General features: G+C 58.1%; 51 protein-coding genes and 1 pseudogene (2 of these 52 only partly in view). 34 read left to right on the top strand and 18 right to left on the bottom strand.

The window, feature by feature from the left end:
• Window positions 1–801 carry the 5' portion of a flagellar hook-length control protein FliK gene (gene fliK, locus C7H08_RS16805; RefSeq protein WP_227663319.1) on the bottom strand. Its footprint begins 579 nt before the window's first position, so 801 of the gene's 1,380 nt are visible here — the first part of the coding sequence; it begins with the start codon at window positions 799–801; the stop codon falls past the left edge of the window.
• A 153-nt stretch (window positions 802–954) separates the two neighbouring features.
• Between fliK and ccmA the strand changes: the two genes are divergently transcribed.
• From ccmA to ccmI, 9 genes are read left to right on the top strand one after another with little or no spacing between them, the layout of a single operon-like run.
• Window positions 955–1,590, top strand: a complete 636-nt coding sequence (gene ccmA / locus C7H08_RS16800) for a cytochrome c biogenesis heme-transporting ATPase CcmA (RefSeq protein WP_106673635.1) — start codon at window positions 955–957, stop codon at window positions 1,588–1,590.
• Window positions 1,583–2,308, top strand: coding sequence for a heme exporter protein CcmB (gene ccmB / locus C7H08_RS16795; protein ID WP_106673368.1), 726 nt, complete (start codon window positions 1,583–1,585; stop codon window positions 2,306–2,308). The genes ccmA and ccmB overlap by 8 nt, the downstream gene beginning before the upstream one ends.
• A 58-nt stretch (window positions 2,309–2,366) precedes the next feature.
• Window positions 2,367–3,110, top strand: coding sequence for a heme ABC transporter permease CcmC (gene ccmC, locus C7H08_RS16790; protein WP_106673367.1), 744 nt, complete (start codon window positions 2,367–2,369; stop codon window positions 3,108–3,110).
• Between the two features lie 3 nt (window positions 3,111–3,113).
• Window positions 3,114–3,350 carry a heme exporter protein CcmD gene (gene ccmD, locus C7H08_RS16785; protein WP_106673366.1) on the top strand — a complete coding sequence of 79 codons (237 nt, stop codon included), beginning with the start codon at window positions 3,114–3,116 and terminating at the stop codon, window positions 3,348–3,350.
• A gap of 14 nt (window positions 3,351–3,364) precedes the next feature.
• The gene (gene ccmE, locus C7H08_RS16780; RefSeq protein ID WP_106673365.1) at window positions 3,365–3,844 is read left to right on the top strand and encodes a cytochrome c maturation protein CcmE; all 480 of its coding nucleotides are present in this window, start codon (window positions 3,365–3,367) and stop codon (window positions 3,842–3,844) included.
• A gap of 33 nt (window positions 3,845–3,877) precedes the next feature.
• Window positions 3,878–5,884, top strand: a complete 2,007-nt coding sequence (locus C7H08_RS16775; RefSeq protein ID WP_106673364.1) for a heme lyase CcmF/NrfE family subunit — start codon at window positions 3,878–3,880, stop codon at window positions 5,882–5,884.
• Window positions 5,881–6,417 (top strand): DsbE family thiol:disulfide interchange protein, encoded by a 537-nt coding sequence (locus tag C7H08_RS16770; RefSeq protein WP_106673363.1) that lies wholly within the window; start codon window positions 5,881–5,883, stop codon window positions 6,415–6,417. The genes C7H08_RS16775 and C7H08_RS16770 overlap by 4 nt, the downstream gene beginning before the upstream one ends.
• Window positions 6,417–6,896 (top strand): cytochrome c-type biogenesis protein, encoded by a 480-nt coding sequence (locus tag C7H08_RS16765; protein WP_106673362.1) that lies wholly within the window; start codon window positions 6,417–6,419, stop codon window positions 6,894–6,896. The genes C7H08_RS16770 and C7H08_RS16765 overlap by 1 nt, the downstream gene beginning before the upstream one ends.
• A 37-nt stretch (window positions 6,897–6,933) precedes the next feature.
• Window positions 6,934–8,211, top strand: a complete 1,278-nt coding sequence (gene ccmI, locus C7H08_RS16760) for a c-type cytochrome biogenesis protein CcmI (RefSeq protein WP_106673361.1) — start codon at window positions 6,934–6,936, stop codon at window positions 8,209–8,211.
• A gap of 1,356 nt (window positions 8,212–9,567) precedes the next feature.
• On the opposite strand, the pseudogene C7H08_RS18575 reads toward ccmI, so the two are convergent.
• From C7H08_RS18575 to C7H08_RS16730, 6 genes and pseudogenes are all read right to left on the bottom strand, one after another.
• Window positions 9,568–9,909: pseudogene (locus C7H08_RS18575) on the bottom strand (BatD family protein); the annotation flags it as partial.
• A 44-nt stretch (window positions 9,910–9,953) separates the two neighbouring features.
• Window positions 9,954–11,762: a VWA domain-containing protein gene (locus tag C7H08_RS16750; protein WP_106673359.1), complete on the bottom strand. Its 1,809-nt coding sequence runs from the start codon at window positions 11,760–11,762 to the stop codon at window positions 9,954–9,956.
• A complete protein-coding gene (locus C7H08_RS16745) occupies window positions 11,755–12,774 on the bottom strand; it encodes a vWA domain-containing protein (RefSeq protein WP_106673358.1) in 1,020 nt (339 codons plus the stop codon). Before C7H08_RS16745 ends, C7H08_RS16750 begins: the two co-directional genes overlap by 8 nt.
• Complete coding sequence (locus tag C7H08_RS16740; protein ID WP_106673357.1) at window positions 12,771–13,238, bottom strand: DUF4381 domain-containing protein; 468 nt, start codon at window positions 13,236–13,238, stop codon at window positions 12,771–12,773. The genes C7H08_RS16745 and C7H08_RS16740 overlap by 4 nt, the downstream gene beginning before the upstream one ends.
• Window positions 13,235–14,173: a DUF58 domain-containing protein gene (locus tag C7H08_RS16735; protein ID WP_106673356.1), complete on the bottom strand. Its 939-nt coding sequence runs from the start codon at window positions 14,171–14,173 to the stop codon at window positions 13,235–13,237. Before C7H08_RS16735 ends, C7H08_RS16740 begins: the two co-directional genes overlap by 4 nt.
• A 32-nt stretch (window positions 14,174–14,205) precedes the next feature.
• The gene (locus C7H08_RS16730) at window positions 14,206–15,168 is read right to left on the bottom strand and encodes an AAA family ATPase (RefSeq protein ID WP_106673634.1); all 963 of its coding nucleotides are present in this window, start codon (window positions 15,166–15,168) and stop codon (window positions 14,206–14,208) included.
• A gap of 193 nt (window positions 15,169–15,361) precedes the next feature.
• Between C7H08_RS16730 and C7H08_RS16725 the strand changes: the two genes are divergently transcribed.
• The 4 genes from C7H08_RS16725 to C7H08_RS16710 all read left to right on the top strand — a co-directional run bounded on the left by C7H08_RS16725 (window position 15,362) and on the right by C7H08_RS16710 (window position 23,500).
• Window positions 15,362–20,242 (top strand): NAD-glutamate dehydrogenase, encoded by a 4,881-nt coding sequence (locus tag C7H08_RS16725; RefSeq protein WP_106673355.1) that lies wholly within the window; start codon window positions 15,362–15,364, stop codon window positions 20,240–20,242.
• Between the two features lie 65 nt (window positions 20,243–20,307).
• Window positions 20,308–20,985: a carbonate dehydratase gene (can, locus tag C7H08_RS16720; RefSeq protein WP_106673354.1), complete on the top strand. Its 678-nt coding sequence runs from the start codon at window positions 20,308–20,310 to the stop codon at window positions 20,983–20,985.
• Between the two features lie 125 nt (window positions 20,986–21,110).
• On the top strand, window positions 21,111–22,196 hold the full coding sequence (locus tag C7H08_RS16715; protein ID WP_106673633.1) for a class I SAM-dependent methyltransferase: 1,086 nt from the start codon (window positions 21,111–21,113) through the stop codon (window positions 22,194–22,196).
• 167 nt (window positions 22,197–22,363) lie between these two features.
• Complete coding sequence (locus tag C7H08_RS16710) at window positions 22,364–23,500, top strand: class I SAM-dependent methyltransferase (protein ID WP_106673353.1); 1,137 nt, start codon at window positions 22,364–22,366, stop codon at window positions 23,498–23,500.
• A 4-nt stretch (window positions 23,501–23,504) separates the two neighbouring features.
• Here the strand turns inward: C7H08_RS16710 and C7H08_RS16705 are convergent, their stop codons facing one another.
• Window positions 23,505–24,128, bottom strand: coding sequence for a riboflavin synthase subunit alpha (locus C7H08_RS16705; protein ID WP_106673352.1), 624 nt, complete (start codon window positions 24,126–24,128; stop codon window positions 23,505–23,507).
• 157 nt (window positions 24,129–24,285) lie between these two features.
• On the opposite strand from C7H08_RS16705, the gene C7H08_RS16700 reads away from it, so the two are divergent.
• Genes C7H08_RS16700 through C7H08_RS16680 form a run of 5 tightly spaced genes read left to right on the top strand, consistent with a single transcriptional unit; the run spans window position 24,286 to window position 28,483 of the window.
• The gene (locus C7H08_RS16700; protein WP_106673351.1) at window positions 24,286–25,179 is read left to right on the top strand and encodes a hypothetical protein; all 894 of its coding nucleotides are present in this window, start codon (window positions 24,286–24,288) and stop codon (window positions 25,177–25,179) included.
• Window positions 25,180–25,239: 60 nt separating this feature from the next.
• Window positions 25,240–25,917: a TetR/AcrR family transcriptional regulator gene (locus tag C7H08_RS16695; protein ID WP_106673350.1), complete on the top strand. Its 678-nt coding sequence runs from the start codon at window positions 25,240–25,242 to the stop codon at window positions 25,915–25,917.
• Window positions 25,918–25,975: 58 nt separating this feature from the next.
• Window positions 25,976–26,476, top strand: coding sequence for a L,D-transpeptidase family protein (locus C7H08_RS16690; RefSeq protein ID WP_106673349.1), 501 nt, complete (start codon window positions 25,976–25,978; stop codon window positions 26,474–26,476).
• A gap of 23 nt (window positions 26,477–26,499) precedes the next feature.
• Window positions 26,500–27,717 (top strand): mechanosensitive ion channel family protein, encoded by a 1,218-nt coding sequence (locus C7H08_RS16685; RefSeq protein WP_106673348.1) that lies wholly within the window; start codon window positions 26,500–26,502, stop codon window positions 27,715–27,717.
• On the top strand, window positions 27,701–28,483 hold the full coding sequence (locus C7H08_RS16680; protein ID WP_106673347.1) for an S-methyl-5'-thioinosine phosphorylase: 783 nt from the start codon (window positions 27,701–27,703) through the stop codon (window positions 28,481–28,483). The genes C7H08_RS16685 and C7H08_RS16680 overlap by 17 nt, the downstream gene beginning before the upstream one ends.
• On the opposite strand, the gene C7H08_RS16675 is transcribed toward C7H08_RS16680, so the two are convergent.
• Window positions 28,464–29,168, bottom strand: a complete 705-nt coding sequence (locus C7H08_RS16675; protein ID WP_227663316.1) for a CsiV family protein — start codon at window positions 29,166–29,168, stop codon at window positions 28,464–28,466. The genes C7H08_RS16680 and C7H08_RS16675 overlap by 20 nt on opposite strands.
• A 111-nt stretch (window positions 29,169–29,279) precedes the next feature.
• Entirely contained in the window at window positions 29,280–32,813 is a 3,534-nt protein-coding gene (gene mfd / locus C7H08_RS16670) for a transcription-repair coupling factor (RefSeq protein ID WP_106673345.1), read from the bottom strand.
• Window positions 32,814–32,983: 170 nt separating this feature from the next.
• Between mfd and C7H08_RS16665 the strand changes: the two genes are divergently transcribed.
• The 10 genes from C7H08_RS16665 (at window position 32,984) to sthA (ending at window position 43,448) form a co-directional block, all read left to right on the top strand.
• Window positions 32,984–34,453, top strand: a complete 1,470-nt coding sequence (locus C7H08_RS16665) for a glyceraldehyde-3-phosphate dehydrogenase (RefSeq protein ID WP_106673344.1) — start codon at window positions 32,984–32,986, stop codon at window positions 34,451–34,453.
• Window positions 34,454–34,773: 320 nt separating this feature from the next.
• Window positions 34,774–36,123 carry a Na(+)-translocating NADH-quinone reductase subunit A gene (locus C7H08_RS16660; RefSeq protein WP_106673343.1) on the top strand — a complete coding sequence of 450 codons (1,350 nt, stop codon included), beginning with the start codon at window positions 34,774–34,776 and terminating at the stop codon, window positions 36,121–36,123.
• Window positions 36,124–36,127: 4 nt separating this feature from the next.
• Window positions 36,128–37,336, top strand: a complete 1,209-nt coding sequence (locus C7H08_RS16655) for an NADH:ubiquinone reductase (Na(+)-transporting) subunit B (protein ID WP_106673342.1) — start codon at window positions 36,128–36,130, stop codon at window positions 37,334–37,336.
• Entirely contained in the window at window positions 37,329–38,132 is an 804-nt protein-coding gene (locus tag C7H08_RS16650) for a Na(+)-translocating NADH-quinone reductase subunit C (protein WP_106673341.1), read from the top strand. Before C7H08_RS16655 ends, C7H08_RS16650 begins: the two co-directional genes overlap by 8 nt.
• Window positions 38,133–38,134: 2 nt before the next feature.
• Window positions 38,135–38,800, top strand: a complete 666-nt coding sequence (locus tag C7H08_RS16645; protein ID WP_106673340.1) for an NADH:ubiquinone reductase (Na(+)-transporting) subunit D — start codon at window positions 38,135–38,137, stop codon at window positions 38,798–38,800.
• On the top strand, window positions 38,800–39,408 hold the full coding sequence (gene nqrE / locus C7H08_RS16640) for an NADH:ubiquinone reductase (Na(+)-transporting) subunit E (protein ID WP_106673339.1): 609 nt from the start codon (window positions 38,800–38,802) through the stop codon (window positions 39,406–39,408). The genes C7H08_RS16645 and nqrE overlap by 1 nt, the downstream gene beginning before the upstream one ends.
• Before the next feature lie 37 nt (window positions 39,409–39,445).
• Complete coding sequence (gene nqrF / locus C7H08_RS16635; RefSeq protein WP_106673338.1) at window positions 39,446–40,672, top strand: NADH:ubiquinone reductase (Na(+)-transporting) subunit F; 1,227 nt, start codon at window positions 39,446–39,448, stop codon at window positions 40,670–40,672.
• Window positions 40,673–40,681: 9 nt separating this feature from the next.
• Window positions 40,682–41,731 carry an FAD:protein FMN transferase gene (locus C7H08_RS16630; RefSeq protein ID WP_106673337.1) on the top strand — a complete coding sequence of 350 codons (1,050 nt, stop codon included), beginning with the start codon at window positions 40,682–40,684 and terminating at the stop codon, window positions 41,729–41,731.
• 12 nt (window positions 41,732–41,743) lie between these two features.
• Window positions 41,744–41,983, top strand: a complete 240-nt coding sequence (gene nqrM / locus C7H08_RS16625; protein WP_106673336.1) for a (Na+)-NQR maturation NqrM — start codon at window positions 41,744–41,746, stop codon at window positions 41,981–41,983.
• 73 nt (window positions 41,984–42,056) lie between these two features.
• Window positions 42,057–43,448, top strand: a complete 1,392-nt coding sequence (gene sthA / locus C7H08_RS16620; RefSeq protein ID WP_106673335.1) for a Si-specific NAD(P)(+) transhydrogenase — start codon at window positions 42,057–42,059, stop codon at window positions 43,446–43,448.
• A 28-nt stretch (window positions 43,449–43,476) separates the two neighbouring features.
• On the opposite strand, the gene C7H08_RS16615 is transcribed toward sthA, so the two are convergent.
• From C7H08_RS16615 to C7H08_RS16590, 6 genes are all read right to left on the bottom strand, one after another.
• On the bottom strand, window positions 43,477–44,250 hold the full coding sequence (locus C7H08_RS16615) for a glycerophosphodiester phosphodiesterase (RefSeq protein ID WP_106673334.1): 774 nt from the start codon (window positions 44,248–44,250) through the stop codon (window positions 43,477–43,479).
• Window positions 44,247–45,374 (bottom strand): 3-deoxy-7-phosphoheptulonate synthase, encoded by a 1,128-nt coding sequence (locus C7H08_RS16610; protein WP_106673333.1) that lies wholly within the window; start codon window positions 45,372–45,374, stop codon window positions 44,247–44,249. Before C7H08_RS16610 ends, C7H08_RS16615 begins: the two co-directional genes overlap by 4 nt.
• A 14-nt stretch (window positions 45,375–45,388) precedes the next feature.
• On the bottom strand, window positions 45,389–45,838 hold the full coding sequence (locus tag C7H08_RS16605; RefSeq protein ID WP_106673332.1) for a tellurite resistance TerB family protein: 450 nt from the start codon (window positions 45,836–45,838) through the stop codon (window positions 45,389–45,391).
• 29 nt (window positions 45,839–45,867) lie between these two features.
• Window positions 45,868–46,833 (bottom strand): transaldolase, encoded by a 966-nt coding sequence (gene tal / locus C7H08_RS16600; protein WP_106673331.1) that lies wholly within the window; start codon window positions 46,831–46,833, stop codon window positions 45,868–45,870.
• Between the two features lie 119 nt (window positions 46,834–46,952).
• Window positions 46,953–47,960: a tRNA dihydrouridine(20/20a) synthase DusA gene (dusA, locus tag C7H08_RS16595; RefSeq protein WP_106673330.1), complete on the bottom strand. Its 1,008-nt coding sequence runs from the start codon at window positions 47,958–47,960 to the stop codon at window positions 46,953–46,955.
• Between the two features lie 80 nt (window positions 47,961–48,040).
• Complete coding sequence (locus tag C7H08_RS16590) at window positions 48,041–49,390, bottom strand: hypothetical protein (protein WP_106673329.1); 1,350 nt, start codon at window positions 49,388–49,390, stop codon at window positions 48,041–48,043.
• 203 nt (window positions 49,391–49,593) lie between these two features.
• On the opposite strand from C7H08_RS16590, the gene C7H08_RS16585 reads away from it, so the two are divergent.
• From C7H08_RS16585 to C7H08_RS16560, 6 genes are all read left to right on the top strand, one after another.
• A complete protein-coding gene (locus tag C7H08_RS16585) occupies window positions 49,594–50,715 on the top strand; it encodes a metallophosphoesterase family protein (RefSeq protein ID WP_106673328.1) in 1,122 nt (373 codons plus the stop codon).
• The gene (locus C7H08_RS16580; RefSeq protein ID WP_106673327.1) at window positions 50,712–53,366 is read left to right on the top strand and encodes an AAA family ATPase; all 2,655 of its coding nucleotides are present in this window, start codon (window positions 50,712–50,714) and stop codon (window positions 53,364–53,366) included. Before C7H08_RS16585 ends, C7H08_RS16580 begins: the two co-directional genes overlap by 4 nt.
• Window positions 53,363–54,883, top strand: a complete 1,521-nt coding sequence (locus tag C7H08_RS16575; protein WP_106673326.1) for an intermembrane phospholipid transport YdbH family protein — start codon at window positions 53,363–53,365, stop codon at window positions 54,881–54,883. The genes C7H08_RS16580 and C7H08_RS16575 overlap by 4 nt, the downstream gene beginning before the upstream one ends.
• The gene (locus tag C7H08_RS16570; RefSeq protein WP_106673325.1) at window positions 54,880–55,095 is read left to right on the top strand and encodes a YnbE family lipoprotein; all 216 of its coding nucleotides are present in this window, start codon (window positions 54,880–54,882) and stop codon (window positions 55,093–55,095) included. Before C7H08_RS16575 ends, C7H08_RS16570 begins: the two co-directional genes overlap by 4 nt.
• 41 nt (window positions 55,096–55,136) lie before the next feature.
• Complete coding sequence (locus tag C7H08_RS16565) at window positions 55,137–55,481, top strand: YdbL family probable chaperone protein (protein ID WP_106673324.1); 345 nt, start codon at window positions 55,137–55,139, stop codon at window positions 55,479–55,481.
• 139 nt (window positions 55,482–55,620) lie between these two features.
• Window positions 55,621–56,154: a hypothetical protein gene (locus C7H08_RS16560; protein WP_106673323.1), complete on the top strand. Its 534-nt coding sequence runs from the start codon at window positions 55,621–55,623 to the stop codon at window positions 56,152–56,154.
• A 49-nt stretch (window positions 56,155–56,203) separates the two neighbouring features.
• Here C7H08_RS16560 and C7H08_RS16555 read toward each other — a convergent pair whose 3' ends face one another.
• Complete coding sequence (locus C7H08_RS16555) at window positions 56,204–56,662, bottom strand: gamma-glutamylcyclotransferase family protein (RefSeq protein WP_106673322.1); 459 nt, start codon at window positions 56,660–56,662, stop codon at window positions 56,204–56,206.
• Between the two features lie 6 nt (window positions 56,663–56,668).
• A protein-coding gene (locus tag C7H08_RS16550; RefSeq protein ID WP_106673321.1) for an NAD(P)H-dependent flavin oxidoreductase crosses the window boundary here: on the bottom strand, window positions 56,669–57,671 show its 3' portion. It continues 38 nt past the right edge of the window; only the last 1,003 of its 1,041 coding nucleotides appear in the window; its start codon lies beyond the right edge, outside the window; the stop codon is at window positions 56,669–56,671.

The raw sequence follows: 57,671 nt of genomic DNA, 5'->3' as shown, positions 1-57,671 counted from the left end.
GGCCAGTGGCGTTAACCGGTTGAACTGCTCTGCGCCCTGTCCCTGTGCCGCCAGTAGCGTGCTGACAATGCGTGCCAGCGACAGTTTCAGGTCGGGCAGCGTGTTGGCGGCCTGCCCGGACTGCAGCAGTCTGGATTCTGCGAAAACGCCGCTTTCAGACAACCATTGCCGGACTTGCTGGGGTACACCGTCGGTCTTGCCAACACCTGGAGGCAAGCCGTCAGATTTTATCAACTGGCTCATCAAGGTTTGAAGATTTTCCCGGGCAGCGGTGGGCAACGGCTGGGCCAAGTTTTGCGACGGCGACTGCCCGGGTTGTGGCGCGGGTTTCAAGCCTGTGGTTATGGTCTGTAATAACTGCGACAGGCCGGTTTGCAGATTTTGTTGCCAGGGCAGGCGCTGGGCCAGGGCCCGGGCAATGCTGGCATCTTGTCCAGGGGCCAGTTTGCCCATCAATTGCAGTTCATTGCCGGCCCGCATCACCTTGATCAAGTCACCGACGGACAGCTCGGGGGGCTTGATTCCGGCGGACACCGCCAGGCTCTGGCCTCTTAACTCCAGTAATAGCTCATGCCCGCCCCCTTTTTGCTGCAGAATCTCTGCGACTCGCGCCAGTGCGGTTTCATTATTGCTCAGGCGCAGCTGTGCCAATTGTTGTTGGGCAGATTGGAGCGGATCAGGTCGTTGTGCAGAGGCGCCACTCTCGCGGAGCCCGGCGTTGGCCTGACCGGTGTTGTTCCGGCTTGGGGGTAAGTCCGGAGTTGGGATCGGGGGTTGTCCGCCGTTCAGTTTCATTGTCATTCATTTGATATCGGGCAAGAGTATTCCAGGGCCGCTTTCGTTATAATACGCCGCGTCGGTAACGAATGCCTCGATTAGATGTTGGCACGTGCGTGACCTTCGCCCATACACCCGATGCCTGCTGCGCATCCTTCGTCCTGACATGGGGCCATGATGTCCGAGCCTTTACTACAGGCGGTTGATCTCGAGTGTGAACGGGATGAGCGCCTGTTGCTCCAGAATTTGTCGTTTTCCATAGTGCCCGGTACCTTGACCCGTGTCGAGGGCGAGAATGGTTCTGGCAAAACCACTCTGTTGCGCATTCTAGCGGGCCTGAACGATGCCTGGACCGGTGAATTGCTCTGGTGTGGTAAGCCCCGGGCCCACGATCGTGAATCCTTTCACCGTAATACCTTGTACCTGGGGCATCGTCCCGGCATCAAACCGTTGTTGACGCCTATGGAAAATCTGCGTGCGCTGATGGCGGGTCGTCGTCCGGTGAATGACGACGTATTGGCGCAGGCACTGGCAGGCACCGGGTTGGCCGGATATGAGAACGTGCCCTGCCGGAACCTGTCTGCTGGCCAGCAGCGCAGAGTCGCGTTGGCGCGATTACTGGTTGCGGACGAACCCCTGTGGCTGCTCGATGAAGTGTTCACGGCAATTGATGCGGAAGGTGTCAAAGCCATTGAGGCTCTGTTGCAGCAAAGAGCGGCTGAGGGTGGTGCGGTGCTGGTGACTACTCATCACGATCTGCAGGTACCGGGTATGCGGCGCATCGTCCTTGGCGGAGGGCGGGGCAATGAATAGTGCGGGTCGGGCGCTGGTCAAGCCGGTAGAGCAGGGGGTGGGTGTCTTCAGCGCGATGCTGGCGGTGTTTGCCCGTGACGTACGAGTGGCGTTCCGGCAGCGGCAGGATTTGCTGAACCCTCTGTTGTTTTTTGTCATGGTGGTAACGCTGTTTCCTTTGGGCGTGAGTCCGGAGGTGTCGTTTCTGCAGCAGTCCGGTGCAGGCATCCTGTGGGTCGCGGCCTTGTTGGCGGTTTTGTTATCCCTTGATCACCTGTTCCGGCATGACTTTGACGATGGCACCCTTGAGCAGCTAGTGCTGCAACCGCAGCCTCTGTTTCTGCTGATCCTGGCGAAAACGCTGGCGCACTGGATGCTCACCGGCTTGCCGCTGGTGATTTTGTCTCCGGTTCTGGGGGTAATGGTGCATCTTGACGGGAACTCTATTGCAATTCTGTGTCTAACGCTGCTGATCGGCACACCGGTACTCAGCCTGATCGGTTCTATCGGTGCCGCGTTAACTCTGGGATTGCGCTCTGCGGGCGTGCTCTTGTCATTGCTGATTATTCCGCTGTACATTCCTGTGCTGATTTTTGGTACCGGAACCGTGGCAGCCGCCGCCGAGGGTGCGCCCGTGGGTGGCTATCTGGCGCTGATGGGGGCATTTCTGGTGCTTGCGCTGACCCTCGCGCCGTTTGCCTCAGCCGCAGCGCTGCGGATCAGCATGTCCAACAGTTAACGGCCCGGGTGATCCCGCGGGTTAAACGAACAGTAAACAGCAAGACGGTGACTGACTGATGTGGCAATTTTTTCACAAGCTGGGTTCTCCCAAGTGGTTCTTCGGGATTGCAACCCGGTTTATGCCCTGGCTGCTGGCCGGTGGGTTGCTTCTGCTGGCTGCGGGTCTGATCTGGGGTCTGGCCTTTGCACCCAAAGATTACCTTCAAGGTAATAGTTACCGGATTATTTTTATTCATGTACCCAGCGCCTTTCTGGCCCAGTCCATCTACATCAGTATGGCGGTGGCCGCGGTGGTGACTCTGGTCTGGCGCATGAAGCTGGCGGATGTCTTTGTCAAAGCGATTGCGCCCGTTGGTTTGTTGTTTACCTTTCTTGCTCTGTTCACCGGTGCGATCTGGGGCAAGCCGACCTGGGGCACCTGGTGGGTGTGGGATGCGCGGCTGACCGCCATGCTGATCCTGCTGTTTCTTTATGGCGGCGTGATTGCGCTGGATCGCGCGATCAACGACGAAAAATCCGCGGCCCGGGCGGTCGCTGTGCTAGTGCTGGTGGGGGTAGTGAATATCCCCATTATCAAATACTCCGTAGACTGGTGGAATACACTCCATCAGCCGGCCACGTTCAAACTGACCGAGAAGCCGACCATGCCCATGGAAATGTGGCTGCCGCTGTTACTCTCGGTGCTGGGACTCTATTTGCTGTTCGGTTGGCTGGCTTGCATCCGGATGAAAACCGAAATTCTGGTTCGGGAGCAGAGAACCCGGTGGGTCAGAGAACTGGTCTTGGCAGGAAGGAAGTAACCAATGGCGTTTGATTCGTTCTCAGCCTTTATCGCTATGGAAGGTCATGGGCCTTACGTTTGGGCGTGTTATGCGGTCTTTGTGGTGTTGCTCGCCGGTTTGATGGTGTGGTCGGTGAAACGCAATCAATCGGTGCTCGGCGCTTGCCAACGCCGATATGAAACTGACGCAAAGACCTCAGGACAGACCACTCGCAAGGCGCCGGCAACCTTTACCCGTGTTGAAATTTCTCAGGACTGAAAAGCAGGTAACTCATGCATCCGATTCGTAAAAAGCGCTTGACCATCGTGTTGTTCCTGGTTGCCGGCCTTGCCATAGCCGTGGGCCTGACAACCTATGCGCTGCGTCAGAACATCAATCTGTTCTATGATCCCAGCGAGATTGCCGCGGGCAATGTGCCGGTGGATGTTCGCATTCGTGCTGGTGGAATGGTGGAGGAGGGCAGCGTAATTCGTGATCCGGAAAGTCTGAAGGTCGAGTTCCGGGTTACCGATTTTTCTGCATCTGTACCCATGGAATATGTCGGCATCTTGCCAGACCTGTTCGCTGAAGGTCAGGGCATTGTCGCCATGGGCCGCATGGATGCCAGCGGGCGCTTTATTGCTGATCAGGTGCTGGCAAAGCATGATGAACAATACATGCCACCGGAAGTAGCCGACGCGCTTGAACGTGCGTCGAAGGGCCAGCACAAAGCGGCCGATGCGCAAAAAGCAGCGGAATCCACCGCCTACTAAACCTTTGCACCATTCCCCTGCTGGAGGAACCCGATGTATCCGGAACTCGGACAGCTTGCACTGATAATCGCGCTGTTGCTGGCAGTACTTCTCTCTGTTGTCCCGCTGGCCGGGGCACTGACCGGCCGTGACAGCCTTCAGGCGTTCGCCCGCCCCCTGTCGACCGGTATGTTTGTGTTTACCGCATTGTCGTTTGCGGTGCTGACTCACGCATTCATGGTGGATGACTTCTCGGTAGCTTATGTCGCCAATAACAGCAACAGTATGCTGCCCTGGTATTACAAGTTCAGCGCGGTCTGGGGCGGCCATGAAGGTTCCCTGCTGCTGTGGATTCTGATGCTGGCAGGCTGGACCCTGGCGGTGGCTGTGTTCAGCCGAAAACTGCCGTCGGTGATGGTGTCACAGGTCTTGTCTGTTCTGGGCATGATCTGCGTCGGGTTTTTTCTTTTTATTGTTATTACCTCCAACCCGTTCGAGCGCATTTTGCCGAACATTCCGGCTGATGGCCGAGACTTGAATCCGCTGCTGCAGGACATCGGCCTGATTCTGCACCCGCCCATGTTGTATATGGGTTACGTGGGCTTCTCGGTTGCCTTTGCCTTTGCTATCGCTGCGCTGATCAATGGCAAGCTTGACGCCGCCTGGGCCCGTTGGTCACGACCCTGGACGACGGTTGCCTGGTCTTTTTTGACGATCGGCATCGCCTTGGGCAGTTGGTGGGCCTATTACGAGCTTGGCTGGGGCGGCTGGTGGTTCTGGGATCCGGTCGAAAACGCTTCCTTGCTGCCGTGGCTGTCGGGTACCGCGTTGATGCACTCATTGGCGGTGACTGAAAAGCGCGGTGTCTTCAAAAGCTGGACCGTATTACTGGCCATTGTCACCTTTTCCCTGAGTCTGCTTGGGGCCTTCTTGGTGCGGTCGGGCGTTCTGACATCCGTGCATTCCTTTGCCGCCGACCCGGAGCGGGGCTCATTCCTGCTTGCCTTGCTGGGTATTACCGTGGTGGCCAGTCTTGTCCTGTACGCGTTCCGGGCACCGGTAGTCCACGTCCGTGCCCGTTACGATTCCCTGTCGCGGGAAATATTTCTGTTACTGAATAACGTGTTACTGGTGGCGGCCACACTACTGGTCGCAATTGGCACGCTCTATCCGCTGGTTCTGGATTATCTGAACATGGGCAAGCTGTCCATCGGTGAGCCCTTCTTCAACGCCACCTTCAGTCCATTGGCGGTGGCCGCTGGTCTGTTGCTGGGCGCTGGTATCTTCTCACGCTGGAAGAAGACCGACGGTGGCTGGCTTGCCCGTAAGTTGCTGTGGCCATTGGCCGTCAGTGTTGTAGCAACGACTGCCGTGATGTTGATTTATGGCAGCTTTGCGCCCTGGGCTTTCGCCGGTGTGTTTGCCGCAGTCTGGATAACCGTTGCCACGGCGTGGGATCTCTGGGACAAGTCGTCGTCCCGCCGCGGCCGGCTGCATGGTCTGAAGCGCCAGTCGCGCAGCTACTACGGGATGGTGTCTGGTCATCTTGGCCTGGCCATGGTCATTGCCGGTGCAACCGTGGTTTCAAACTACGGCATCGAGAGAGACGTCAGGATGGTTCCGGGCGATTCTGTCATGGTGGGTGACTATCAGGTGGTGTTTAAAAGCATTGGCGACCGTCGGGGTGCCAACTTTACCGCCGAGTACGGTAGTTTTGACGTCTTCCTCGATGGCAAACACGTCTCCGAATTGCACCCGGAAAAACGTCACTACCCGGTCGGTATGAGCGTTATGACCGAAGCCGATATTGATGGTGGTCTGTTCCGTGACGTGTTTATCGCCATCGGTGAGCGCATAACCGATGATGCCTGGGCCATTCGCCTGCAATACAAGCCGTTGGTGCGCTGGCTATGGCTGGGATCGCTGGTCATGGCGATTGGTGGTTTTCTGGCGATTTCGGATAAACGCTACCGGATTCGAGCTCACTCGGAGGCCAAAGTGGCCTCAGCTGGTAATGAAGAAGACGTTGTTGGCGGCAAGCCTGCGGAGGCTGGCACATGAAAAGGCTGACGCTGTTCCTGCCGCTGGTTCTGGCGTTGGCTGTCGGGTTATTCCTGGCGGCAGGGATCGGGAAAGACCCAACCGAACTGGAATCTGCATTGATCGGCAAGCCGGTTCCGGAGTTCAGCCTGGAGAACCTGCGGGAACCCGACCAGACGCTGGACCAATCGCTATTCCATGGCCAGGTGTCACTGCTCAATGTCTGGGCGGAGTGGTGCCCTGCGTGCTGGGATGAACATGAAGATCTGATGTGGCTGGCCAATGAGAAAGGCGTGCGCATCATCGGGCTTAACTACAAAGATCAGAGAGAAAACGCGTTTCGCTTTCTCGGGCGTCTGGGTGACCCATACCAGACCATTATCTTCGACCCCCGGGGCAGTCTGGGGTTTGATCTTGGGGTTTATGGTGCTCCCGAAACCTTCGTGATCGACGCCGAGGGCATTGTCCGTTACCGCCATGTGGGGGTGGTTAATGAGCGGGTGTGGGAAGAAATTCTGTTACCTGTGATCAACCGGGCAGAGGGGAATAGCTGATGCGGTTTATGCTGATCATACTGGCAGCATTGTGGGTGTTCGCCGCTACAGCACAGGCGGAGGCGCCTGAATTCTACGATTTTGACACCCAGGTCGAGGAGCAGCGGTTCCGGAACCTGAATGCCGAGTTGCGTTGCCCGAAGTGTCAGAATCAGAACATTGCCGACTCCAATGCGCCTATTTCCAAAGACATGCGTGATCAGGTTTACGTGATGATGCAGTCCGGCGCCACCGATGATGAGATCGTCGGTGCACTGGTCGACCGTTTCGGTGAATTTGTGAAGTACAAGCCGCCGGTGGATAGCCGGACCATTGTGCTGTGGGGCTTTCCTTTCATTGCGGTATTCGGTGGTTTGCTGATCGTGGCTGGCGTGGTGCTGCGGTCCCGAAAGCAGAACCCGGAATCGGCGCTGAGTCCGGAAGAACAGGCTCGGGTCAAACGGATGCTTACTGACAAGGATCCGTCGTCGCGCAGCTGATCCCTGAAACACATTTTTTAACTGTGATGATATCTCCATGACTGAAACATTCTGGATTGCCGCAACGGCACTCATTCTTGGTGCATTGGCGTTTGTGCTGTACCCGGTCTTTTTCCATCGTGTCCAATCGACGCAGGAAACCGACCAGAGAAACCAAAACCTGCTTGCCTATCGAAGCCGGCTCAAAGAGCTGGATGATGAACGTGAGGCTGGCATTCTGGACGACGAAAACCACCAGCTGCTCAAGGAGGAGTTGGCCGGCGCCATGCTGGACGATGTGCCCGAGCACGCCGAACCGGAGACGCGCATTCCGGGCCGGCGCAGCGCCATCGCCATCGCCTTGATGGCGGTTTTACTGTTGCCTGCGGGGACCTTTCTTGCCTATGAGCAATGGGGCGCCATGGATCAGCTTGAACAATATCTGGCGATGCAGGAAATGAATGCGACTGGCGATGAGCAGGTTGCCAAGGTGTCAGAACTGGCCGAGCAATTGCGTACGCGGCTCGAAACTAATCCCGGTAATGCAGACGGCTGGGCCATGCTGGGTCAGACCTATATGCGCATAGAGCGCTACCAGGATGCAGCCAATGCCTTCCAGAACCTGGCCTCAGCGGTCGCTGAGGACCGTGATTCCAGTGCGGTAGCTTTTGGTCTGGCGGCGCAGGCGCTGTTTTTTGACAGTGAAGGGGAGATGACGCCAGAGGTAATCGAGGCCATCGAAGCGGCGCAATCGCTCAACCCGGACGAGGTTAACTCGTTGGGCCTGCTTGGCATCAGTGCGTTCAGCCAACAGGAGTACCAGGCGGCCATTGAGTATTGGGAAAAAATTGTCTCCGTGGCTCCGGATCACCCGCAGATTGCGTCCATTCGTGGCGGCATCGATGAGTCCTACCGTCGCCTTGGCCAGCAGCCCCCTGGCGAACAGAGCCAGTCCGAGCCCGTGGTTGAGGCTGGCCCGGGTGTGTCTTTGCGGGTATCGCTGGACGACGATTTCCGTAACCGGATTCCGGACGATACCACCCTGTTTATCTTTGCCCGCTCAACAACTACCTCAGAGGGCGCGCCGGTAGCAGTGGCCCGCCTGACTGCGGGTGCTCTGCCTACTGACATCAGGCTGGATGACCGCTACGCGATGTCGCCAGATGCGATCATCTCTGCCGAACAGGAGGTGGTGATTATTGCCCGCCTGAGCCGGTCCGGCAGCGTCAATCCGCAGCCTGGTGACTGGCAGGGCAGTATAGAGGCTCAGGTGATGGCGTCAGACCCCCAGGTAGAGCCGGTGGAACTGATTATCAACCAGGAACTTACCAACTGAACTGACGGAGCCATGGGCCCGTCAGTTCGACAGGCCCGCCGGATAAAGAGGGGCTAACCCGGGCGTCGACTCTGCCGTTTTCCGGGTTGCTCGCAGTCGCTCAAGAGCGGTGATCAGCCGCTTGCCCTCCTCATCACCGGACGTCGTCCGTTGTTTCGAGAACAGCCCTTTCTGATACTGCCGCAAGGCATCCGCCAAGGCAGGATCGCCACTGAACCGAAGCACATCCTCCAGAGTGACCAAGCCTTGCTCAGGATACCTGAGCCTGGCCCAGGTCACCAACAAGGTGGAGCCTTGAGTGGACCCGGCCTGGATAGCTTGTTTGAGTTTGGTGAATGCCTGCTTTTCGTTGGCGTTACCGGTGCGCTCCGGTTGCACCTGCTCGTTGCGCCTTCTGCGAGAGAGCCACCAAAGGGCAGCCGTCACCAGCCACAACCCGGCCAGAACAAGCGTGCTGATGAGCCAGGGCGACGTTTGCTCGTCACCGGGTGGTTGCGGACTGGTGACTGAGGGCGGTGATCCCGGGGCCTGGGCTGCGTCGCTTGCGGGCGCCGCAATCATCGCGCTATCACCCTTAATCCGGTAAGGGCGGGCCGGCAGTTCGGCGTATTCAAGCTGATCGGTCTGTGTGTTCCACCAGGGTATGCGGATCGCGGGCAGCACGGCGTCACCCGCTTGCACCGGAACCATCGCCGACATCTGCTGCAGGGTAGAGCGCAGCCCGTCTGGGGTGGTTTCGGTATTTCTGAGCGGTTGCTCCGGATAGCTGCGGATGGCATCCGGAACCGCCTGGGGCAGAGCCGGCAAGGCTTCCGACGGCAAGCCTACGGCTTGCAGGGTCAGCCGGCGGTTCAGGTTGCTGCCGGCGCTCAATTCATCCGTCGCCGGCAATCCTTCTTCCGTCAGCGTCATCTCCAGGGCGGGCAGCCAGGGCTGGCCGGCCGGGTAGCTATCGGGTACTGGTTTTACCCGTACGTCAAAGAGCTGCTGCCGGTCCCGCAGGAAGCGCAGCTGCCCCGAGGCGTCGCGGGCCTGGCCTTCAAAACTGATGGGTGCGAGGCTAAGCTCCCCGGCTTGTTGCGGGAAAATGGCGTAGCGCCGCTCCACAACCCGGTAGCGGGTTCCGTCGCGATAGCGAGCGAACTCGCGCTGCTTTCCCAGCGATTCAATAATCGCATCTGGATGGGCAGGCTCGGAGAGCTCGCCCCGGATCAGGTTGCCTGAAAAGTACAGCTGGATGGTCAGAACCAGCTGCTCCTGCACGTACACATCGGCTTTGTCTGCTGATAACTCAATAAAGCTGTCTCTGCTGGGAGTTGGCTGATTTGGCGGTGTGCCGCCAAGCACCTCAACAGTCACCGGTGCCGAGGTTGAATCCTGGAAGGTCAGCTCCGGAATGGTCAGTGTGCCTGTTCGAGCGGGGGCCAACTGGTAAGTCCAGGTGATTTCACCAACCATCTCGTTGTTTACAGTCTGAACGCTGTAACGCTGGTTGCGTGCCAGAATCTCGAAATCCGGCTGCACTTTCTCGATGTTGGGTGAGGGCAGTTGCGACAGGTCAAAACTGAACAGATTGGTCAGGTTGATGTCGATCTTCATCGAGCCTTTGACGGTCAGGGTCAGTACCTCGCCCTCGTAAAGTTGGGTGCGGTCCGGCTCAACGGTTAACGCATTGGCCCAGGCAGCCGGTGCTGCCATGACCAGTAGCAACCACAGGCTGACGGCAGCCGGCATATAACGTTTTACCATGGTGTGTCACCCTCATCCGGTGTGGTCTGGCGTTGTTGATGTTGCTGCAGGAACTTGCGCTGGAGCAGTCCGCCGGGGTTGTCGGGCACCCGCCTCAGCCATTGCTCCTGGCCCTGAGACAGGGGCTGCTCGGTAATCTCGGCCGGCGCCTCGGTTGGGGCTGCACCAGCCTCCTGCTCTGACGGTTCGGTCGGGGATTGAGCGGTACCTTCACGCTGATCCGGTTCCACTTCGGCGTCATTCTGACCGGCTTCGTCGGATTGGACAGGATCTGGCTCCTCAGGCCGATCGCTGGGTGATCCCTGGCTATCCTGTTCGGATTCGGAGCCCTCGCCCTGCTGTGGGTTGCCATCCTGATCTCCGGAGTTTTCCCGGGATTCCGGGCTCTGCTGGCTGTCCGAGTCACTCTGCGCTTCGGACTCCTGCTGTTGTTGCTCCAGCAATTGCTTGACCAGATCAAGGTTGGCGCGGGCATCGTCGAAATCCGGGTATTGCTGCAGTGCCTGCTGATAGGCGTCCAGTGCTTGCTCAAGCTGGCCAGCCCGGGCCAGCGCGTTGCCCCGATTGTAATGACCCAGCGCCCCGGACTGTTCGGAAAAGATTTGCGCCGCCTCATCGTAACGGCCGTCCCGGTACAGGGCGCTGCCACGCCAGCCCGGTTGTTGCAAAAGCTCTGCGGCCCTCGCCGGGTTCTGCTCGATCAGTTGCTGGCCTCGCTGGTCTTCGCGCTGCCACAGACCGCCCCAGTCCACGGCCATGGCCGGTCGCGGAGCAAGCGTCAACGGCAAAAGGGTCATGAGGCACAGAGCAAAAGCGCCTTTTTTCCAGCCCAACAGCAGCAGCGGAAGTGCCAGCCAGAGCAGCCAGTAGCCGTCGTCTTGCCAGCGATTGACGGTGAGGCCGTCGCGGTCCTGTGACCAGTCGTCACTGACCTCCGGTTGCAGGCGCAGCCGGCGGATGTCTTCATCCCCCAGCGTCAAAGTATGGCTGTTACCGCCATTGTCCCGTGCCAGCCGTGCCAGAGCGTCAGGGTTGGCGCGGGTGATCACGATGTTGCCGTTGTCGCGGATAAAGCCCCGCTTGGCAAGGGGGATCGGGCCACCTTCCCGTGAGCCCACCACCAGTGTGCTCAGGCTGAAGGGTGTGTTGTGCAGATGACTTGCGATATCACTGTGGTATTGGTCGGGAATGTCATCGGCAATCAGCAGTATGCGGCCTTGCCCGGGGGCGCCTTGTTGCAGCAGCCCGACGGCCTGTTCGATGCCCAGATCGGCCCGGTTGCCCTGGGCCGGCATGATGGTTGGCTCCAGGACGCTGAGCATGGCCTCTATGGTGCGGCGATCCTCGGTGAGCGGTGTGACCACATGAGCGTCACCGGAGTAAACCAGTAGGGCGGTCAGGGCACCCTGACGTTCACTGAGAATGTCCCGGATTTTACGTTTTGCCAGAGTCAGCCGGTCCGGCTCAACATCAGTGGCCAACATCGACAGCGACACGTCCAGTACGATCACCAGGCTGTCTGCCGGTTGCTTGAGTGGTGTGGGTGCTTCGCGCCAGCTTGGTCCTGAAAGAGCGATTGCCAGCATCACAATGCCAAGGCTGAGGGGCAGCAAAGGTGGCCCCTTTTTGCGACCGGTTTCCTCCTCGTCACGATGGCGGATCAGCGGGTTCAATAGCGCCGGAGGAATGTAGCGACCCCAGCCGGTAGTGCCCCGCCGGAGGCGGCGCTGAACCATGAAGAACAGCGGCAAGGCCAGGATCAGTAGCAACCAGAACGGTCGCAACAAATGAAAATCAGCCATTGCCTGCCTCCTGACGGCGGCCATTGCGATGACCACTGCTGAGCAGTTGTGCAGCCAGCACCATCAGCCACAGGGTAACGGCAATGCCTGCGGGCCAGACATAGAGCTCTGTGATCGGGCGGTAAAATTGTCCTTCCTGTTCAATCGGTTCGAGTTGATTGATGCTGTCGTAGATCATTTCGAGCTCGGGCAGGCTGCGCGCGCGGAAATAACGCCCGCCAGTCTGTTGGGCCATTCGCGTCAGTAAATCTTCGTCCAGATCGCGGGATGGATTTACTTGCCGTGACCCCAGCAAACCGCGTTGAATCATCGAGTCGGCACCAATACCCACCGTATAGATGCGAACACCGGCCGCCTGGGCAATCTCAGCCGCCTTGTCTGGTGCGATCTGGCCCGCGGTGTTAGCGCCGTCGGTCAGCATGATAACGATTCGTTGTTGCTGTGGGCGATCGCGCAGGCGCTGTATCGATAAGCCAATGGCATCGCCGATGGCTGTGGCGCGGCCCGCCATGCCAATGCCCGCCTCCTGCAGCAGGGTGCGGACTGTTTTCCTGTCGAAGGTCAGTGGTGCCTGCACATAGGGTTCTGTGCCGAACAGGATTAACCCAAGACGGTCGCCCTCGCGCTGGTCAATAAAGTCGTTCAGTACCCGTTTTACCGCCTGTAAGCGGTTGATGCCGCGTCCGCGCAGGACCATGTCCTGTTCATCCATGCTTGGCGAAATATCCACTACCAGCATCAGATCCCGGCCGCTGACCGGCATCTGAATCTGTTCGCCCACATGCTGGGGGCGGGCAACCGCCAGCACCAGGCAGAGCCAGGCGACGAGCAGTATCAATTGGCGCCAGCGCGGTGTGGCGTGGCCACGGGTGCTGACCCCGGGCATGCCGGAAAGCCAATGGCCGACCGGGATCACCGGGGCATCCACTGCCTGCCTGCCCCGGTTTCGGCCGATCAACATCAGTGGCAGAAAGGCCAGCAGCAATAGCCAGGGATAGGCGAGGCTCATCATACTCTCGTCTCCAGCCAGGCGGCGGCGAAGCTGAGTGCCTGAGCCGGGTCGGCAGCCGGCCTGGGCTGCCAGGTACTGGCCACCATCGCCTCTACCATCGGGCGCGACGCAATACGATCGTTCGGGGCGGTTTCCAGCAGGAAATCAACCCACTCGTGGCCAGACATGACTTCCGGGTTGCGCTCAGGAAAAGCCTGCCGCGCGACCCGTTTCAGCAGGGCGTTCAGTTCGCAGAACCAGCGGGAATCCTTGCGGGGTGATTGTTCCAGGTCAACCAGCAGATCCCTGGCCTGTCGTTGCCAGAGTGTGTTGCGCTTATGCCGGCGCCAAAACAGGAGCACGGCGGCGAGGCTGATCAGCACCAGAGCACCCACCAGCCACCAGCCCGGTGCCGGCGGCCAGAAGCCGCCGGTTTCGGGCAGGTGTATATCGCGCAACTGGGCCAACGGGTCCTGTCTGTTCATCCGATGCGTCCTCCCGGGCCGAGCAACAGGCGCAAGGCGGCGGCCGGGTCCTGATCCGTCATCACCGTCGCGGCCTGGACGCCGGAGGTGCGAAAACAGTCGGCGAGTTGTTGTTCATGACTGGCGACTTTGTCGCGCCAGGCCTTTTGAAACGCGTGGTTTGACGCATCAAACCAGATCGGTCCGTCCGGCCCGGCGACGGCAAATCGGCCGCTGACGGGCAGCTCACTCTCCAGGGGGTCTAGCACCCGTATGGCGCTTACGCTGTTGTGCCGTGCCAGCGCGCCCAGCAGGCTGGTGGTGTTTTCGGTCACGGTCATGAAGTCGCTGATGATGAAAATCCGGGTGCCGGTGTGGGCAACCCTGCGGGCTTCCGCCAGAGCGGTGTCCAGCCGGTAGGCGGGCTCATCCCCGGTGGCCGGAGGACTCCCCGGCTGATGTTGCAGGTTGGCGAGCTGGTCCAGCAACCGCAGTACCGACTTTCGGCGACGAGCCGGGCGCAGCAGGTCCAGCTCGCGGCTATTGAAGACCAGCCCGCCAACCTGATCGCCGGCCCACAGGGCCAGCCAGGCCAGTATCGACGTCAATTGAGCACAGCGAACCTGCTTATAGGCACCGGTACTGGCAAAAAACAGGGTGGGCCCCAGGTCGGCAATCAGCAGCACCGGGCGTTCCCGTTCTTCTTCATACAGTTTGGTGTGAGGGGACTGGCGCCGGGCGGTAACGCGCCAGTCAATGCTGCGAATGTCGTCGCCGGGCTGATACTGACGCACTTCTGCGAAGGTCATGCCACGCCCGCGCTGGCGGGATTGCCTGAGGCCGGACTGGCGTGCCCGCACCGGTCGTGCTGAGGGCAGTTTGAGTGCCCGGGCATCGGCCTGCAGGCGGACAAGGTCCGGCAAGGTGATGTGGGTGGCGGCGGGTAGTTTAGCCATGCTGTCGTCAGTGCCTCCTGTTGCAGATCGCGTCAGGCGGTCACCGGGACCCGGTCAATCAGCCGTTGCAGCACGGTGTCTGCGGTCATGCCTTCTGCTTCCGCCTCGAAGGTCAGCAGAATCCGGTGCCGGAGCACATCAAAAGCCATGGCCCGAATGTCATCGGGGGTCACGTAATCCCGGCCATCAAGCCAGGCCAGGGCTCGTGCACAACGGTCCAGGGCAATGGTGCCGCGGGGGCTGGCGCCAAAGGCCGTCCAACGAGCCAACTCAGGGTCCAGGCTGCCGGCATCCCGGGTTGCCAGAATCAGTGCCAGCAGGTACTGCTCGACCGGTTCGGCCATGTAAATATCCGACACCGCCTGGCGGGCGGCCATCACCTGATCCTCTGTTAGACGAATGTCTACGTTCGGGATTCCCTGACGGTAGTCTGCCCGTGCAAGGTGCAGAATCTGTCGCTCAGCTTCGGCCGAGGGGTAGTCAATCACTACGTGCATCAGGAACCGGTCGAGCTGCGCCTCGGGCAGCGGGTAAGTGCCTTCCTGCTCAATCGGGTTCTGAGTGGCCATGACCATGAACAGCTTGGGGAGAGTAAACGTCCGCATGCCGACGCTGATCTGCCGTTCCCCCATGGCTTCGAGCAGGGCAGACTGAACCTTGGCCGGTGCACGATTGATTTCATCAGCCAGCACCAGATTGTGAAAGATCGGGCCGCGCTGGAATTCGAACAGGCCAGTCTCGGCGCGGTAGATCTCGCTGCCGGTGACGTCTGATGGCAGCAGATCCGGGGTGAACTGGATCCGGTGAAAATCGCCGACCAGGTGTTCGGCGAGGGCTTTGACGGCGGTCGTTTTGGCAAGACCGGGTGCGCCTTCGACCAGCAAGTGGCCGTCGGCAAGCAGAGCAATCAACAGTCGGTCTACCAGTTTGTCCTGGCCGATGATGCGGGTGGCCAGTTGGGTTCGGAGGTCACCAAACGTTTGTTGTAACGACATGAAATTCATAGCTCTTGGTTTTTGATGGTCCGGCGGGCGCGGAACAGCGTTCTGCCTGAATTGTGCCTGACCTGAATTGTGCCTAAGTAGTTGCCGCAGTTTTGGCGTCTGGCCGGCAAAAATCAAGGGTTTGACTATGCTTATGTGACTGTACCGTGATTACGTTTATTTCACACAAAACCAGAGGTTGGATATGAATGCGCTGACAATCGCCAGCAAGGATCAGTTTTTCGAGCAGTTGGCCGAAGCGTTCTCAGAGAAAATTGCGAAAACTGAGGCTAAGAAAATCGCCGAGTTTGCCCGGCAGCATTATGCCCATATCCCTCTGGAGGAGCTGGTCAGCCGTCGATTCTCGGATACCTATGGTGCGGTGCTGGCAGCCTGGCAGTTTCTGCAGAAGCGCAGCGCGGAAGAAACGCCGGTGTCGGTTTTCAATCCCGATCTGGAAAGCGACGGCTGGCAATCCACCCATACCGTTGTGTTCATGCTCCACCCCAATATCCCCTTCCTGATCGACTCGGTGCGCATGGCCATCAATCAGCGGGAGATTGGTACCCATTCAATTCAGCATTCGATTCTTCACGTCGATCGTGACAACGACGGCAAACTCAAGAAACTGTATTCCTCGAGGAAATCAGGCGCCGGGTCAGTTTACGAAGCCTTCATCGTGCTGGAGATTGATCGGCACAGCGCGCCTGAGGATCTCCGTAATCTGGAAGAGGCCCTGCAGAATGTGCTGCACGAGGTTCGAATTGCCGTTGAAGATTTCCCGGTTGTAAAAAACAAGGTGAATGAAATTCTTGCGGAGTTGGATGCGACCACCGCCGGTGTCAGCGACGAAGGCAAGCAGGAGGCGAGAGCCTTCCTGAACTGGCTGGTGGATGACCACTTCACCTTTCTGGGGTACGACGAGTACGACTTTGCCAAAGACACCCAGGGTATGGTGGTGCGGCGGGTGGAAAACTCGGAGCTGGGTATTTTGCGGGTCAACAACGAACGCCCGGACCGGGTGCGGCTGAACGAGTTGCCCCAGCGCACTCGCCACGAGATGACACGTACCGACGATATCTTCATTTTTGCTAAATCGGCCCAGCGCTCGCGGGTGCATAGACCAGCCTATCCGGACTACATCGCGGTCAAGAAGTTCAACAACCAGGGCGAGGTGGTCGGTGAACGTCGGTTCCTGGGCCTTTACACTGCGCGGGTCTACAACGAACGCCCGGATGAAATTCCGCTGCTGCGCCGCAAATTCCAGGTTGTGATGAAGCGCTCCGGATTCCTCACTGATGACTACGCGGGCAAGGAGCTGGAGCAGATCCTCACGCTTTACCCGCGCGATGAGTTGTTCCAGATCGAAACCGACGAACTGCTGCGAGTGGCCAAAAGTATCCTGTACATTCAGGAGCGTCGTCGAATCGAATTGTTCATGCGTGAAGACGTCTATGGTCAATTTGTCACTTGTCTGGCCTTCTTTCCCCGTGACATATACAACACCGAGCTGCGCCTGAAAGTGGAGCAGGTGCTGCGGGACCGGCTCGAAGCCGAAGACATCGAGTTTGTTACCCACTTCTCGGAGTCGGTGCTGGCGCGGGTGCAGTTCACCATTCGGGTACCGCAATTCGAGAATCGGCAGCTGCCGCTGGCTGAAATCCGTGAAAAAGTGATCGAACTGGCACAGTCCTGGCGCGATGGTCTCTACGATGCCCTGAGCGAATCCTACGGAGAAGAGCAGGGCAACGAGATGTATCGGGTGTGGGGGGGTGGTTTCCCGGCCAGCTACACCGACATGTTCTCGCCCCGGCGTGCGGCTATTGATCTTGAGCACATTGTCGCATCGGCTCGCAACGACGACCTGGCCATGAGCTTCTACCGTGCGCTGGAAGAAGATGAAAGCACACTGCACTTCAAGCTGTTCTATCCGGATGAGCCCTTGCCGCTGTCGGATGTGATGCCGATTTTTGACAATCTGGGTTTCCGGGTGATTGGTGAGCACCCCTTTGAGGTCATTGACCGCACCGGCAAGACCGTCTGGATTCACGACTTCACCCTGCAGGCGCACAAGGGCAGTGTGGTGGACATTCACCGCATCCGGCCTATCTTCGAGGAGCTGTTCCGCAGGGTATGGCACGGCGAGGCGGAGAACGACGCCTTCAACCGGCTGATGCTGGTCTCCTACATGAGCTGGCGAGACATTGCGCTGTTGCGCACCTTCGCACGCTACATGCGCCAGATCCGCTTCTCCAACAGCCAGACCTTCATCTCCAACACTCTGGTCAATCACGTCAGCCTGACCCGCCTTCTGCTGGAGTTCTTCGAGGTTCGGTTCAACCCTGACCGCTTTCAGAGCAAGGGCAAAAGCGAGGCGGCCCAGCAAAAGCTCGAGATTGAATTCAACGCCGGCCTGGACGAGGTCGAGAATCTCAGTGAAGACAGGGTGCTGCGGCTCTACCTGGAGCTGATGCAGGCTACGCTGCGCACCAACTACTACCAGCCGGACGCGGAAGGGCAGGTCAAGCCTTACATCAGCGTCAAATTTGACCCGTCCCGTATTCCGGACATGCCTTTGCCGATGCCGATGTTCGAGATCTTCGTCTATTCGCCCAGAGTCGAGGGTGTGCATCTGCGCGGTGGCAAGGTGGCTCGTGGTGGCTTGCGCTGGTCTGATCGTTTTGAAGACTATCGCACCGAAGTGCTGGGGCTGGTCAAAGCCCAGCAGGTCAAGAACGCAGTCATTGTGCCGGTGGGCGCCAAGGGCGGCTTTGTCGCCAAGCGACTGCCGGACGGGTCCGACCGGGAAGCGTTTCAGGCCGAAGGTATTGCGGCCTACAAAACCTTTATCCGCGGGCTGCTGGACATCACCGACAACCTGGTAGATTCAGGGATTGAGCCGCCACAGCGCGTGATCCGGCATGACGAGGATGACCATTACCTGGTTGTCGCGGCCGATAAGGGCACCGCGACCTTCTCTGACATTGCCAACGGTCTGGCGGCAGATTACGGCTTCTGGATGGGCGATGCCTTTGCGTCCGGTGGCAGCAACGGTTACGACCACAAGAAAATGGGCATCACCGCCAAGGGGGCCTGGGTTTCGGTGGAGCGGCATTTCCGGGAAATGGGCATCAATCCGGCGGTGGACGAGTTCACCGCGATCGGCATCGGCGACATGGCCGGTGACGTTTTCGGTAACGGCCTGCTGTGCTCCGAGAAAACCCGCCTGGTCGCGGCGTTTAACCACATTCACATCTTTGTGGACCCGAATCCGGATGCACAAAGGAGCTACAAAGAGCGCAAGCGGTTGTTTGAATTGCCACGCTCGGCCTGGACCGATTACGACGCCAAACTGATTTCGAAGGGGGGTGGCGTGTTCAACCGAAACGCCAAATCCATCCCGGTCAGCGCCGAGATGAAAAAGCTGCTGGGTATTAAAGCTGATCGTGTACCGCCCAACATGCTGATCAGTCATATCCTCAGGGCTGAGGCAGATCTGCTGTGGGTTGGCGGTATCGGCACTTACGTGAAGGCAGCATCCGAGAGTCACTCCGATGTGGGTGACAAGGCCAACGATGGCCTCCGGATCAACGGCGGTGAGCTGCGCTGCAAGGTAGTTGGCGAAGGTGGCAACCTTGGCTTTACCCAGTTGGGGCGCATTGACTATGCGCTTCAGGGTGGCCGCCTGAATACCGACTTCATTGATAACTCCGGCGGTGTTGATTGTTCGGATCACGAAGTCAACATGAAAATCCTGCTCAACCGCGCGGTGGCCATGGGCGACCTGACCGGCAAGCAACGTAACGTCATGCTCGAAGACATGACCGACGATGTGTCCGCTCTGGTGTTGAAGAACAACTATCGCCAGACTCAGGCCATCAGTATTGCCAGCGAAGACACCGCGCCGCGCCTGGAAGAGTATCGCCGGCTGATGAATGCCTTTGAAAGCGAGGGCAAGCTGAACCGGGGTCTGGAATTCCTACCGGAGGACGATGTGCTCGCCGAGCGCAAACTGGCCAAGAAAGGCCTGACCCGCCCTGAGCTGTCGGTACTGATTTCCTACGTTAAAGGCGATCTCAAGCAAACACTGATTGACAGTGAGTTGCCGGATGACCCCTTGTTGGCGGGCGAAATGTACAAGGTGTTCCCGAAAGAGCTGACCAAGCGATTCTCGAACGAGCTGGGTGAGCACCAGTTGCGCCGTGAAATCATTGCCACACAGATTGCCAACGACATGGTCAACCACATGGGTATTACCTTTGTGGAACGGCTGGGCCAGTCCACCGGTGCCGATCCGGCCTCCATTGCGCTGGCCTGGATCATTGCCAGAGATGTGTTCCGGATTGATAACTGGTGGGATCGCATTGAAGCGCTGGATTATCACGTTGCCGCAGACGTACAGATGACCCTGATGCAGGATCTGATGCGCCTGATGCGGCGGGCGGTGCGCTGGCTGCTGCGCAACCGACGTGCCGAGCTCAACATCCAGAACCACATGGAGCGGTTTGCCGACAGCGTTTGGGCGATCACCTCGAACCTGCCAGACTACTTGGGCGATCAGGCACGGGCAAACTGGGAAAAACGCCACACCGATCTGACAGCCGCAGGCTTGCCCAAAGATCTGGCCTCGGTATTGGCGGGCACCGGGTACCTGTATTCATCACTGGGGATTATCGAAGCGCAGGAAGCGACGGGCATGCCTCTGAAAACTGTCGCCAATCTCTATTATGATCTGGGTGATCGGCTGGACCTGACCTGGTTTGCCAACTCCATTGCGGTATTGGCACCCAGTTCGCACTGGCAAGCGCTGGCTCGAGAGAGCTTCCGGGAGGATCTTGACTGGCAACAAAGAGCGCTGACCACGGGTGTTCTCAAGCTCGCCAGCAAGGCAGAAGACGTACCGGCCTGTGTCGATGCATGGCAAGACAAGCATCAGCATATGATTGTTCGCTGGAAATCCATGCTGACCGAGTTGAAGAGCGCCAGAGAGCCAGAATACGCGATGTTCTCAGTGGCACTGCGAGAGCTTCTGGATCTTGCCCAGAGCACCATGCACCAGTCTCCGGACGACGCCAAGACAAACTGACTATTGCGTTATGCCCTTGATTCCCGTTCAATTCCGAACAGGAATCAAGGGCGGGAGTCTTACAAATGCCACACTTACAGCATCTTCTGGAAAAAAACCGTGCCTGGGCGGACGGTATCAAAGCAGGCGATCCAACGTTTTTCGATCGTTTGAAGAATCAGCAAGCACCGGAATACCTCTGGATCGGTTGCGCCGACAGTCGGGTGCCGGCCAACCAGATTGTCGACTTGTTACCCGGTGAGCTTTTCGTGCATCGCAACGTGGCCAACGTGGTGGTGCACACCGACTTTAATTGCCTGTCGGTTTTGCAGTTTGCGATCGATGTTCTGAAGGTCAAGCACATCATGGTGGTTGGCCACTACGGCTGCGGTGGTGTCAAAGCCGCTCTGCTGAACGAGGGTTTTGGCCTGATATCCAACTGGCTGCGCCACGTCCAGGACGTGCGGGATCGTCATCAGGCGGTACTGGACGCCCTGCCGACCGTCGAAGATCGTGTCGACCGTCTGTGCGAGTTGAACGTGGTGGAGCAGGTCAGCCATGTTTGCCAGAACAACATTGTTCTGGAAGCCTGGCGCCGTGGCCAACAGCTCACCGTGCACGGTTTTGTGTACGATGTGGCTGACGGTCTGCTGCGGGATATGGGGCTTGCCATTACCAGCGAACAGGAACGGGAAAGCGTTCGTCTGAAAAACCTGGAGGCTCTCGTTGAGCGCCCGGTTCGGTCCGGGCGCCAAAAAACCTGAGCTATTATTTCAGGCGACGGCACTGGCGCTAAATACCGAAGCCCTGAAAACGCTACCATGGCAGACTCGGGGCTGAATTCCGGTTAGCATAGCCCGCTTTCCTATCGCTAATGGGCTTGTTATCCATGTCTGCACTGACCAACACCCACGACGTTCTCATTCGCAACCTCGACCTGCTGCAAGGGCAGGTAGCCTTGCTTGGCGTTTCCGACCCTGCTGTCTTATCCCAATGCCTGACCACAGGACTGGCGATGAGTGAGCACGTCGGTGTGTTTCTTGCGTTGGCTAAGGCGACTGGATGGCAGGCCTGCTATGGCTACGATGCCAGCGAACTTGAGGCCGCACGCTTTGATACCGTGGTGGTATTCCTGCCCAAGTCCCGGGCCGAACTGACGTTGCGCCTCACCATGGCCCGGTTTCTGGGGCGTGCCGGGGCAAAGCTCGTGATGATTGGCGAGAAAAAAGAAGGGATCGCCGGTGCGACCAGGCAATTTCAGACCATTGCCAGTGACGCCAACAAGGTGGACAGTGCCAGGCACTGTCAGGTGTGGGTCGGCAGCAACCAGCAACCGCTGGCAGAATTCTGCGCCGGTGACTGGATTGGCTGGAGCGAGGTGGTCTGTGCCGGGGTTGAGTGCTCCGTGGCCGGGATGCCAGGCGTGTTCAGCGAAGGTGCGCTGGATGACGGCACCCGGATGTTGCTGGAGACCTTCGCTGAAACTCCCCTGAAAGCCAGTCGTGTGCTGGATTTTGCCTGTGGTGCTGGTGTAATTGGTGCCTGGCTGTATGCCGCCAGAGTGGAACCCGACCGCGCAGAGCTGGTGGTGGACGGCGTTGATGTGCAGGCTCAGGCGGTGATGTGTGCCGAGGCAACGTATCACAAAGCAGGTGTCCACGGTCGCATCTACTCTTCGGATGGTCTTACCGGCATTGAGGGTCGGTGGCAGGCGGTGGTTAGCAACCCGCCGTTCCATAGTGGTGTGAAAACCGACACGTCGATGACCGAACAGTTCTTGAGAGAAGTGGCCCAACATCTGGAGCCTGGTGGCGAGCTGCGTCTTGTCGCGAACAACTTCCTGCCCTATGAAGGTGAGATACAAAGACAGATTGGCCCGGTCGAGAAGCTGGTGCAGGATCGTCGGTTTACCGTGTATCGGGCGTTTCGTCGCGGTGGTGCCGGTGTGTTACCCATAAAAAAGCCCCTGGGGTAAGGGGCGAAAGGTAATGTCCGGAAAACTACCGGTTATCCGGGTGTGAAGGGTCGGATAACGTAACCGGAAAGGGTGTTCAGCGTGAACAGTCGTAATTTAGGGCTTATTTCTAGAGTAAACAGCCTAAAGTCGGGAATTTACACGAAACTTGGAAAACGGTGCCCAAAATGACAAGCGCATTGCTTGAGTTCGACTCAGGTGAACTGACGCTCTTCAGGCCGGGCGCCGTGGGCGATTCCCTGCGTGCCTGGGATGCCGCCGACGAACTGTTGCTCGGCGAAGCGCAGCTGCGATTAGGGCGAGCTAGTGGACGAGTACTGGTGGTGGATGATCACTTCGGTGCACTCACGCTCGGGCTTGCTGATTATGCACCGCGTTCCGTCGCAGACAGTGCCGTGCTTGCCGTTGCCCTCAAAGCCAACGCCGCTCTGAACCCTGATATCCCTGAGCCAGCGCCGCCATTGACCTGGCTGACCCCCCCTGATGGTCCGTTTGATCTGGTGGTTATGCGAATCCCCCGACAGGCGGAATACCTCGGTTGGCTGCTGCGCTGGGTGAACGGCGTTCTGGCTGACGAAGGTTGCTTGCTGGCCGGAGGCATGATCAAGCACTTGCCTGATCGGAGCGTGGGCGTGTTCGCTGGCGCGGTGACCACCGAGACCGTGCTGCCGGCCCGTAAAAAAGCCCGGGTTGTGGTCTGCCGGCGGGGTGAGGCGCAGCTGGCGGACTGGCCCGGCACCTGGAAAGGTTACTCGGTGCCTGGGGTGCCCGCGCCGGTAAAGGCCTTGCCTGCGGTGTTTGCCCGTGACAGGCTGGATATCGGTACGCGCGAATTATTGCCACTGATTGCGCCCGCTGTTGCACAGGTGCCCGGGGGCACCCGAGTCCTTGATCTGGCCTGTGGTAACGGTATTCTGGGGCTTTTGGCACTGGCGGAGCGGGACGATATCGAGGTGGATTTCAGCGACGTCTCCAGTCAGTCCGTGGCTAGCGTTCGGCGTAACCTTGCTCAATGTCGCTGGGAACACCGGGCAACGACCGTTCACAGCGATGGCATCGATGGTGGTGCTGGTCAATATCAGCTGATTTTGCTCAACCCGCCGTTTCACGAGGGCGGCGTGGTCGGGGATCACATTGCTCTACGGCTGTTTCAGGAAGCCGCCAGGCATTTGGCGCCTCAGGGCAGGGTGTTAATAGTGGGCAACCGGCACCTGGGCTATCACCGGACGCTCCAGCGTTTCTTCGCCCGGATCTCACAGCAGGCTGCCAGCCCGCGCTTCGTGATTTTCGAGGCGAGCCTTTGACGCTTCAGTTCTGGATCGAAGGCGGGCGGTCGTAACCCAGTCTTGCCAGGGTGTCCACGATGGTCTGGGTCTGGCTATCCACCTCGATATTCACGTTTTGCCCTTTCTCAACCGTACCGAACGTGGTGGCGCGCAGGGTTTCCGGTATCAGGTGAACGTTAAAGCGGTTGCCTTGCACTTCGCCAATGGTCAGGCTGGCACCGTTGATGGCGATGTAGCCTTTCGGGAACACATAGTTGCTCCACTCGGCAGGAATCTCAAACCACAGGGTGACATTGTTTTCCGGCCGGACGATGTCAACAATTCTGGCACTGGTATGGATGTGGCCGCTCAGCAGGTGGCCGCCGATTTCATCGCCGATGCGAGCGGCCCGCTCAAAATTCACGGTATCGCCCGGTGACAGCCCGCCCAGCGTGGTTAATCGCAAAGTTTCCTGCATGGCGTCGAAATAGAGGTGGTGGTCCTCCTGGTGGGTGACGGTCAGGCAGGTGCCATTAATGGCAACCGAGGCTCCGATGGTCACGCCTTCAACTCTGCTGGCGGGAAAGTCGATCACCAGAGTACTCAGGCCCGGGGCGGCGATAATCTCGGTCACTTTTGCGATACCCTGAACGATGCCGGTAAACATATCCGTCTCCTGAACCCTGAATGATCGGGCAAGGATACCGGTGGCCGAAGTCGTTGCCAAGAAAGACCGACGGCAATGTGTCAGTAATCCGGACACTCAAGTAAAGAAGAACAAGGTCGATACTAAAGTCAGCAACCGTTTAAAGAAGGGTAGCCCGATGGCTGAGCAAACTGCACCAGGCACGACTGATGATGCCGCCCCTACTGGCGCTGTGTTACGGCCAGGGCGTGCGGCTGATCCGATAACGCGTTCGCCCCAGTCTGCCCTGAACTCAGCTCAGCGCACAGCCGCCTTGCAGTCGCTGGACGATGAACTTGTGGAAGATTCCCCGGATGACGGTCAGGCCGAGTCTGTTGGTCAGAGCGATGTTGATGAGCCTGAGTCGACGGCGAGCGGTGATATTGAGCAGGCGCTGGCAGAGTCAACCCAGCGGAAACTCAGGTTAATGTTGCGTCAGAACGATCGGGTACTGTTGATGGACTTCGATCTGTTGGCTATGTCGGACTGGCCCGATAACTATGAGATGGCAGCCGCCAGGCGTAGCAGGGATTTGTGGGTGTTCAGTGCCTTAGTGGCGGCTTCTGTGTTCCTGAGTGGACTGACCGGATTCATTCCTGCCTGGATCGCTGGCGGTGGCTTTGGCGCCTTTATCATTATTCTGTTGTTGGGTGTGCCCTTTGTTCGGCGAATGTACAGTGGCAAGCCGTCGTATCTTGACCTTGTGGTGAAAAGGCAACGCTTGCTGAAAGATGCTCGCAAACACATTGAGCACCTTGAAGGGAAAGAGGGTCTGATCTGGCAATCCGCGCGCATGGCGGAATACAACCCGGCCCTGAGACATACCCGATTCAGTGAACTGCTCAGGCTCAGCGAGCAACGATCGCTGGTCAGGAACATCACTCGCCGAGAGTACGTGAGGTTGTATCTGATCTATCTGATGGAAGCGGAAAAGGCTTATGGCCGTGTTCAGCAGGCATTCTTTGATGGTAATCAGCAAGCCATCGACAACGGCTGGCGGTCGGTGGCGGCGGCGCCGGTGGAGCGAGCTTGACATGGCGGTGCTTCAAACGTATGTTTCAAACAGACGTTTGCTAAAGGCATTGATAACAATATGGCGCAGTCTGATACCGTTGATCGCATTCTCGACGCTGCTGAAGAGCTGTTTGCCGAGCGGGGATTCTCCGAAACTTCTCTTCGGATGATTACCGGTAAGGCTAAAGTAAATCTGGCGGCTGTCAATTATCACTTTGGCTCGAAAAACGCATTGATTCACGCTGTGTTTGCGCGGTTTCTATCGCCGTTCTCGACCACCCTGGAAACCGCTTTCGATAACCTGGAAGATCGATGCGACGGCAAACCGCCCACGCTATACGAAACTCTGTGGGCGCTCACCGAAAGCGCAGTGCGGATGCCACAGCGCAATGATCGCGGGATTTCCATCTTTATGCGTTTGCTTGGTCTGGCCTATACCCAGTCTCAGGGCCATCTGAGAAAGTTTCTGGAACAGGAGTACAGTCAGCCTTTTGGCCGCTTCATGCGATTACTCAAAGAAGCCACGCCGGAACTGTCTTCCGTTGACCGATACTGGCGCATTCAGTTCATGTTGGGTGCCACTGCCTTCACCATGTCCAGCAGCGATGCGCTGCGGGATATCCTGCAGAACAAGACTGGCATCGAAACGTCGGTTCAGGAAATCGGCGCGCGCCTGGTTCCGTTCCTGGCAGCTGGCATGCAGGCGCCGGATAAATTGCTGACGCCCCCGCCTGAGAGCAAAGTCTCTGTTGCCTGAGCTTCCCCGCCTCGGGTAGGCTTCCCTCTGGTTTTCAACCGGAGGGAGCCTGGCCCCTGTGAGTACCCGAACCCGTAACTCCGTGCACGTAGCGATCTCCATTGCCCACCAGTCTTTGTCACTGATTACCCAGGGCGGCGATGAGTTGGCCCATTATCGGGTCTCGACAGCGCTCAATGGCCCCGGCGAGCAGAACGCCAGCGGCTGTACCCCTCTGGGTGGGCACTACATACGGGCCATGATTGGCACCGGGTTGCCATTGAATACAGTATTCAGGGCGCGTCGACCTACCGGTGAGCTGTATACTCCCGAACTCGCTTCCATGCACCCGGACCGGGACTGGATCCTCTCGCGGATTCTCTGGTTGTGCGGGACTGAGTGGGGGCGCAACCGGGGCCCGGGTGTCGATACTTTTGGTCGGTTTATCTACATTCACGGCACGCCCGATACCGAGCCTATGGGAGTTGCACGCTCCCATGGTTGCATTCGAATGCGCAACGCCGATGTCGCGGATCTTTTCGATCGGGTGACACCAGGCACCCGAGTTATCATCACTTAAATAAAGTCGTTCAGAGGGGTGGAATGGTCTTGGAAACCTTGGGCATCTTGAATAGCTGGATCAAAGATTTTGGAATGCTGTCAGAGGGTTGGCGTGCCAGTATTCTGGTATTCGTACTGGTATTCAGTACCGCCACCGCGGCTTTTATCGCGTCGAGAGTGATCGGTGTTCTGGAGCGGAAATTCAGCTCCACCAACAACCTCTGGGACGACGCGCTACTCCACGCCGCGCGTTCACCGGTCGTGGCGTTTATCTGGCTTCAGGGCGTCTTCTGGGCAGCGGAAGTGGCTTACCGCTTCTCTGAGGCGGAAATCTTTACGGCCAACCGGACCCTGTTGCAGATTGGCTTTGTGTGGGTGTTTGTCTGGGCGTTGCTGCGCCTGGTCAAGGAAGCCGAGAAGATTCTGGTGTCGCCGATGAAGATGCGCAAGCCGATGGACTTCACCACGGTAAGCGCAATCAGTAAACTGCTGCGGGCGGCGGTGATCATTACCGCAGTGCTGACCGCTCTGCAGACACTCGGGTTCAGCATTTCCGGTGTACTGGCTTTCGGGGGTGTTGGCGGCATTGCGGTTGGCTTTGCAGCAAAAGACCTGCTGGCTAACTTTTTCGGCGGTTTTATCATTCACCTGGACCGTCCGTTCAAGGTGGGCGACTGGGTTCGGTCGCCGGACCGGAACATAGAGGGTACGGTAGAGCATATTGGCTGGCGGCTGACCACCATTCGCACCTTTGACAAGCGGCCGCTCTACGTGCCGAATGCAACGTTTACCACCATTGCGGTCGAGAATCCCTCCCGGATGACCAATCGTCGGATCTCCGAAACCATCGGCATTCGCTACGCAGACGTCCGTTCGATGAAGAAGATCGTGGACGAGATCCGCGAGATGCTCAAAAATCATGAAGAAATTGAGACCGAGCAAACACTGATTGTGAACTTTCTGGCGTTCAACGCCTCGTCACTCGACATCATGGTCTACACCTTCACCAAAACGACCCAGTGGGTTCGGTTCCATGAAATTAAAGAGGATGTGCTTCTCAAGATCAGTGACATCATCGAAAGCTATGACGCCGAAGTGGCCTTCCCGACTCGTACGCTGCATTTGCCAGACGGCTTGAAGGTCAGCGGTGCCGGCCGCGAGGGTGAAACCTCCGAGCCAGGCAAGGGGAGTAGCCAAGAGAGTAGTCAGACACAAAGCACAGAAACTCAAATGGAGAGCGCACATGACAGCAATCGCTGACATTGGGCCGGTAGGCATCATTGGGGGTACCGGGCTGACCAGCCTCAGTGACCTGCACATTGTGGGGGAAGAGCAGGTTGATACCGCCTGGGGGGCGCCTTCTTCCAGTCTGGTGCGAGGCAGGTTGGGGCAGCAGGCGGTTATATTTCTGGCGCGCCATGGTAATCCACACCGAATTCCTCCCCATGAGGTGAATTATCGCGCCAACCTTCAGGCGCTCTTCAACGCCGGGGTGCGGACAGTTGTGGGTGTGAACGCGGTTGGTGGCATTCACCAGAAAATGGGCCCGGCCCATGTGGTGATTCCGGACCAGCTGATTGATTACACCTGGGGTCGGGCCAGTACCTTTTTTGAAGGGGAGCTGGAGCAGGTGACCCACATTGATTTTACCTGGCCCTACGATCAGAGCGCTCGAGAGCTGCTGATCCGCGTAGCGACCGAGGCTGGCGTGCCGTTCTCGGATTTTGGTGTGTACGGTGCTACTCAGGGGCCCCGACTTGAAACCGCAGCGGAAATCCGCCGGATGGAGCGGGACGGTTGCGATATCGTGGGCATGACCGGAATGCCGGAAGCCGTGCTGGCAGCCGAGTTGGGTATGCGTTACGTCAGCCTTGGCCTGGTGGTGAACTGGGCAGCAGGTAAATCCGACCACATCATTACCATGGCGGAAATTGAGGAGGCCATTGAGCAGGGGATGTCAGGCGTCAGGCTCATCCTTGAGCGATCTATGGCTGGGCTTGGTCAGCTTAGCCGTCAATCCGCTTGAAGAACACCAGCACGCCGATGGTGGGGGAATCGATAAAGTGGATTTCCTCACTTCGCATCCGGCGTGTTTCCCGAATCCAGGTGATCAGTTGCAGCGGGTCTGCAGTGGGCGCTTCAAAAGCCTCAGTCAAATCGGCAGCGGCGCTGTCTGAGTCCGCCTGAGTCACCAGCGCCTCCTGGCCTTCACGCTCTGCGACATCTTCTAAGGGTAACTCCGGTGCCGGAATCGCCTTCAAGCCCTCCTCGTTAATCATCCAGTGATTGAGATGAACGCCCACGTGAAGAAAGCGCTGGCGGTCGACCACGATGTGCCCTTCCACGGCGCGTTGGCCGGCGTCTGTCAGCCAGTCACCAATCGCGACCTGCAGGGGTTCGCCGTCGTAATCCGGTGGAAATGCCTCATACCAGCCGGTTGCGGCCAGTACTCGGTAGTTGCCGCTGCGCTCAAGCCTGGCGGCGGCCTGGTTCAGGTGCAACTCTGTACGGGGCACAAGTTTGAGGTCACTGCGGTGGCTGCCGCCCTCCTGGTCTACCCACAAAGCCTTTTCTGGATGGATAGAAGGCTCAACGCGCTTGCCCGACATTTGCTCTTCAATACCGGTGGGATCCACCAGGCGCTCCAGAATGATGAATTCAGCCCGGTAATAATCCTGGGGAACGTTGCCAGAGGGGCTCTGTGCTATCACAGCCGTGGGAGCGAGTGTGAACGCTGCTGCCAGAGCGGCGCCAGCTAAAACGTGCCTTGAACAAAGAGGTTGGGCTTGCAAGAGTCTTACTCCACCTGAATCGTTGTTGGCTCACGACGCCTTGGCCGGCTTGCCTTCGGGTGCCAGTTCGCTGAGCGTTGCGGCGATGGCGTCGAGTTTACCACCGGTTGAGTCATCATTCAGCCGAAAGCGGAAGCTGTTAGCGCCCTCCAGCCGGTATGTGTCGGGCGCGGATTGCACTTTTTTAACCAGCATCAGCGGGTCTACCGGTGTCGAGGCGCCAAACTCCAGGCGCACCCACTCCTTGCCGGCATCGACTTTCACAATGCCCAGCGCCTCTGCCTTCAGTCTCAGCTGGGTCTGGCGAATCAGGTTCTTAGCTGGCTCCGGTAACAATCCGAAGCGATCAATCATCTCAACCTGTAGTTCTTTTAATGCTTCATCGTCTTTTACGCTGGCGATGCGCTTGTACAGCATCAGCCGATTGTGGACATCCGGCAGGTAGTCATCGGGGATCAGCGCGGGAATGCGCAGATTAATTTCGGTGCCGTGGCTCAATGGCAGTTCTGCGTTGGGTGTGCGGCCCTCGCGGATAGCTTTGACGGCCTCATCCAACAGCTGCATGTACAGGGTAAAGCCAATGCTTTCGATCTGGCCGCTTTGCTCGTCGCCCAGCAGTTCGCCAGCACCGCGGATTTCCAGGTCGTGGGTGGCGAGCATAAAGCCGGCGCCCAGATCCTGGGCTTCAGCAATGGCATCCAGGCGTTTTTTGGCGTCGGCTGAGATGCTCTTGGGTGGCGGCGTCAGCAGGTAAGCGTAGGCCTGGTGATGGGAGCGGCCAACCCGCCCGCGCAGCTGGTGCAGTTGGGCCAGGCCGAACTTGTCGGCCCGTTCAATAATAATGGTGTTGGCGCTGGGTACGTCGATACCGGTTTCTACAATGGTGGTACACACCAGCACATTGAATCGCTTGTGGTAGAAATCCGACATGATCTGTTCTAACTGGCGCTCGCGCATCTGGCCGTGGGCCACGCCCACCCGAGCTTCCGGAATCAGCCGGCGCAGGTCCTCTGCAGTTTTCTCGATGGTGGATACATCGTTGTGCAGGAAATACACCTGGCCACCCCGCAGGATTTCACGCAGGACCGCCTCTTTGACCATTGCTTCCTCGCGCTGGCGGACAAAGGTTTTCACCGACAGCCGGCGGGCCGGCGGGGTGGCAATGATCGACAGATCCCGCAGGTGGCCCATGGCCATGTTCAGGGTTCGGGGTATGGGGGTGGCGGTGAGGTTGAGCATGTCCACCTCGGCGCGCAGGGATTTCAGTTTTTCTTTTTGCTGCACGCCAAACCGGTGTTCCTCGTCGATGATCACCAGGCCCAGGTTTTTGAACTTCACGTCGCCCTGCAGCAGTTTGTGGGTACCAATCACGATGTCGGCCTGGCCTTCTGCAATCGCGGCCATGGCCTTGCTGGTCTGGGCGCCGCTGCGGAAACGGCTGAGCAGTTCGATCGACACCGGGGTGTCAGAGAACCGGTCCCGGAACGACTCGTAATGCTGCTGGGCGAGCAGGGTAGTGGGCACCAGGACGGCGACCTGCTTGCCGGACCAGGTCGCCAGGAAAGCGGCGCGCATGGCTACTTCGGTCTTGCCGAAGCCGACGTCACCACACACCAGGCGATCCATGGGTTGCTCGCTGGTCATGTCTTCAAACACTGATTGAATGGCCAGCTGCTGGTCTGGAGTTTCCTCAAACGGGAAGCCGGCGGCAAAGGAGCGATAGGCCTCCTTCGGGTCTTCAAACTGAAAGCCCTTGCGGGCCTCGCGGCGCGCATAGACATCGAGCAGTTCGGCTGCGGTATCCCGGATTTTTTCCAGCGCTTTTTGTTTGGCGGTACTCCAGCGGTCGGTGCCCAGCTTGTGCAGGGGCGCGTGTTCTTCATCGGTGCCGGCGTAGCGGGAGATCAGGTGCAGGCTGGAGACCGGAACATACAGCTTGGCGCCGCCGGCGTATTCCAGAGTCAGGAACTCGTTGGATTCACCCCCGGCGCTGATGGTTTCCAGGCCTTTATAGCGGCCAACACCGTGGTCAATGTGCACCACCGGCGAGCCCATGCGCAGTTCGGACAGGTCACGGTAACCGGCGTCGTCTACTTCGGTGGGCTTGTCCCGGCGCCGGCGCTGCAGCACCCGCTCGCCGAACAGCGCGGTTTCGGTGATCAGGGCCAATTGCTGCGCCGGCAATACCATGCCCTGTTCCATGGGGGCGATAGTGATGGCCAGGGTAATGTCCCGGTTGTCCAGAAATTCCTGCCAGCTGCCGACGGTGGCCAGTTTCAGTTTGTGATCACTCAGGTTCTCGATCAGGGCTTCACGACGCCCGGAGGATTCGGCGCAGATCAGTACTCGCCCGGAAAACTCCTTGATAAATCGCTTGAGTCGCCCGGCCGGGTCTGCCGCCCGGCCATCCATGGCCACGTCTGGCAGTGAGTCAGCGCCACAGTTGGCGGTACCGGCGCCTTCGGTCAGGTCGGTTGTGCAGGTGATCCGGGGATAGCGTTTGAACTCGCCGAACACTTCGTCCTGCTGCAAGAACAGTTCCCCCGGTGGCAGAATCGGGCGCAGCCGGTCATGTCGACGATCTTCGTGGCGACTGCGGGTTTCGGCATCAAAGGCCTCCACCGCATCGTTCAGACCATCGGCGGTAAAGACCAGGGTGGACGGTGGCAAATAGTCGAACAGCGTCGCTGTGCTGTCAAAGAACAGCGGCAGATAATACTCGATGCCCGGTGGGGTAATGCCATTGCTGACGTCCTGATACACCGGTGAGTTCTTATCGGCGTGAGGGAAGTGTTCGAACCAGCGGTTCCGAAACCCGGACCGTGCCTCTTTGTGCCAGGGAAATTCGTGGGCAGGCAGCAGCTCTACCTGCTCGATGCGGTCGATCGAACGCTGGGTTTCCGGATCGAATGTTCTCAAGGTCTCTATTTCGTCATCAAACAGATCAATCCGGTAGGGCAGGTTGGAGCCCATCGGGTAGATGTCGAGAATGGCACCGCGCACGGCATACTCCCCGTGTTCGTAAACATTCTCGCTGTGATGATATCCGGCGGCTTCGAGCTGCATGCGCCAGCTATCGATGTTCAGCGTCTGCCCGGTTTTCAGCAGCAGCGTATTGCCCTGCAGGTAACTGGGTGGTGCCAGCCGGTGCATCAGGGTGCGGGCCGGGACTACGAGAATTCCGTGCTGAGTAGAGGGCAGCCGGTGCAGGGTGCGTATGCGCCGGGATGTAATGTCCTGATGGGGCGAAAACAGGTCGTAGGGCAGGGTTTCCCAATCCGGCAATGAAAGCAGTTCGAGCCCATCTTCGGTGGTTGTCGCGCCGTCTTCTTCTGGTGGCAGGTTCAGGAAAAAGCGAATGGCCTGCTCAAGGCGGATGGCGTTATCGGTGCTGCGCGTGACCACCAAAGTCAGCCCCTGGTGGCTTCTGGCGCTCTCACAGATCGCCAGAGCATCACTGCAGCCGTGAAGCTGGCCCCACTTGCGGTGGTCGGCGCTGCGTTCCGGGGCGGCCGGGGCAATCAGTTGGGCCGTTGATGCGGCACGGGCTGAACCTTGAGTCATGAGCTGACAAATCTCCTGAGTGGGCGCGTCTGGAACAGGGCGGAGCTATTCTAGCGTTCGGGGGTTTCAGTGTCATGGCCGGGGTAGATTAATCGCTATTTGCCGTGAGGCGCCTTAAGTTGGATAATGTGCGCCACCAATTATTCCCAGTGCTATACGAGGTTCCAACCGTGAGTCACGAACAGATCAACGAGCACCTGTCCAACTGGATGGACAGAGAGTCCACCGCGGAAGCCATGATTCCGCTTATCGGCCGCCTGTACCGCAAGAACAACGTTGTTACGTCTGTTTACGGTCGTGCGATCATCAATCAGTCGGTTATTGACATTATTCGTGCCCATCGCTTTGTGCGTCAGGTTGAGAACAACGAGCTGTCTGTTCGCGACACTCTGCCGATTCTTCAGGCGATGGACGGTATGGAACTGGGTCGCGCCCACATCGACATCGGTAAACTTGCGGTCAAGTTCAAGGCCGAAGGTGGTGACCTGACCGAGTTTCTCAAGCGTGAAATTGGCCCGGTGGTTGGTCAGTATTCTACCCAGCCTGAGCGTGATGCCCGTAACGAAACCAAAGATGTGGTGCTATATGGCTTTGGCCGTATCGGTCGTTTGCTGACTCGTATTCTGGTCGAAAAGGCCGGTGGCGGTAACGATTTGCGGCTGCGCGCCATCGTGGTTCGCAAGGGCGGTGCGGAAAACGATCTGGAAAAGCGGGCCAGCCTGCTGCGTCGGGATTCTGTGCATGGGCCTTTCGATGGCAGCATCACCGTGGATCAGGAAAACTGCGCACTGATCGCCAACGGTAACTTTATCAAAGTGATTTACTCAGACGGTCCGGACAAGGTCGACTACACCGAATACGGTATCAACAACGCCATCGTGATCGACAACACCGGCATCTGGCGTGACGAAGCCGGTCTTGGCCTGCACCTGAAATCCAAGGGTGTCAGCCGGGTTATGCTGACGGCTCCGGGCAAGGGCGATATCAAGAATATTGTTTATGGCATTAACAACGACTGGATTACCGACGAAGACAAGATCCTGTCTGCCGCTTCCTGTACGACCAACGCCATTACGCCGGTGCTGAAAGCCATCAACGACGAGTACGGCATCGAAGACGGTCACGTTGAAACGGTGCACTCCTACACTAACGACCAGAACCTGATCGATAACTACCACAAGGGTAGCCGTCGTGGTCGCAGTGCGGCGCTGAACATGGTCATCACCGAGACAGGTGCTGCCAAGGCGGTCGCTAAAGCCCTGCCGGAACTGAAAGGCAAGCTGAGCGGTAATGCCATACGGGTACCGACACCAAACGTGTCCATGGCGATCCTGAACCTGAATCTGAAGTCCGAAGTGGATGTCGAAAAGGTTAACGAGTATCTGCGGGAGATGGCTCTGCACTCTGAGCTGCAAAAGCAGATTGACTTCGTTAACTCTCCGGAAGTGGTTTCCACCGACTTCGTGGGCTCCCGTCACGCCGGTATCGTCGATGCCCAGGCCACCATTGCCAACGGCAAGCGTTTGATCCTGTACGTATGGTATGACAACGAATTCGGTTATAGCGCTCAGGTTATCCGCTGTGTAAACCAGATGGCCGGTGTGAACTACCCGATTTTCCCGAAGCGCGCCCGCGACTAAAATCGTAAGGTTGACTTCGCAGGGTAAGACTGAAAACCCCCGGAAGCGATAGCAACCGGGGTTTTTCGTTACTGTGCGCTACAAAACCATTTCCCTTACCGGTGGAAATGACGATCCTTAATCTCTATAATTGGCGCGATTTTGGGTATGTCTGGCCCCGTTTCTCTTCTTTCCCGGCGTTGGGCGTCAATCGGCAGCAGTTGCCATGGCGTTCGGACCATAAGCTGATTTTAAGCTGGCGCAATGCGGACAGAAATCCGGGTCTCAGGGGCCGGGCGTTGTAAATCCACAGAATAGTTTCTGATGACTGGATGAGGCTAATGATCAAGATCAAAAAAGGCCTGGATCTTCCCATCAGCGGCGCTCCCGAACAGACCATCACTGACGGCAAGCCGATTCGCCACGTAGCGTTGATCGGTTTTGACTACAACGGCATGAAGCCGACGATGGAAGTGAAAGAGGGAGACCGTGTCAAGCGCGGTACGCTGCTGTTCACGGATAAGAAGACCGAAGGCGTTCGTTATACGTCACCCGCCGCTGGTGTGGTGAAAGAAATCAATCGCGGTGATCGCCGCGTATTCCAATCTGTTGTCATCGAAATCGATGGTGACGAGGCAGAAGTCTACGCCCGCTACAGTGATTCGGATCTTGCCGGCCTGGAGCGCCAGCAGGTCGTCGATAATCTGGTTGAATCCGGCCTGTGGACCACGTTCCGCACCCGGCCTTACAGCAAGGTTCCGGCCATCGACTCTGCGCCCAACTCCATCTTTGTCTCCGTCATGGACACCAATCCCCTGGCGGCCGACCCGACTGTGATCATCGCTGAGAACAGCAAAGCCTTTGAGCAAGGGTTAACCATCATTTCACGCTTGACCAATGGCAAGGTGTTTGTCACTGGTAAGCCGGGTTCTGACGTCGCCGTGCCGAAGGCCGACAACATCGAAGTACACCAGTTTGACGGTGTGCACCCGGCCGGCAACGTCGGCACTCACATCCATCACCTGGATCCGGTCTCTGTCAGTAAGGCTGTTTGGTCAATCAACTACCAGGATGTTATTGATATCGCGAAGCTGTTCGAGACCGGAGAAGTACCGGTTGAGCGGATCGTGGCGATTGGCGGTCCAAAAGCTGTGCAGCCACGCCTGGTGCGTACTCGCCTGGGTGCCAATCTGCCGGAATTGCTGGATGGCGAAACCGAGACTGGCTGTGAAGTACGCGCTATTTCCGGTTCTGTCTTTGGCGGTCGCCGTGGTGAAGGCCCGTGTGCGTATCTGGGCCGTTTTGCCAACCAGGTGTCGCTACTGGAAGAGGGGACCAAGCGTGAGTTCATTGGCTGGTTGTCTCCGGGCGCCAACAAGTTCTCGGTGCTGAACATTTACCTGTCCAGCCTTGCCCGCGGTCGCAAACTGTTCAACTTCACCACCACCACCAACGGCAGTGAACGTGCCATGGTGCCGGTGGGTGCCTATGAACAGATCATGCCGCTGGATATCCTGCCAACCCAGTTGCTGCGTTCGCTGATTGTCGGCGATACCGAAACGGCACAGAAACTGGGTGCCCTGGAGCTGGATGAAGAAGATCTGGCGCTGTGCACCTTCGTGTGCCCCGGCAAATATGAATACGGCCCGATTCTGCGTGAGAATCTGACCCGAATCGAGATCGAGGGCTAATACGATGGCAATCCGACAGTTTCTCGATGGCATCGAGCATCACTTTGAACAAGGTGGCAAGTACCAACGCTGGTACGCGCTCTATGAAGCCGTCGATACCATTTTCTACACTCCTGGCAAGGTAGCTTCTACCACTTCTCATGTGCGTGACGGCGTAGACCTCAAGCGCATCATGATTACCGTGTGGTTGTGTACTTTTCCGGCCATGTTCTTCGGCATGTGGAACATCGGTTTTCAGGCCAACAGCTACCTCGCGGTCAATCCGGACGCGATGGTTGCGGATGGCGCCCTGCGTGAGGCCTTTATTCTGGCGCTGGCCATCACCGGGGAAGGCGCCGGCTGGTGGGATAACTTCGTTTACGGCATGGCTTACTTTGTGCCTATCTACGCGGTGACGTTCATCGTTGGTGGTTTCTGGGAAGTCCTGTTTGCCACGGTTCGTCGCCACGAAGTGAACGAGGGTTTCTTCGTAACTTCGGTGCTGTTCGCGCTGATTTGCCCGCCCACCATTCCTTTGTGGCAGGTGGCTCTGGGTATCACCTTCGGTGTGGTGATTGGTAAGGAAGTATTCGGCGGTACCGGTAAGAACTTCCTCAACCCCGCATTGACTGGCCGCGCCTTCCTGTACTTCGCTTACCCGGCTCAGATTTCTGGTGACACGGTGTGGACTGCGGTTGACGGCTTTAGTGGCGCCACTGCGCTGAGCTGGGCGGCTTCCGGCGGTATGGAAGCGCTTGAGACCCAGATCGGCTGGATGAACGCATTCGTCGGCACTGTACAGGGCTCCATGGGTGAGACTTCGACCGTGGCGGTATTGATTGGCGGTCTGATTTTGCTGGCAATGAAGATTGCCAGTTATCGGATCGTCGGCGGTGTGCTGCTGGGTATGATCGGTATGTCGTTGCTGCTGAACATTGTTGGGTCAGAGACCAATCCGTTCTTCGCGGTACCGGCGCACTGGCATCTTGTTATGGGCGGATTCGCCTTCGGCATGATGTTCATGGCCACGGACCCGGTGTCTGCCGCCATGACCAATACCGGACGTTGGTGCTTCGGCATCCTGGTGGGTGTGATGACCGTACTGATCCGCGTGGTCAACCCGGCATTTCCGGAAGGCATCATGCTGGCAATTCTGTTCGCTAACCTGTTCGCGCCGCTGATGGATCACTACGTGGTTCAGGCCAACATCAAACGGAGGCTCGCTCGTGGCTAAAGCAAAAGATACCGTCTCCAGAACGCTGTTGGTGGCGCTGGTGTTGAGTGTGTTTTTCTCGGTGGTGGTTTCCACCGCGGCGGTTTCACTCAGGCCGGCGCAGATCAAGAACCAGAATCTGGACATCAAAACCAACATCCTGGCAGCCGCCGGAATGCTGAAAGGAGGTGCCAGCGCTGAGGAGATCGAGGAAGAGTTTGCTCGTTTTGACGTGCGTTTGCTGGATTTGGACAGTGGTGACTTCGTTCAGCCGTCTGATGTGGGTGTCCAAGACCCCATGAAGTACGACATGTATAAGGCCGCGTCGGATCCGCAGATGTCCACCAACATCCCGAATACCGAAGACAAGGCCGGCATCAAGCGTCGTCCTAACGTAGCCAAGATTTTCACCCTGACCGAGAACGATGAATTGGTTCGCGTGGTTCTGCCAGTGCACGGTTACGGCCTTTGGTCCACTCTGTACGGCTTCGTATCCCTTGAGGGTGATGCCAACACTATTGAAGGTTTGGGTTTCTACGATCACGCCGAAACCCCGGGGCTGGGTGGTGAAGTCGATAACCCTCGCTGGAAAAGTCAGTGGGTGGGCAAGGAGGTCTACGGCGATGATCTTGAAGAGCCGCAGATTCGCTTGGTCAAAGGCGGTGTAAGTGCTGACGCAGCCGACAGAGAGCATAAAGTCGATGCGCTTTCCGGAGCGACCCTGACGAGCCGCGGCGTGGAACAGCTGGTCAACTACTGGATGGGTGACCGTGGCTACGCGCCGTTCCTGAAAAAACTTCGTGAAGGGGAGGTCTGATCATGGCCGACGCTACAGCTAAACAGGTTCTCTTCGAACCGATTTTCAGTAACAACCCCATCGCCCTGCAGATCCTCGGTATCTGCTCCGCGCTGGCGGTGACCACCAGCATGAACGTAACGCTGGTAATGTGTGCAGCGGTTATTTCGGTAACAGCCTTTGCCAACCTGGCAGTCTCGTTGGTTCGTACGCAGATTCCGGCAAGTATCCGGATTATCGTACAGATGACTATTATTGCGTCTCTGGTAATCGTAGTTGACCAGGTCCTCAAGGCCTTTGCTTACGAGATCTCCAAGCAGCTTTCGGTATTCGTAGGTCTGATTATCACCAACTGTATCGTTATGGGCAGGGCGGAAGGCTTTGCCATGAAAAACGGTCCGTGGCTGAGCTTCCTGGACGGTATTGGTAACGGTCTGGGTTACTCGGTGTTGCTGATCTTCGTGGCATTCTTCCGTGAGCTACTGGGTGCGGGTTCCCTGTTTGGGTTTTCCCTGATGCCGGTCGTCAATGAAGGTGGCTGGTACGTACCGAACGGTCTGCTGTTGTTGCCGCCGAGTGCGTTCTTCATCATCGGTCTGGCCATCTGGGGTCTGCGTACCTGGAAGCCAGAGCAAGTGGAAGAGCCTGACTACAAAATGTCGCGCCACACCACCAAGGAGGCCTTCTGATGGAACACTATATCAGCCTGATCCTGAAGGCCATTTTCGTTGAGAACATGGCCCTCGCCTTCTTTCTGGGCATGTGTACCTTTATCGCGATCTCGAAAAAGATCGAAGCAGCTTTGGGCCTCGGCATCGCCGTTGTCGTGGTATTGACCATCACGGTGCCGGTGAACAACCTGCTGTACAACAGCATCCTGCGGGAAGGCGCCCTTGACTGGGCAGGACTGCCCAACGTTGACCTGAGCTTTCTCGGACTTATTACGTATATTGGTATAATCGCCGCAATCGTTCAGATCATGGAAATGGTACTGGATAAGTACATTCCCGCGCTTTACGCCGCGTTGGGTGTGTTCCTGCCGCTGATCACGGTGAACTGCGCCATTCTGGGGGCATCACTGTTCATGGTTGAGCGGGATTACACGTTTGGCGAGAGTGTGGTGTATGGCTTCGGGGCCGGTGTGGGCTGGGCGTTGGCGATTGTCGCGCTGGCGGGCATCCGTGAAAAGCTGAAATACAGCGACGTGCCGGAAGGACTTCGTGGCCTGGGTATCACCTTCATTACTGTTGGTTTGATGTCCCTCGGCTTCATGTCATTCTCAGGTATTTCACTGTAATAAACCCGGTGATTCGGTTCAACGAAAAGGCGAGACCATGAGTACTGAAATTATTCTTGGCGTGGTCATGTTCACCGTTATCGTACTGGCACTGGTCGCGATTATTCTCGCGGCTCGTTCAAAGCTGGTAAGCACCGGTGATGTGACCATCGAAATCAATGACGATCCGGAGCACACCCTGACCACCGAAGCCGGTGGCAAGCTTCTGGGAACTCTGGCAAGCAACGGTATCTTCCTGTCCTCTGCCTGCGGCGGCGGCGGTACCTGTGCCCAGTGTAAGTGCAAGGTATTTGACGGCGGCGGCGCCATGCTGCCCACGGAAAAAACCCACTTCACCAACCGTGAAGAGAAAGAAGGCTGGCGTTTGTCCTGCCAGGTTCCGGTCAAACAGAACATGAAAGTAGAAGTACCGGAAGAATTCTTTGGCGTGAAGAAGTGGGAGTGCGAGGTGGTGTCCAACCATAACGTGGCCACCTTCATCAAAGAGCTGGTACTGAAGCTGCCTGAAGGTGAGGAAGTGGACTTCCGCGCTGGTGGTTACGTTCAGCTGGAGTGCCCTCCGTATGAAATCGACTTCAAGGATTTCGATATCGAGGAAGAGTTCCACGAAGACTGGGACAAGCACGACATCTGGCGCTACAAGGCGATCAACAAGGAAGACACCATCCGGGCCTATTCGATGGCGAACTACCCGGAAGAAAAGGGTGTCCTCAAGTTCAACATTCGTATCGCAACGCCACCTCCGGGTACTGATCACCTGCCGGGCATCATGTCCAGCTTTGTGTTCAACCTGAAGCCAGGCGACAAGATCACGGTTATGGGACCATTTGGTGAATTCTTCGCCAAGAAGACCGAGGCTGAAATGGTGTTCATTGGTGGTGGTGCCGGTATGGCACCGATGCGCTCCCACATCTTTGATCAGCTCAAGCGCCTGAACTCCAAGCGCAAGATCAGCTTCTGGTACGGTGCACGTAGTGTTCGTGAAATGTTCTATGTGGAAGACTTTGACGGTCTGGCTGCCGAGAACGATAACTTCGAGTGGCACGTGGCTTTGTCTGACGCGTTGCCAACCGATAACTGGGAAGGCCCGACCGGCTTTATCCACAACGTGTTGTACGAAAGCTATCTGAAGGACCATCCGGCTCCTGAAGACTGTGAGTTCTACATGTGTGGACCTCCCATCATGAATGCGTCCGTGATCAAGATGCTGAAGGATCTTGGTGTAGAGGATGACAACATCATGTTGGATGACTTTGGGGGTTAATCAGCTCACATGACATCCCGCATGTTTGAACCCGCCAGGGTGGTTATGGCCAGTGTCCTATGGATACTGGTCGTGGTTGCCCTGGCGGGTTGCTCGTTTCAGGACGAGGAACAAATCTGGGAGATTTCCGGCGGTATCTTCGGCACGACGTATCACATAAACGTCGTATTGCCAGAAGATGAGGCACGCCTTCAGACTCTGGCACAAGGGATCCGGAACGAACTGGACCAGGTAGACGCCACCATGTCGACCTGGAAAAACGATTCGGAGTTGTCCCGGCTGAATCAGAAACCGGATCAGTCAGAGTGGACGGCGCTGTCCCAGCCATTATTTGAGGTTATTCAACGCGCCCAGGAAATCGCTGAACTGACGGGCGGTGCGTTTGACGTCACCATTGGCCCCGTGGTCAATCTCTGGGGCTTCGGGCCCGATGCAAGGCCGGTAGAGGTACCCTCAGAGTCTGAGCTTGATGAATTATTGGCGGTGACCGGGTACCAGTATCTCGAACTCGACGCGGCCACACGGGCAGTGCGCAGCACCCAGCCCCAGTACATCGATTTATCGGGTATCGCCAAGGGCTACGCGGTAGACGTGGTCGCCCGTTACCTCGACAGTGAAGGTGTGGGCGCGTACCTTGTTGAAATAGGTGGTGAAGTTCGGGTCAATGGCCGTAAACCCGAGGGTGGCGCCTGGCGCCTGGCCATTGAGGAGCCCTCCGAGCAGGCAAGGCAGGTTAACAAGATTGTTGCGATGGATAGACAGGCCATGGCCACTTCCGGTGACTATCGGAACTATTACGAATCGGAAGGCCGGCGCTATTCGCATACAATAGACCCGGCGACTGGCAAACCGGTCACCAACAAATTGGCGTCGGTAACCGTGATTGCCGAAGACAGCATGACAGCAGACGCGCTTGCGACGGCTTTTACAGTCATGGGGTATGACAAGGCGATGAGCCTGGCAACTCGTGAAAACCTGCCAGCGTACTTTATTGTGAGAGGAGAGGGCGATTTTGTTATTCATCAGACGCCGGCTTTTTCGTCTTACGTTGTTCAGTAGAGGAGAACAGTAATGGGCACCTTTCTTTTAGTGCTACTGATTGTGTCTGTACTCATCGCCGGCATGTCGGTCGGCGTAATATTCGGGCGTAAGCCGATCAGCGGGACTTGCGGCGGCATTGGTGCTTTGGGCATCAGCCAGTCCTGCGATATTTGCGGTGGTAGCCCCCAGAAATGCGAAGACAACCGCAACGAGACCGATGAGCCGGTGGTAGCTCAAAACCTGACGTATGACGCTACCAAAGCGGATTGAAGTATCGATAGAAATTAAAACCACTATAACGATAAATACATTTTTGCAACGTAGATAAGGAGTTACTGCGCGCATGGCAGAGCATCATTACGACGTTGTCGTTATCGGATCCGGCCCTTCAGGTGAGGGCGCGGCCATGAATGCGGCGAAGCACAACAAGCGGGTTGCGATTATCGAAGACAAGCCCATGGTGGGCGGTAATTGCACGCACTGGGGCACTATTCCCTCCAAGGCGTTGCGTCATTCGGTCAAGCAGATTATTACCTTCAACACCAATCAGATGTTCCGGGATATTGGCGAGCCGCGTTGGTTTTCGTTCCCGAGAGTTCTTCAGAATGCTCAGAAGGTTATCGGCAAACAGGTCAAGCTGAGAACCGGTTTCTATGCCCGCAACCGGGTGGATCTTATTACCGGTCGCGCGGCATTTCTGGACAACAATCGCCTCGAAATTCGCGGCAACAAGTCGGTAGAAACTCTTCACTTCAAGCAAGCGGTAATTGCTACTGGCTCCCGGCCCTATCTGCCACCCGATGTCGACTTCCGTCACCACCGGATTTACAACTCGGACTCTATTCTTAACCTCTCGCACACGCCGCGTACCCTGATTATCTATGGTGCCGGTGTTATCGGGTCTGAATACGCGTCTATTTTTGCCGGGTTGGGCGTGAAAGTTGATCTGATTAACCCGGGCGATCGATTGCTGTCGTTCCTGGATGACGAGATATCGGACGCACTAAGTTACCACCTGCGCAGCAATGGCGTTCTGGTGCGTCACAACGAAGAGTACGAGTCAGTCCGGGGTGACGACCACGGCGTGGTGCTGTCATTGCAGTCTGGCAAAAAAATCCGTGCTGACGCCTTCCTTTGGTGTAACGGCCGTAGCGGCAACACCGAAAACCTCGGGCTTGAGAACATCGAGCTGGTGCCGAATGGTCGAGGCCAACTCGCCGTAGACGATCATTACCGTACGGAGGTAGAAAACATCTACGCAGTGGGTGATGTGATTGGCTGGCCAAGCCTGGCAAGTGCGGCTTACGATCAGGGTCGTTCGGCCTCGTCAGCTATCGTTCAGGATGAGTATTTCCGTTTTGTCTCGGACGTGCCTACCGGCATCTACACCATTCCGGAAATCAGTTCTGTGGGTAAAACCGAGCGAGAACTGACCGAAGCCAAGGTGCCTTATGAAGTTGGCCAAGCCTTCTTCAAAGACCTGGCGCGAGCACAGATCACTGGCGAAGCGGTCGGTATGCTGAAGTTGCTGTTTCACCGCGAAACCCGTGAAATCCTGGGCATTCACTGCTTTGGTGACCAAGCGGCCGAGATCGTTCACATCGGCCAGGCCATCATGAACCAGGAAGGGGAGGCCAATTCCCTGAATTACTTCATCAACACCACCTTTAATTACCCGACCATGGCTGAAGCCTATCGGGTAGCCGCACTGAATGGCCTGAACCGGATCTTCTGATCAGGCCATGCCCCCCGAAGGCCGGCTGCTACGCTGGCTCGGGGGTGTTCCCTCTCGCTGGCAGGCTCAATGATGCCTTGGCACGGTTGTCGAAGAACATTCGTGTGCTGGTGGGGTAGTCCGTGATGATGCTGTCTACGCCCATGTCCTCAAGCTGAAGCATGTCGTGAATGCGGTTCACCGTCCAGGCGGAGACCTGCATGTCGCGTTTGTGTGCAAGATTGACCATCTGTGTGCTCAGAATCCTCCAGTTGGCACAGAAGTAATCGCAGCCCAGGCGCGTGGCCAGGTTCAATGGATTTGGGAACTTCCGCTCCGCGACCAGACCAATCCGGATGTTTTTGTCTCGACGACGCATCTCCCTTAAAAACCAGGGGTCTGCGGATGTGATCGTGGTGGTCTGATACATATTGCGACGCTGAATGACTTCGGTCAGCCGGTTACCCAAAACGTTCAGTCGGGCGCGGTTGTCTTTTTTGACTTCCAGTTGCAGGTGCTCCAGGCCATCCAGTTCTTCCAGGAGGGTTTCCAGTGACGGGATGCCGGTTTTTCTGGGCCAGGCACTGGTGTTGCGGCGGGCATCCATATCGGCCAGCTCTGCGGCAGTATAGTGCCCCACATTGCCTTGTTTTCCAGTGGTTCGGTCTACCGTCAGGTCGTGCACTAGAACAGGGTGGCCGTCTTTGGACAACACCAGGTCCAGCTCGAAATGCCGGATGCCATGCCGGTAAGCATGGACAAAGCCGGGCAGGGTATTTTCGGGAGCCTCACCTTTGGCCCCCCGGTGACCATAAACGATCATTCTGCAGTGTTATCCTTCAGGCGTTGGTAAATGGATTGGCGTTTTTTCCAGGTGTCGTGGCACAGACGAATGTCTTCCAGGTAAGCCGGTAATTCTTTCATCAGCAGGGCCTGAGGGCCATCTACCAGGGCTTTTTCGGGTTTCGGGTGGAAGTCCACCAGCACCATGTTGGCGCCGGCAATCACGCCTTGTGCGGTAGCGTGCATGACATCCAGAATGCCGTCGGGTGAGCGGTCACGGCTGCCCACCGAATGGGACGGGTCCACACACACGGGCATGCGGGTCAGGCGCTTTACCGCCGGCACGTGGGCAAAGTCCACCATATTACGGTGCGGTTGGCCGGCTTCGGTTTTCATGCCGCGCAGGCAGAAAATGACGTTGGCGTTGCCTTCGCTGGCCAAATATTCGGCGGCGTTCAGCGATTCGTTCAGGGTGATACCGAAGCCCCGCTTCAGCAGCACCGGATAGGTGCTCTGACGACCGATCGCTTTCAGTAGCTCAAAGTTCTGGGTGTTGCGGGTACCTACCTGCAGCATAACGCCCGTTGGCCGGCCCAGTTTCTCCAGGCAGGCATCGATTTCTTCGATGTGGCTTTCGTGGGTGATCTCCATGGCCACCACCTTGATGCCATGCTTGCCTGCCTTCTCGAACACCCAGGGCAGGCAGCCCTTGCCGTGGCCCTGGAAAGAATAAGGATTGGTGCGCGGCTTGTACGCGCCCATGCGGGTGCACACCTCACCGCTGTCTTGCAGTGCCTGCATCATCATTTCCACATGCTCGGGCACATCTACCGCGCACAGGCCGGCAAAAATGTTCAGGTTATTCTGGCTGAACTCGACACCGTTGTAGGTGAAGCCGCTTTGGCGGTTATCGTCTTTATGACGGCCCAGAATGCGGTAGTCGTCAGAAATCCGGATGGCTCGTTCGACAGCGGGTAGCGCCTCGATATCTTCCATGTCGAGAGTCTTGGTGTCGCCTAGCAGGTAGATTTCGGTCAGCCGCTGGCTCGCCCCCTGCACCTCATGCACGCGCAGGCTAACACCGGGCAGATTTTCCAGATAGTGCATGGTCAGGCGATAAGCTTCGCTGTCCAGTGCAGTGTTGGCGTGAAGAATGGCTAACATGGTCTCTCCTTGAATTAACTGGCGGCGTCTTCCGCCCGGTACCGCGCCTGCATGTACTCACGGTGATTAAGGTGCAGCAGATCGGCCATGCGGCGAATAAGGTGTTCTTCGTACTTGTCGATGCGTCCGTCAGCCAGGGCGACCCGCCAGATGCTTTCCAGCAGGGCCTGTTTCTGCACCTGATCAAAGTGGTCATTGATCTGCCCGGTGAACTCATACAACGACGTGGCATCTTCTGCGTGCGCCAGGGCATCGGCCAGAATGTCTTCCGCTTCTTCCAGAGTCACCTGATGGGACTGAACGGCGCAATCCATAATGATTTTCAGTTCACGTTCGTCTTCGTGATTATCAACCCGTGCCAACTGCACCATCAATGCGGTGGCCGCTACAGCCAGTTGGTGGGCATCGGTTTCTACCGGCTCTGAGGCCGGCACGGCAAAGAGCTTTTTCAGGTGTTCGATCATAGTTTGACCACTGTTGGTTCAGGCACACATCAGGCAGCTGAGGCAAGCTGGCGAACCCGGTGTTCCAGTTCGATCTGGTCCGCGGCAAACCGGCGAATGCCGTCGGCCAGTTTTTCCGTCGCCATGGCGTCTTCGTTGGATTCCCAGCGGAACAGCTTTTCATCCATTGTGCCAATCGTCTCGCTGCTGGTGGCGGTTCCGGCATTCAGCTGACAGGTCAGTTCGCCCTGATCGTCTTTCAGCTCCTGCAGCAGGGCAGGGCTGATGGTCAGACGATCGCAGCCGGCCAGCATTTCGATCTCACCGGTATTGCGGAAGCTGGCACCCATCACCACGGTATTGAAGCCGTTGGCTTTGTAGTAATTGTAGATGCGGCTGACCGACTGCACGCCCGGATCTTCGGCGGCCGGGTAGCTGTCACGGCCGGTGCTGGCCAAATGCCAGTCCAGAATGCGCCCGACAAACGGAGATATCAGGTGAGCGCCGGCCTGGGCACAGGCGACTGCCTGCACAAAGGAAAACAGCAGTGTGAGGTTGCAGCGAATGCCCTCTTTCTCAAGTTGCTCGGCAGCGCGAATACCTTCCCAGGTGGCGGCAATCTTGATCAGAACCCGGCCGGTATCTATGCCTTGCTGATCATAGAACTCGACCAGCCGGCGCGCTCGCGCCAGCGTGGCCGCGGTATCGAAGGACAGCCGTGCGTCCACTTCGGTGGAGACCACACCGGGGATCAGATTCAGGATTTCCTTGCCAGCCAGCACCGCGAGCATGTCGGTCGCTACGGTTAACTGGTCGGCGGCCGAACCCCCGTGCTTGGCGGCAATGGCAACCGCTTTATCCAGCATCGGTCGATAAGCGTCAGACGCCGCCGCCTTCAACAGCAAAGAGGGATTGGTGGTGGCATCTTCCGGCCGCCATTGGGCAATGGCGTCTATGTCGCCGGTGTCGGCTACCACGGTGGTCATGGTTTTCAGTTGATCAAGCTTGCTTGTCATTCGTCCTGTCGTCCCGGTTGTCAGTTGTTAATGCAGCACCCAGCTCCCGAATGCTTTCGTAAGCCCTACAATAACGGCAGCTCACGACAGGAACAAGACAACCAAAGGTATGCAGACGCTCAGCTTTCCGCTATGAGGTCTGGCTCCCGTACCTTGGCCAGGGCCTGTTCGATCACCTCAAGGCCTGATCCTGGTTTGTTGGCGTTCTCGCTCAGGTGGCGGCGGAACTGCCGGCCACCGGGCATGCCGAGGAAAAGTCCCATGATGTGCCGGGTAATGTGAGTCAGGTACACCCCCCGGTCCAGCTCCTGTTGTATGAACGGGAACATCGCTCGCAGGGCATCCTGACGGCTGGCGACCGGCGCCGGGTCACCAAAGAATTCGGTGTCCACTCCGGCGAGCAGCCAGGGATTGTGGTAAGCCTCCCGGCCCAACATCACGCCATCGGTATGAGCCAGGTGTTCATGGCACTCGTCGAAGGTCTTGATGCCGCCGTTGATGATGATTTCCAGCTCTGGGTAGGCCTGCTTCAGGCGGTACACCCAGTCGTACTTGAGCGGCGGTATGTCCCGGTTTTCTTTCGGGCTCAGGCCCTCCAGAACGGCAATGCGGGCATGCACGATGAAGGTCTTGCAGCCTGCCGCAGCCACCTTCTCGATAAATTCGCACAAATCGTCCCAGGATTCCCGGCCATTGATGCCAATGCGGTGCTTAACGGTCACTGGCAAATCAGTGGCCTCAATCATCGCCGCTACACCTTCCGCCACCTTATCCGGATGGCCCATCAGACAGGCACCGATCATGTTGTTCTGCACCCGATCGCTGGGGCATCCCACGTTCAAATTCACCTCATCAAACCCGAACTGCTGAGCCAGCCCGGCACATTGGGCCAGTTCGTGTGCGTCGCTGCCGCCGAGTTGCAGCGCCAGCGGGTATTCCGAGGGATCGTGCCGCAAAAACCGGGCGGTATCGCCATGGATAAGCGCGCCGGTGGTGACCATCTCTGTGTACAGTAACGCACGCCGGCTGAGGATGCGGGCCAGGTAACGGAAGTGTGGGGTGGTCCAATCCATCATTGGCGCCACGCAGAAGCGGCGAGAGAAGGGCGGAGCGTTGATCGTGGGCATTAAAATAACCTGTTAACAGCGGGCGCTTTACGTGGCCTGTGTATTACGAACCTTCAAGCGCCCCAGTTTAACAGAATTTCTTAGTAGGCTCGCCTCAGCGCGGCTCTCAGGTCCGGGTACAGGTCTGTGGCAACCCGAACCGCCTCGCTGTAGGTGGCTGAATCGCCGTGTTTGGCCATCAGGTAGCGAGCCATGGCGTCGGCTGAGTCAAAGCTTTGATCGGAGCTCTTGCGAATGTTGTCCCAGCCGCCCGTTGCCGCGATAGCGGCCTCACGGCCCACTCGTTTGCCCATCTCGGCGGTCACGGCAGCGGCCAGCAGGCTGCCAAGTCCGTAAGGGACAAAATCCGCTGCGGCCGCAATTGCACCGCCGGCCGCAGCGCCTGCGAGGGCGCCCATGGTTGAGCCAATGTTCACGATCACCACGGTATTGACCCACTCGGCCAGCACGTCGTCACTGGTGTAGGGGCTCAGGTACTTGCCCTGGTTGTCCTGCCGGATCAATTGGTTCAGCTCTGCCTGCGCCAGACTGCCGACCAGGCCGGCAGGGGGCAGCTGGAGATCGCACCGGTCGCCGGCAGCCACCTCGCCCAGCACGTAACAGGTGCGTTGGCCTGCATTGGCGTCGGTATAGGCGGTGTTCCAGCCGTGGGGAATACCATTAAGCGATTGCCCTTCCACCATCAGCTTTGAACCGGTGTACATTCGGGACTGCATGTGGGAGCCGTATGAGGCATGGCGATGCTCGTGTACCCAGGTCGACATGGAACTCGGCTGCTTCATCTGGACAAAGTGCTTGCCGGTTTCCCGGCCGTCAATGAAATTGCCCTGGGACTGGAACAAGCTGGTCATCACCTGTCCGGGGGCAATAGGGAAGGTCATTTCAAAGGCAAAATAGACCGGGCCATTCATCGCGCCGTTAGTGGCACTGCCTTCCATTCTCGTTCGGTTCATAAATGACGACTCTATCAATCCCTGGCCGGGGACAGTTCTGGAGGTTGTCATTTCATAGGCGCCAACGGCCACAAAAGGCCCATCGGGCAAGCCGTCTTTGCACCGGCCCTCAATCAGCTTGGTCTCGCCGAGCTGCACCACGGTTTTTGCGCCAGTAGCGCGCTCCCGGAAGGTGTGTAACGCATCCATGTCGGCTTCGGTGCGGGTGAAATTAACCAGCCATTGGCCTTCGTTGTTAAGCTCGCACACGGCACTGCCGGTGAAGTAGGCATCGGGATCGGCTTCGATTTGCGCGTGGCGCTCAGTTAATTCACTTTGGAGTGCCATCAACGCGGGATCGTCCAGATTGGGCGGCACATTCATTGTAGCGGGAGAAAAACCGAGGCTCGTCGTGGTTCCCGGTGTGGCCAGGCAGCCAGACAGCATTGCAGATGCCAGCACGATGCCGGCCACGGATGTGGTTGAACGAATGCGCATGTGATCCCTCCGGACAGGAGCCCCTATTCCCGGGGGCGATATGTTCAAATTTAGGACACATTTTGGGATAGGCAAGCAGGCTGGCCCACCATGGTAAGTCGCTGCCTTGGTTTAGAGACAAAATTTGCCGCAGACTTTCGGTATAGTGTCGGTGACTGACGCCCGAGTGGCGCAACATTTCAGACTTGTCTAAGGAAGGTGGCATGCCAAGGTTTTTGCACACGGCCGACTGGCAAATGGGGCGGTCTTATAGCCGCTTTGACACCGAAGACGGTGCCGCGCTGGTGGAGGCCCGCTTTGAGGCGATTGAAAAGCTCGCGCAACTGGCGAACGAGCATCAATGCGATGCGGTGTTGGTGGCAGGCGATGTATTTGATGCCCAGACCGTGTCTGATCGCACCATTCGCCGGGTATTCAACGCCACCAGAGGTTTCGCCGGGCCCTGGGTTATGCTGCCCGGCAACCACGATGCCGCGCTGGTCGAAAGTGTCTGGACCCGCGCCACGCGCCTGGGCGCGGTGCCAGACAACGTGCACCTGGCGCTTGAACCGGGCGTGATCACCCTGCAAAGCCAAGGCCTGGCCCTCCTCTGCGCTCCGTTAACCCAGCGTCACACCTACGGCGATCTGACCGAAGCCTTTAACGGCTATGACACCTCGGGCGGGCTGATCCGGGTCGGGCTTGCCCACGGCAGTGTGCAGGGTCTGCTATCGGACGACATCGACGCCACCAACCCGATTGCGCCGGACCGTACCGACGCCAGCCGGCTGGATTATCTGGCGTTGGGTGACTGGCACGGCACCAAGCAAATCAATGACCGCACCTGGTACAGCGGGACCCCGGAGCCGGAACGGTTCCGCAATAACGAGGCGGGCTTCGCGCTGGTGGTCAACGTTACCGGCCCCGGAGACAAGCCTGAGGTAACCCCGATCGCCACTGGCCGCTTCCAGTGGCACCAGTGGCGGGAAACTCTGGCGGTGGCGTCTGACCTTGATCAGCTGTTGCAGCGGCTCGACGCTTTGCCTGAAGCCACCGTGCTCGATCTTCGCCTTGAGGGCGCCATTACCCTTGCGGGCGAAGACCAACTTCTGGGCGCCCTGTCGGTGGCGGAAGCGAGATTTCGCAGCATTCGATGCGACCGCAGTGGGCTCCAGCTGGAACCCACCGACGACGACATCGCTGAACTGAAAGCCGACGGCTACGTGGGCGAGGTGATCAGTGAGTTGCGTAGCCAGCAAGAAGGCGATCGGGGCGAGCCGGCCCGGGACGCCCTGGCGATTCTGGCCGGATTGTTAAAAGGTCGGGACCAGGAGGCCAGCCAATGAAGCTGCAACGTCTGCGCGTCGAGCAGTTGCGCCAGTTTCGCAAGCCGTTTGTGCTGGATGACCTGCAGCCAGGCCTCAACCTGGTTCACGGCCCCAACGAATCCGGCAAAAGCACCCTGGTGCGGGCCATTCGTGCCGCGTTCTTTGAACGCTATCGCTCAACAGCAGTGGATGACTTGCGGCCCTGGGGCGACTCCGCGGCGGCGCCCACCATCGAACTGGACTTTGAGCATCAGGGCAAACGCTGGCGCCTCACCAAAAGTTTTCTGCAACGAAAGCGCTGCGACCTGACCGTGGGTACCGACATTTACAGCGAAGACGACGCCGAAGAAAAACTGGCCGAACTGCTGGGTTATCAATACCCGAAGCGCGGCGTCAGCAAAGCCGAGCACTGGGGCATACCCGGCCTGCTCTGGGTAGAGCAGGGCACCGGTCAGGACCTGGAGCAATCAGTAGAACATGCCGGCGATCACCTGAAATCAGCACTTAACTCCCTGGTAGGCGAAGTGGCCAGCTCCGGTGGCGATGAGGTGATGGAGGTGGTTCGCGCTCAGCGGGATACGTTGCTGACCGGAGGTGGCAAGCCCCGTGGAGATTATCTGCAACTGGACAAGGATCGCGCCCAGTATCAACAGGACATTGCCGAGCTGAACGAGCGGATTGTCAAATACCAGGAGCAGGTAGACCGGTTGGGCAAACTGACCCAGGAGTTCGACCGCACCGAAACCGAGCGCCCCTGGGAAGAGGCCCAGCGCCAACTGGAAAACACCAGAGAACGGTATCAGCAGGTAGAGCGCCTGGAACAACAGCAGAACCAGGAGAAAAGCACGCTGGCCCAGCTGCAGCAAAATCACCGTTTGCTGCAACAGAATAAGGAACACCTGGAAGGCCTGAGCAAGCAACTGGCGGCCAGGAACAAGGAGCTGAACAACGCTGAGCGAGCGCTCAATCTTGCCGAACAACAGACACCCGCTATTGCCAACCGGTTGATGGAAGCGAGAACAGCTTATGAGCTGGCAGACAAGCAGGTAAAGCTTGCCCGCCTGCTGGAAGCCAGGGGCCGCCTGGAGCAAGACCTTCGCCGCCTTGAGCAACAGCAACAGGCACTAAACCAAAACCTGAGCAAAGCCCGGGAATATCAGCAGCAGGTCGATCAGGCCCGGCAGCAGGCCCGGGAAAACCGGATTGATGGCGCAGAAGTAAAGCGCCTGAAAGCGACCGAACATCAGCTCAACGAAGAGACCATCCGCTCACGCACCATTGCCACCCGATTGAGCTGGCAGCTGGAACCCGGTGCGTCATTGAGCCTGAACCATGACCCCCTCGAAGGGGAGGGCGAAAAACAGCTGCTGGAAGAGTCCAGCCTGGTCATCCCCGGCGTCGGCACCCTGGGCATCACCCCCGGCGGCGAGGAACTGGCCAGCACCCGGCGCAAACTCGCCACGCTTGAGCAAACCTTTAATGAACAGCTCAAAGCCCTCGGCGTGGATTCGGTGGCACAGGCAGAGCACCGACTGTCGGCCTTCGAAACCGCCGAGCGAGCCCTGACGCACGCTGAAGAGCTGCTCAAGTCCGTCGCGCCAGGCGGCATTGATCCACTTTTAGCGCAACAGAGCGAAGCGGGCCGCGAGCTTCAGACCGCCAAAAATCAATTGCAGGCCACACCCGAACCGGATCAGGGCGAGAGTGTGCCTGGCCTGGCCGAAGCCGACGCGGCCTTCACCCGGGCCGGCGCCAGCCTGGACAAGGCAGAGTCTGATGAGCGCAAACATCAGGCCGAATTGCTGACCCGAAAGCAGGCCCGGGACAACGCCAGCGCCGAATGGCAACGTCTGGCTGATGAAGAGCAGAGCCCGGAGCGCCAGCAACAGTTGCGGCAGTTAAGCGACGATCTGGCCAGCATCGAAAAGCAGACCGCCGATCTGGAAGCCAGTCTGGCCAGCCGTGAGCGAGACATTCGGGAGGCCCGTCCGGATCTTCTCCGACAGGATATCGAGCGCTACCAGAACACCATCAACAACCTTCGCCAGACCCAGGAAGCGCGGGGGCGAGAACTCAGAGACATCAAGGTCAGGCTGGAAGCCTGGGGCGCTGAAGGCCTGGAAGAGCAACTCAACGAAAAGCAGGCAGAGTTCGAGCAGTGCACTCGTCGCTATCAGGAACTGCATCGCCGGGCTCAGGCGCTGGATCTGCTGCTGACGCTGTTGACTGAAAAGCGCCAGGCACTGACCCGCCGGCTGCAGGCGCCGCTGCAAAAGCACCTCAATCACTACCTGTCGGTGCTGTTTCCCCAGGCCACTCTGGAAGTCGATGAACAGCTGCGGCCGGGCACCTTCACCCGGGGCAGCGAACTGGGTCAGATGACCGAACTGAGCTTTGGTGCCCGGGAACAGATGGGCCTGATCAGCCGCCTGGCCTACGCCGATCTGCTGCGCGAGGCGGGCAGGCCGACGCTGGTGATCCTGGACGATACCCTGGTGCACAGTGACAACGAGCGCCTGGAGGACATGAAGCGCATCCTGTTCGATGCCGCCAGCCGCCATCAAATACTGCTGTTTACCTGCCATCCTGAAAAGTGGCAGGACCTCGGCGTGCCGCCTTTGGACATTCAAGCGCTGAAGGAGGGGGTTGTCGGAGAAACAATGGGATGAGCGACCGTGGCCGGATCTCAACCTGTAAAAGCCGGGCGCTTCTGACGGCTCTGCTGGCCTGTTGCCTGTTTGTGCAGCCAGCCTTCGCCACCGGCTGGTCGCTGATACTGCAGCAAAGCCAGATTGGCCTGGCGCTGCCGGATGTTCATACCGACGACTGGCAAATCACCGGCATCCGGGCCGATGTGGTCAATTCGGTCGAAGCGGATAACCGTACCATCACCGTCCACTTCAAACCCCGCTCCCGGCTGCAGGTCGCAAGCCTGGTTCATGACGCCGCCGGCACGCCCACTCAGCTGGACAATGTGCAGGTGGATCTGGCCGACGTCACCCTGACGATCAATCTTGGTGGCACCGGCTCCCTCGCTGACCGAAGCACAATAGCCGGTCAGGTCGTCATCGACGTCGACCAATTACAGCACCCGCAACTGAAGCCACAGGGCTGGCGGTTTGAGGGAACGGTAAGCGGTGCTTTGACGGATCTGAACCTTGACGGCCAGCTGCAATCGGATTCTGGCCTGGTCGCCGATGTCGCCATCAGGAACGTAATGGGAGAATTTCTGGCCGCCCGGATAGCTATGGACGTTGCCGGCAAAAACGGCGGGAAGGCCCTGGCCGACACGTTGGCGGCCTGGCCCGAACTGCTGGAGCTGACCGCAGGTCAGATACAGGCCGCTGCCTCCCTTCGCCTCGAGCCCGGTGTCCCGCTGGTACTGGATGGCAGTGCCAACTTTGACGGCGTTGAGGGTCTGATCGACCGCACCGCGGTAACCGATCTGAGCGGACGGCTGTTGGTCAGCCTGGACGACGGCGCTCTGACGGCCCGCTTTCGCGACGTAACGGTTGGCCAGATCAATTCCGGCATCGGCATTGGCCCGGTTCGTTTTCTGGCAGATTACCGGGCGCTTCAAACAGCGCCATTCGCCGGCGTGCTCGACATTCAGCAGGCAGCCGCGAGCTTTCTTGGTGGCCGCTTGCGGGTGGCACCCGGCGCCATTGATCTGGCTGCGGAACCCTGGACCTTGCCGGTTGAGGTGTATGAGGTTTCCCTGGAGCGATTGCTGCAGGTGTACCCGGCGGAAGGTTTTTCAGGGACCGGCGAGCTTACCGGCCGCGTGCCCGTCATGGTCAGCGCCGACGGCATAGTGGTTGAGCAAGGCAAAGTCGCCGCCATTGCCCCCGGCGGATTGCTGCGGTTACCCGCCCAGCGACTGCAGGCCATGCTTGGCAGCAGCCAGACCATGGAGCAGGTGGTAGACGCTTTGCAAAACTTTCACTATTCGGTACTGGATAGCACGATAGACTACGATAACAAGGGCAGGCTGGTACTTGACGTGAGGCTTGAGGGCGAAAACCCGGAAGTCAGAGGCGGGCAACCGATCGTGCTCAATATCAATCTTGAAGAAGACATACCCGCTTTGTTAACCAGTCTTCAACTGAGTGGCAGGGTGAATGAGGCCGTGACTGAACGCGTTCGGGAACGACTGCAACAATCCGGACAGGAGGCAGTACCATGACGAATGTATCGCGGTTGAACCGGCCGCTTGCGGTAAGAACATTGTTAATAGGCATGCTGCCGCTGGTGTTATTCGCTTGTACGCCAACGGTACAGATGGTCGCGCCCACGGAACCGATTACGGTAAATCTGAACGTCAAGATCCAGCACGAAATCTACGTCAAAGTCGATAAAGAAGTGGACGATCTGTTCAGCGAAAAGGGTCTGTTCTGAGCGAAAACGGGTGTTAACAGAGTCTGATCAAGGGGTTGAAGATGAAACGACTGATGCAACTGGCCGCCTTCATTGTGGCCATCGGTATGGTACTGCCAGCGTTCGCCATGGACCTGGAAGAAGCCAAGCAGAAACTTGAATCTGCAAAGCAACAAGGCCTGGTGGGTGAAGCGCCGACCGGCTACCTGGACGTGGTTCAAGCCGGAGAGGATGCCCGCGCGGTGGTAAATGCTATTAACAGCGCCCGCCGGGCTGAATACACCCGCATTGCCGAAAAACATGAGATCCCTGTCACCCAGGTGGAAACCGTGGCCGGTAAAAAAGCGATCGAGAAGACCCCCGACGGTCAGTTCGTGCTGATCGAGGGGCAGTGGGTCAAGAAGTAGAGCCCATTCCAGCCGAGCGATTATTATTTCCTGTTAATGGATCTGGAAATAACAGCGGCGGGCTACCATCCTGTAGACAAGGCGTTGAACGATGTAGTGACGACCTGACGGATCATACTCACAGCAAGGAAGGTGTACCATGAAATCCAGGGTGACGGTTACCGGCGAATCCGCCGACCACAAGCTGGCAGCAATATTCTCAAGCGAGACAGAAGCCCATCGTGCCGTTGAGGCACTCTCCCGGAAAACCGGCCTCGATGACGCCCAGATCAAGCTAGTGTCTCCGGGCGACACCCATCAGGCACGGCAAATTGAGCCAGAGTCTGGTGGTATATGGCGCACGATGATTCGTGCCCATATCTGGCTGGGTGTGGCCGGGGCCATTGCCGGGGCTATCCTGTTCTTTGCGTTGTATATCCTGGGTATTGAGTTCATCCGCCAGAGCGCAGTAACCGCGGGAATCCTGTTAACAGTGATTGGTGGCGTTATCGGGCTCATGGGCGGCGGCTTGGTCACGCTTCGCCCTGATCACGCTCGGTACGCCCAGGCTGCGCAATCGGCTCTTGAAAAAGGTGAGCATGTACTGACCGTTCATGCCCACAGCAGCGATGAGCTCAACACGGTGATCGCCGAGCTTGAACACCACCATGCGCGGATAGTACGAACGCTCTAGTGAATAACGCCGAATCTGCACCGGGTTGCGTTCACAGCGGAAGGCTGGATCAGTCAGGAATTTCGTCTGAAAGCTCCAGCAGGATGGGCTCCATCAGCCGGTATACCCAGGCCGTTCTGCCATCCTGCAGTGTCACTTCCACCCGCTCGTAACGCACCCCCAGGCGCTCATAGCGGTCCAGCGCTCTGAGCTCATCGGCATTAACGGTGATGACTTCCCCTTCGGTAACCGCCCCGTCGACCGGCTTGATATCCAGCTTGTCCTTCTTGAATCCGGGCAGCTCGGCGGGTTCGCTGCTGCCGGCTCGCCCCATCACCAACCAGCGTACCCAGGGCTTTGTGAGGGTGCCGTAGACGAACACCGAATGGCTGGCGTTTTCGTCGATGGCAGGCATGTCTCCGGGTGGGTTATAGCCGAAGGAACTGGCAAAGGTCAGCCAAAGATAGCCAATCACCAAAACAAGAAGGGCCAACAAGGCCGCCAGGGATCGTTGTATAGTTTTTTTCATAGAAGGCTACACACGCTCTTCTGCATGACTCAAGTCCTTCACCAACTGTGCCGCTGACACCTCCCGGCAACCAGACGCATTCTGTCCGCACCACAGCGGCGAGAAATCTCCGGAGCCCTTCGCTTCGGCCGCCGCCCGTAACGGCGCGATGGCGTTGGTGGCTAATGGAAAAGCGGGTGCATCCCCCGAAATGGGCCCCAGTTCGCGCATGATCCGGTTAACGATGCCCCGTGCCGGGCCACCGGAGAACAGGTTGGTGATGGCGGTCTGCCGGGCGCTTTCGCTTTTCAGCGCCGCACGGTGAACTGTCCGGGTGGTGGCCTCCGGGCACAGCATAAAGGCCGTGCCAACCTGAACCGCAATGGCACCAAGCGCCAACGCCGCGGTTACGCCCCTGGCATCGGCAATGCCGCCGGCGGCAATCACTGGCACCCCAACGGCCGCGACCACCTGGGGCAGAAGCGCAAACGTGCCCATCTGGGTGCTCATGTCTCTGGTCAGAAAAATACCCCGGTGGCCGCCCGCTTCAAGCCCCTGGGCAATAATTCCATCCGCTCCGTTACGCTCAAGCCAGAGCGCTTCTTCCACCGTGGTGGCAGAAGACAACACGGTGGCCCCGGCGGCTTTCACCCGCTGCAGCAAGGCAGGCGCCGGCAGGCCAAAGTGAAAACTCACCACCGCCGGCTGGAACTCCTCCACAATGGCCGCCATCTCTTCATTGAACGGCTGCCGTCCCGGGCCACTGGCAATAACGCTCTGATCCAGTCCCAGTTCCCGGTAATGGGGCGCCAGCGCCGCTCGCCAGGCCTGATCCTGCGCGGCATCGGGCTCCGGTGGCGTGTGGGCAAAGAAATTGAGGTTGAACGGCTGGTCAGTACTGACTTTCAGAATATCGAGTTCCGCCTTGAGCGCGTCCGCTGTCAGCATGGCACACGGCAACGACCCCAGCCCGCCGGCATTGGATACCGCCGCCGTAAGCCGGCTGTCTTGCACCCCCGCCATGGGCGCC

The organism is Marinobacter halophilus (assembly GCF_003007685.1).
Lineage (GTDB): Bacteria > Pseudomonadota > Gammaproteobacteria > Pseudomonadales > Oleiphilaceae > Marinobacter > Marinobacter halophilus.
Note: the sequence above shows the minus strand (reverse complement) of the source record. Positions and strands in the feature narration are given on the sequence as shown.

Coding starts and splice junctions, on each gene's coding strand:
- ccmE (WP_106673365.1), top strand. CDS start 3,365: ATGCATCCGATTCGTAAAAAGCGCTTGACCATCGTGTTGTTCCTGGTT.
- mfd (WP_106673345.1), bottom strand. CDS start 32,813: ATGACTCAAGGTTCAGCCCGTGCCGCATCAACGGCCCAACTGATTGCC.
- C7H08_RS16725 (WP_106673355.1), top strand. CDS start 15,362: ATGAATGCGCTGACAATCGCCAGCAAGGATCAGTTTTTCGAGCAGTTG.
- sthA (WP_106673335.1), top strand. CDS start 42,057: ATGGCAGAGCATCATTACGACGTTGTCGTTATCGGATCCGGCCCTTCA.
- C7H08_RS16560 (WP_106673323.1), top strand. CDS start 55,621: ATGAAATCCAGGGTGACGGTTACCGGCGAATCCGCCGACCACAAGCTG.
- C7H08_RS16770 (WP_106673363.1), top strand. CDS start 5,881: ATGAAAAGGCTGACGCTGTTCCTGCCGCTGGTTCTGGCGTTGGCTGTC.
- C7H08_RS16590 (WP_106673329.1), bottom strand. CDS start 49,390: ATGCGCATTCGTTCAACCACATCCGTGGCCGGCATCGTGCTGGCATCT.
- C7H08_RS16765 (WP_106673362.1), top strand. CDS start 6,417: ATGCGGTTTATGCTGATCATACTGGCAGCATTGTGGGTGTTCGCCGCT.
- C7H08_RS16655 (WP_106673342.1), top strand. CDS start 36,128: ATGGCAATCCGACAGTTTCTCGATGGCATCGAGCATCACTTTGAACAA.
- C7H08_RS16735 (WP_106673356.1), bottom strand. CDS start 14,173: ATGGCTAAACTACCCGCCGCCACCCACATCACCTTGCCGGACCTTGTC.
- ccmB (WP_106673368.1), top strand. CDS start 1,583: ATGAATAGTGCGGGTCGGGCGCTGGTCAAGCCGGTAGAGCAGGGGGTG.
- ccmD (WP_106673366.1), top strand. CDS start 3,114: ATGGCGTTTGATTCGTTCTCAGCCTTTATCGCTATGGAAGGTCATGGG.
- tal (WP_106673331.1), bottom strand. CDS start 46,833: ATGACAAGCAAGCTTGATCAACTGAAAACCATGACCACCGTGGTAGCC.
- C7H08_RS16555 (WP_106673322.1), bottom strand. CDS start 56,662: ATGAAAAAAACTATACAACGATCCCTGGCGGCCTTGTTGGCCCTTCTT.
- C7H08_RS16660 (WP_106673343.1), top strand. CDS start 34,774: ATGATCAAGATCAAAAAAGGCCTGGATCTTCCCATCAGCGGCGCTCCC.
- dusA (WP_106673330.1), bottom strand. CDS start 47,960: ATGCCCACGATCAACGCTCCGCCCTTCTCTCGCCGCTTCTGCGTGGCG.
- C7H08_RS16605 (WP_106673332.1), bottom strand. CDS start 45,838: ATGATCGAACACCTGAAAAAGCTCTTTGCCGTGCCGGCCTCAGAGCCG.
- C7H08_RS16710 (WP_106673353.1), top strand. CDS start 22,364: ATGACAAGCGCATTGCTTGAGTTCGACTCAGGTGAACTGACGCTCTTC.
- C7H08_RS16745 (WP_106673358.1), bottom strand. CDS start 12,774: ATGATGAGCCTCGCCTATCCCTGGCTATTGCTGCTGGCCTTTCTGCCA.
- C7H08_RS16750 (WP_106673359.1), bottom strand. CDS start 11,762: ATGGCTGATTTTCATTTGTTGCGACCGTTCTGGTTGCTACTGATCCTG.
- can (WP_106673354.1), top strand. CDS start 20,308: ATGCCACACTTACAGCATCTTCTGGAAAAAAACCGTGCCTGGGCGGAC.
- C7H08_RS16610 (WP_106673333.1), bottom strand. CDS start 45,374: ATGTTAGCCATTCTTCACGCCAACACTGCACTGGACAGCGAAGCTTAT.
- C7H08_RS16580 (WP_106673327.1), top strand. CDS start 50,712: ATGAAGCTGCAACGTCTGCGCGTCGAGCAGTTGCGCCAGTTTCGCAAG.
- C7H08_RS16740 (WP_106673357.1), bottom strand. CDS start 13,238: ATGAACAGACAGGACCCGTTGGCCCAGTTGCGCGATATACACCTGCCC.
- C7H08_RS16715 (WP_106673633.1), top strand. CDS start 21,111: ATGTCTGCACTGACCAACACCCACGACGTTCTCATTCGCAACCTCGAC.
- ccmC (WP_106673367.1), top strand. CDS start 2,367: ATGTGGCAATTTTTTCACAAGCTGGGTTCTCCCAAGTGGTTCTTCGGG.
- nqrM (WP_106673336.1), top strand. CDS start 41,744: ATGGGCACCTTTCTTTTAGTGCTACTGATTGTGTCTGTACTCATCGCC.
- C7H08_RS16700 (WP_106673351.1), top strand. CDS start 24,286: ATGGCTGAGCAAACTGCACCAGGCACGACTGATGATGCCGCCCCTACT.
- C7H08_RS16775 (WP_106673364.1), top strand. CDS start 3,878: ATGTATCCGGAACTCGGACAGCTTGCACTGATAATCGCGCTGTTGCTG.
- C7H08_RS16630 (WP_106673337.1), top strand. CDS start 40,682: ATGACATCCCGCATGTTTGAACCCGCCAGGGTGGTTATGGCCAGTGTC.
- ccmA (WP_106673635.1), top strand. CDS start 955: ATGTCCGAGCCTTTACTACAGGCGGTTGATCTCGAGTGTGAACGGGAT.
- C7H08_RS16570 (WP_106673325.1), top strand. CDS start 54,880: ATGACGAATGTATCGCGGTTGAACCGGCCGCTTGCGGTAAGAACATTG.
- C7H08_RS16730 (WP_106673634.1), bottom strand. CDS start 15,168: ATGTCGTTACAACAAACGTTTGGTGACCTCCGAACCCAACTGGCCACC.
- C7H08_RS16575 (WP_106673326.1), top strand. CDS start 53,363: ATGAGCGACCGTGGCCGGATCTCAACCTGTAAAAGCCGGGCGCTTCTG.
- C7H08_RS16585 (WP_106673328.1), top strand. CDS start 49,594: ATGCCAAGGTTTTTGCACACGGCCGACTGGCAAATGGGGCGGTCTTAT.
- C7H08_RS16685 (WP_106673348.1), top strand. CDS start 26,500: ATGGTCTTGGAAACCTTGGGCATCTTGAATAGCTGGATCAAAGATTTT.
- C7H08_RS16705 (WP_106673352.1), bottom strand. CDS start 24,128: ATGTTTACCGGCATCGTTCAGGGTATCGCAAAAGTGACCGAGATTATC.
- nqrE (WP_106673339.1), top strand. CDS start 38,800: ATGGAACACTATATCAGCCTGATCCTGAAGGCCATTTTCGTTGAGAAC.
- ccmI (WP_106673361.1), top strand. CDS start 6,934: ATGACTGAAACATTCTGGATTGCCGCAACGGCACTCATTCTTGGTGCA.
- C7H08_RS16565 (WP_106673324.1), top strand. CDS start 55,137: ATGAAACGACTGATGCAACTGGCCGCCTTCATTGTGGCCATCGGTATG.
- C7H08_RS16695 (WP_106673350.1), top strand. CDS start 25,240: ATGGCGCAGTCTGATACCGTTGATCGCATTCTCGACGCTGCTGAAGAG.
- C7H08_RS16680 (WP_106673347.1), top strand. CDS start 27,701: ATGACAGCAATCGCTGACATTGGGCCGGTAGGCATCATTGGGGGTACC.
- C7H08_RS16615 (WP_106673334.1), bottom strand. CDS start 44,250: ATGATCGTTTATGGTCACCGGGGGGCCAAAGGTGAGGCTCCCGAAAAT.
- C7H08_RS16645 (WP_106673340.1), top strand. CDS start 38,135: ATGGCCGACGCTACAGCTAAACAGGTTCTCTTCGAACCGATTTTCAGT.
- nqrF (WP_106673338.1), top strand. CDS start 39,446: ATGAGTACTGAAATTATTCTTGGCGTGGTCATGTTCACCGTTATCGTA.